Genomic DNA, 41,707 nt, shown 5'->3' on the forward strand with positions numbered 1-41,707 from the left:
GTGGCCGTGCCCTCCGCGATGATCTTGCCGTTGTCGATGACGCTGATCTTGTCCGCGAGCTGGTCCGCCTCGTCGAGGTACTGCGTGGTGAGCATCACCGTGGTGCCGTAGGCCACCATGGCGCGGATGATGTCCCAGACCTCGTTGCGGCTGCGCGGGTCCAGTCCCGTGGTGGGCTCATCGAGGAACAGCAGGTCGGGGGTCACGACGATGGACGCCGCAATGTCGATGCGTCGGCGCATGCCGCCCGAGTACTTCTTGACTTGACGGTCGGCGGCCTCGGCCAGCCCGAAGGCCTCGAGCAGCTCGGCACTGCGGCGCGTCGCCGCCTTGGGGGTAAACCCGTAGAGCTTGGCGATGAGGCGCAGGTTCTCGGCGCCGGTGAGGTCCTCGTCCACCGACGCGAACTGGCCAGTGAGCGCCACCCGCGAGCGCACCTCGTCGGACTGCGTACGGATGTCGTAGCCGAGCACGCGAGCCTCGCCAGCATCGGGCCTGATGAGCGTCGCGAGCATCCTGATAGCGGTGGTCTTGCCCGCGCCGTTGGGCCCCAAGAACCCGTGTACCCCGCCGCGCTCGATCGCGAGATCGATCCCGTCGACCGCGCGCGTGTCGCCATACGTCTTCACGAGACCCGTGGTCTCGATCGCCAGCTCCGCCATGCGTTCCTCTCCCCTGGTGTACGCCTGGTGCCCATCCTCACATCAGCGCTAGCATGTAAACGCCGTTCACATCGCGAACCCGTCTAGGGTAAGTCAGCGTTCGAGGGGGTGCAAGGGGTGCCACAGGTTTCTCCTAGCTATCACCATGGCGACCTGCGCGCCGCGCTCGTCGAGGCGGGCCTGGACCTTGCGCGCACGGGCGGGCCGGCGGCCGTGGCCGTGCGCGAGGCGACCCGGATCGCGGGCGTCTCCCCCGCATCGGCCTATCGCCATTTTGCGGACCACCGCGCGCTGGTCGTCGCGGTGGCGCTGGCGGCGCAGGACCGGTTGGCGTCAACGATGGAGGCGCGGATCTCGGCCCTTGTGGCCGATGCCGGCGGAGATACGGCCGATGCCGCCGTCGCCCGCCTGCGCGGCGTCGGGTTGGGCTATATCGAGTTTGCGCTGGCGGAACCGGGGTGGTTTGCGCTCGCTCTGCTGACATTCGATCCCGGCGCGGCAGGTGCGACGCCGTCGGTTTCGACGGCCGATGCGGTGCCCCCGCCGTTCCAACTGCTCCTCGATGCGTTGGACGCGTGCATGGAGGCGGGCGTGCTGAGCCCCGAGGGCCGAGTCAATGCCGAGTGGCCGTGTTGGTCAGCCGTGCACGGCTTTGCGGACATCGCCACGCGCGGTCCCCTGCAGGGACAAGACAACGACGTGCTCTCCACATTGGGAGAGCACGTCGTCGACCGGATCGTGGCGGGCGTGCGCAGCAGGTGACTCCTCGGCCGGTCGCCTACAGCTGCTGAACGCGCTCCGTGTCAGCGGCGATCTCGCGCAGCTCCGCGGCGGTCATGGGCTTGCCGTAGCCGGGAGTGTCGCGCTCGAGCCTCCAGCTCTCGTCAAGCGTGCCGAGGTCGACAGCGTCGTAGCCGAGGTCGTCGAGGAAGGCCGTCGCGACCTCCTTGGCCTGGCCGTCTTGGCCGAAGATCGCGAGCGCGCGGCGGGTGGGCGTGCCGGCGGGCGTCGCGTCGCGCGGGATGTCTTTGGCGTTGATGTGGTTGAAGGCCTTGATCACGTGCGACTCGGGCAGGTGCTTCTGGAGGAGCCCGCTGGTGGTGGACATGTTGGTATCGAGCGCGGCGATCCGCCCGTCGCGGCCCGGGTAGTAGTTGTTGGCGTCGAGGACGACCTTGCCCACGAGCGGCTCCTGCGGGAGCGTCTCGATGGCGCTGAGCGGGATGGCGACGAGGACGATGTCGCCCGCCGCGGCGGCGTCCGCGATAGTGGCGCCGCGGGCGTGCGCCTCGCCGAGGCCGGCGATGACGTCGCCGAGCGTCTCAGGGCCCCGCGAGTTCGCGATGACCACGTCGTGGCCGGCGGCGATCGCCGCCTTCGCCACGTTGGTGCCGATGTTGCCTGCTCCGATGATGCCGAGGGTGCTCATGATTCGGAAAACGCGGGCGATGCCGGTGGGTATTCCACGCCGCGCGCAGCGCTGGGCACCGCGCATGCGGAGCGATGCTCGTCCCAGTGCTGCCGAAGCCACGCGATCTGTTCCTCACGCAGGTCAAGCTTCAGCTCGTTGCCGTGAAGCCTGCCGTATTGCGGATACCTTTTCAGATCGCCGGAGACATCCACCGTCAAACGCAAGGGATCGAGCGCGAGCATCCCGTCGTCGAATAGTCGGTGAATGTCGCGCCGCAATATGAGCCCGCCGTATTGGTGGTGTTGACCAAGTTTGGCGTAACTGTAGAGGTGGCCCGCTTCGAGAGCTCTTCGCGGCGCGGCCCCGGTGAACGCGCACACCTCTCCCTGAGTCTCGAGCAGGTGGTTGCGGAACTGCGACTGCCCACGGCGGACCCGCACGACAGATTGCCGATGCCCCTGGTCGAACTTGATGCGCAGCGGAGCGTCGCGCGGCAAAACACTCTCAGGCACGCGGCCCGTCAGTCTCGAGAGGGCGCGGTCCGCACCCTTTTCTTCGAGAAGTCCACTCAGGCCAGTCCAACTCACTGGACGCATGGCGTTGAAGTCGCCCGCATGAAGCGCAAGGGCCGTGACGAGACCCGCCTCAACGACACCCTCAAGCGCCGTCCATCCGGCGTCGTAGCGGGCGACGTACTTCTCGACGTCCGCCACCTCAGTGTCGGGCTCATCAAATTCCTCGTGACAAGTCGATTTCATGCAACGGAATCGAGGGGTCTTCGTCCGCCGCTCAGCGATTCGAGTCGTCGCACAGCGGGGGCAGCGTTGAAGAACCTTCACCCCAGGGGCACAGTCGATGTTTTCAATGACGGAGACACCAAGCACCTGCGACTTGTCCCACAACACCACTACGTCCCCGACCGCGACGCTCTTCGCATTCGGGACGTTGCTATCCCAGGAGTAGTACGCCTCGGCCTGGTCGTCATAACCACCATTGCCCGCATGCCCGCGATTGTCACCAGCGGCCATCAACAGCCAGGTGCGCGGACCGCTTGTCTCCATGGTGTGCAGCTTGCCATAGGGCCGGACGGAGGAATGGGTTTCTTGACGCCAACGCCCCAACACATGCGCAAGTGCCGAGCGGTAAGTCGTTCATCATTTGCGTCACCCGCTGAGTCCCGAGCGCTACGGGGCCACCTGAGCCGCGTGGGTTCTCACCCGCGGTTGTCCGGCCGCGAGGCACGAGCGGTTGCGCCGGGCTTCATCGATAATTCGTGGAGGCGAACGCCCTCACCGACGCGCGGTCTGCGCGAGCACGGGCAACCCATACCGCTCGCGTCCCACTCGCCCGTCGATGAGAAAGAGCAGAGCGACCCCGATGACCGGAAGAACCAACCCGAATACCAGGGTGAGGATCACGGGCGCCACATCCATCTCGAACGCCGCGTCGGCCTGGGCTGCCACGAAAAATCCTGCGAGGTCGATTCCGGCATGAAGCACCATCGACCAGACAACGAACCTCGTGGCGACCATCGCGACATACAGCACCACCCCAGCTCCGAACGCGAAGATCACCTGGCCGATGAAGCCAAGCCCGTCGATGGGTGAAAGGCCCTCGACGCCCACAACGTTGCCCACGTGAACCAAGGCAAAGATGGCGGCACTTCCCCACGCGACGTCGCGTTCACGATCCCCTCCGCGGCGCAGGCAGGCCACGACGATTCCACGAAAGACGAGGCCCTCCACGAACCCGACGCACACCGCATACACCGCGAGAGCAGCGACGACTCGCGTGTTCATGAGGCTGTAGTCAACGACGGCAAAGCGCGCCACAAGCATCACAGCTACCAGCGCGAGCGCCACCCACTGACCGCGCCTGCCGCCCAGTGGTTGCACACCAAAGATCTCGCGTCCCCAACCGAGCGAGCGAACGAACCCGAGCACCACGAGCCCCGTCAGCGCCACGGGCAGCGCGAGGTCGAGCAACACGTACTGTGCGCCGCCCAAGGGATCAGCTCGAGACTCCTCCACGCCTAACGTAGACGTGAGGAATCCGATCCCCCAGAAGATCAGCCAATATCCAGCAGCGGCGAGAAGCGCCCGCCACAGTCCGCCTACGTGCCACCACCCGCGCCATACCGTCACAGCGCGTCACCGCTGCGAGACATCGCGCGCGTTCCACAACCGCCACGCCGCTCGCGCGCCAACGACCGACACCAACGCGAGCGACCACCACACCTGGAGAAAGCCCGAGACGACGGCCATCGTGACGGCAAGCACGAGAATAATCATCTGGGCTTCTCGCTGGTGCTCACTCATCACGTCCCCCTTGTCGTGTGGCGTCCCGCCCGCTCAGCCTGCCACGGCCGGCGCCCGCACGCCATCCGCCGCGCACGACGGCTGTACCCGACGTAGCCTGCCAAGCATGGGCCGACTCATCATCGAACAGCACGTCACCGCGGACGGGTTCGCCGCGGGTCCAAACGGCGAGCTCGACTGGATTGACGGTTCCGTCTCGGAGCCCGGCCCCATGGTCGACGAGGCCCTCGCCGAACTAGAACACGCGGACGCCATCCTGCTGGGCGCCACCACGTACCGCCTGTTCATCGCCTACTGGCCGACGGCGCTCGACGACCCCCTGGCCGCGCCCATCAACAGGCTCCCCAAGCACATCGTCTCGCAGACCCTGCCCGAGGCTCGGTGGGGAGACCACACCCCGGCCACGGTCGAGTCCGGCGATCCCGCCGCCACCGCCGATCGCCTCAAGCAGACCTACGACCGCGACATCATCGTGTGGGGAAGCTTGCAGCTCGCGAGCGCGCTCCTCGAGGCGGGCAAGGTCGACGAGGCACGCCTCCGCGTCGCACCGGTCGCGATCGGCCAAGGCATCCCGTTGTGGGACCTGGATTATGGGCCGATGCCACTCACGCTGAGGTCCGCGACTCCCCTTTCCACGGGGCAGGTCACGCTGATCTACGACGTCACGCGCTAGAGGCGCCAGCAAGAGAACAGGGCCGCCCGCGCCACGCGCGGACGGCCCTGTGCGACTCGCCACTTATGCATGTCCCATGGCGGCGAGCCGGGCCTGGTACTCCTCAAGCTCGATGTCCCCGCGAGCCAGGCGCTCGTCGAGGATCTGCTTGGGCGTCGCGCTGTTGAGCGACGCCTCGGGTGAGACGGGCACCTCGGCTGCCACGGCATCGACCGTCGGAACCGGCTGCACTGCCTGCGACGGACGATTGTCCGCGAGCAGGCGGACGCTCAGGTAGATAAAGCCGCCGATGACGGCCGCGCCGAGCAGCCAAAACACGCCCGCCCAGATGGTCGGGGCCAACGAGCTCGTCACTTCGATTCCACGCATCATGCTCCCTGTCCGGCACCCGCCCGGGCACCTCATGGGAACAAGATTCCTCGCAGAACCTAGGAGCTGCCTGGGACTACGCCACAGATTCGCGCAAAGTCGGGCGGGCGCCCCCGATGACCACCGGAACGGTCGCCCACCACCGCTCGAGCATGCGGGCGTGCTCGGCCGGCGCGTCGATCCACGGCATGTGCCCCTCGCCCTCGCGCACCCTCACCTCGCTCACGGGCGCCGCGGCCGCCCAGCGCCGGAACTGCGATTCACGCGCGAACGGGTCGGAACTGCCGAGCACCCACAGCGAGGGCGCCTGGAGACGGCCGACATCGGCCCGCCCCACGCCCCACCCCGCCCGGATGCCCAACCACCCGGCGACCGCGCGCAGCAGCTCCAGGTCATTCGCGTAGGTGTCGGTGTCACGGGCGAGCGCCACGCGCCACGCAAAGTCCTCCGCACTAAGTCCGCCACGCTTGACGGTGGGCCCGTGGCCGATGCTTCCCAAGGACTTCCGTATCTCCCGCTCCCCTACCGGGAATCGCGAGACCGCACTCGACACGGCACCCACGGTCGCCGCACGCATGTGCCAGGGCAGACGCATGCCTCGAACGGCGGGCGCACCTTCGAACACCACGGAGCGCACCAGGTCGGGGCGGTCGCCTGCGAGCAACAGCGCCGGCATGGCGCCGGCGGAGCTTGCGACCAGGTCCACGGGCGCCGTGGCAAGGTCCTCGATGACTGCGGCGAGGAAACTGCTCGCTGCCGCACGGAGTGTCTCGGGCCGGCTGAGGTCGCCCGGCATGACATCGCTCGAGCCACAGCCCGGGCGGTCGACGACGATGGAGCGCACGCCCCGGAGCGCGCCGACGAGCGGCGCGAACATGCCTCCCGCGGAGGGTGTGCCGTGCACGAACACCACGTCGTGGCCCGCGCCGGTGGAGAGCGCGCGGACCTTGCCGCCGCCTGGCACCGTCACGCGATGCTCGGTGGCATCGACTCCGTGGCTGGCCCACATCGCCGCCTCGGCGGCCTCGTAGCGGGACCTGTCCTTCACCCGAGCCATGAGCTTTCCCTACGCCGAGTAGGTGGCGACCAGGCGCGCCTGTTCAATGACGGCATCGGCGCTGTGGTGGAGGAAGCCCGAGCGAGACGGGGTGCCGTCGACGGGCTCGGACAGGGCGTAGACCCAGAAGTAATAGTGATGGTCGCCATGGCCGGCGGGCGGGAAGGGGCCCACGTAGCCGCTGCCGCCGGTGTCGTTGGGACCCGAGCGACCGGCGGTGACGTCGATCTCGCCCTCGACCGCCGGGATGCCATACAGCGTCCAGTGCGTGAAGCCGGGAGGCATGGGGGCGTCCGGGTCGTGGCAGATCAGTGCGAGCTCGACGGCACCCTCGGGGATGCCGCTTACCACGAACCGCGGCGGAGTGGTGGCGTCCTCGCCTGCGAAGGCGTCGGGTACGCGCTCGCCGTCGGTGACGTCGGGGCTGGTCAGGGTCAGATCCTTCACCTGCATCGTCTCTCCTTCGTTGGCCTTACGGCGTGAACGATTGACTCGCCGCCGGGATTCCTGGCCCGGGCGACGGTGACTGTCCCATGGGACGCAAAAAAGTGCTCAGAGCGACGGTGAGCGTCCCATGGGGCGTTGCGGTTAGAGCGGGTGCGTGAGGCGGCGCACAAACTGGCGCGTGCGCTCCTCGCGAGGCTCCCCTAGCACCTGCGCGGGTGGACCGATCTCGAGCACGCTGCCCGCGTCGAGGAAGGCCACCTGGGTGGCGACTTCGCGCGCGAACTGCAGTTCGTGCGTGACGACGACCATGGTCCAGCCCTCGGCGGCGAGGTCGCGCATGAGGAGCAGGACCTCGCCCACCAGCTCGGGGTCGAGGGCGGAGGTGGGCTCGTCGAACAGCAGCAGCTCGGGCTTGAGAGCGAGCGCGCGCACGATTCCCACGCGCTGCTGCTGCCCGCCCGAAAGCTCATGGGGGTACGCGTCGGCGCGGTCGGCGAGGCCCACACGCTTCAGGAGGTCACGCGCCTCACGCTCGGCCTCCTCGCGCGGTCGCTTCTGGACCACCATGGGGCCCTCGGTGATGTTCTGCAGCACCGTGCGGTGAGGGAACAGGTGGTAGTGCTGGAAGACCATCGCGGAGCGGTCGCGCAGGGCGGCGCGCTGACGCTCGGCGGCGACCGGCTTTGCGGAGCCCAGCACTCCGAAGTCCACGGCGACCTCACCGATAGAGACGACCCCGGCATCGGGCGTCTCGAGGCCGTTGAGGCTGCGCAGCAGCGTGGTCTTGCCGGAGCCGGAGGCGCCGATGATGGCGACCACCTCACCCCTCGCGACCGACAGGTCGACGGCTCGCAGCACCTGGTGGTCCCCAAACGACTTGGAGACGGCGGACACGGTCAGCAAGGGTTCAGCGGACAGCTCAGCGGGCGACGGCGACATGACGGTCGAGCCTCCTTTCGAGGGCGTTCTGTCCGGCGGACAGCGCGAGGCACACGATCCAGTAGACCAGGCCGGCCTCGACGTATAGCAGCATGAACTCCTGGGTGAAGGCCGCGATCTCCTGCGCCTTGCGGAACATCTCGCTGACCAGGATCAGCGACGTGAGCGATGTGTCCTTCACCAGGGAGATGAAGGTGTTGGACAGCGGCGGCACCGCGACTCGGGCGGCCTGGGGCAGGATCACCCGCGTGAGGGCCGTGCGGCGCGACATGCCCACCATGTAGGCGGCCTCCCACTGGCCCTTGTCCACGGACAGGATCGCGGCGCGCACCACCTCCGCCGCATAGCCGCCCACGTTGAGCGACAACGCGATGATGGCCGAGGGCCACGGATCAATCGTGAGCCCCAGCGACGGCAGCCCGTAGAACACGACGAACAGCTGCACCAACAAAGGCGTGCCGCGGATCACCGAGATGTACAGCCGCGCAAGGCCGGCGAGGAGCCGGTTGCGCGAGAGGCGCGCGAGCGCCGCGGCGACCGCGAGCACCATCCCCAGCGCGAACGATGCCAGCGCGAGGGGAATGGTGCCGGCGACCGCCGCGAGCGCGAGCGGGCCCAGCGAATCCCAGAACAGGGGCCAGTCGATGCCCATTACGCGGCGGGTTCCACCGAGACGTCGTCACCGAAGAACTCGTTGGAGATCTGGGCGAGCGTGCCGTCCTCGGCGAGCGTGCCGAGTGCCTCCGAGATCGCGTCGGCGAGGGCCTGGTCGCCGCCCGCGAGCGCCACCGCGCTCTGCGAATAGTCGTCGGTCTCCGCGGCGACCTTGAGGCCGTTCTCGCCGTTGGATTTCGCGTAGTCGAGCCACGTGAGCTTGTCGTTGATGGTGGCCTCGACGCGGCCCTGCTGGAGCAGCTCGACCGACTGGGCCCAGCCCTCGACGGCCTCGATGTTGGCGCCCGCGTCCTTGGCCTGCTGGCCGAAGGCGGAGGTCAGCGACTGCGCGAGCGTGCGGCCCTCGAGGTCGTCGAAGGACGCGATGTCCGTGTTGTCCTCGGTGGTCACGAGCACGCCGTTCGAGTAGGTGTACGGCGTGGAGAACGTGTAGACCTCCTCGCGCTCGGGCGTGATGCCCACCTGGTTGAAGACGGCGTCGAAGCGGCCGGCCTCAAGTCCCGTGAGCAGTGCGTCCCACTGGGTCTCCTCGAACTCGACCTCAACGCCCAGCTGCTCGGCGACCGCGCGGGCCACCTCGACGTCGTACCCGGTGAGGTCGCCGGTGCCGTCGGCGTGGAACGTGAAGGGGCGGTAGGTGCCCTCGGTGCCGACGATCAGTACGCCCGCGTCCTGGACATCCGTGAGCGAGGTGTCGGTGGCGATCGATCCTTCGGCGGATGCGGCGGTGTCGCTGGCCGAACCCGTCGAGCAGGCCGCGAGCGCCAGGGTCGATCCGAGCACAACGGCGGGAAGGGCGAGACGGAGGTTCATGGGTGGTGCCTTTCGTGGAAACTGGCGCGGCGGAGCGTCCGCGACGCCGGTGCGAGGGGGTGCGCCCAGGGCGCGGTGACATGACGTCAAGGGGTGGCGAGTGCCGGGCGGCGATTGCCGAGAGGCGGTCGCCTATGCCGTTCATTGACGGCGGGCCGATGCGACTATCGCCGCACGGGCCGGGCTCGGCTGACGGGGTGGTTCAGGTGGTCAGAACCGGTCAGCAGGAGCGCATGGAGACGCCGCGACAACACGGCATGCACATCGCGCGGAGCGCGGGCATGGACATCGTGCTGCTGAGGGGGGCATTCATGGTGTGATTCAACCACGGATCGCCGGCACTTTATTCCACCCGGTAGAAATGCCAGGTAGTTAGGCGTTGATCCCCAAGAGTGCGGCCGAGCGCTCCCACAACTCCAGCGCCGTGACCGCGTCACCCACGAGCGGATTGACCTTCGTCGCGACCTTCCGGTCGATGTGGAACGCACCAGGCTCGAAGCCTGCGCCGGGGGTTGCCGTGGCGAGCCAGATGAGCTGATCGGCGCCCTTGTCGGGAGTGCGGGTCAGCAGGCGCTTGAGGGGGCCGTGATAGAGGAACCGGATCGCCCCGCGCGCATCGGCCGCGAAGTTGGTGCCGACCACGCCGGGGTGGAACGAGACCGCGCTGAGCGCGTCGCCGTGGCGGCGCTGCAACTCCTCCGTGAACAGGATGTTGGCCAGCTTGGCGTTGCCGTACGCCGCCATCGGGTCGAAGGAGAACTCGCCCTGGAGGTCGGCAATGTCGAATTTTGCGTACAGCCGCGCGGCCAGCGACGAGGTCTGGATCACGGTGGCGCGGCTGTCGCGCAGCACGGGCAGCAGCTCGTGGGTGAGCAGGAACGGGGCGAGGTGGTTGACCTGGAACGTCCGCTCATAGCCGTCCACGGTCAGCGCCCGCTCCCCCATGACGCCGCCGGCGTTGTTGGCCAGCACGTCAATACGGTCGTGGCGCTCGCGCAGCGCGGAGGCAAGAGCGCGCACCTGATCCAGGTCGGCGAAGTCGGCGACGTGGTGCTCCGCGCCGATCCGGGCCGCGACGGCTGCCGTCTTGTCGGGGTCGCGACCCACGATGACGACGCGGTGCTTGCGGCGCGTCAGTTCCTTGGCTGCGGCGGCGCCGATGCCGTCGCTGGCTCCTGTGATGACGATCGTCTTCATGTGTGTGCCAACGCGCGAAGGGTCAGGCCTGTTTCTTCTTCGCGTAGATCGACTCGATGACGTCGGAGAAGTGCTCCATCACGACCGCGCGGCGGATCTTCAGCGACGCGGTGACCTCCTCACGGGCCTCGGTGAACTCGCGCGGGAGGATGCGGAACTCCTTGATCGCCTCGGCCTTCGACACCTGCTCGTTCGCGGCGGCGATGGCGCGGCCGATGAGCTCGCGCACCTTCTCGTTGACCGATGCGGTCTCGAGATCCATGTCGGGCAGATCGTGAGCGGCGAGCCACGCCGGCAGCAGCACCGGGTCGAGCGTCACCATCGCGGAGACGAAGTGACGGCCGTCGCCGAGCACCACCGAGTCCTGGATGGCGGGGTGCGAGCGCAGCGAGTCCTCGAGCACCGCGGGCTGAATGTTCTTGCCCGACGACAGCACCAGGAGTTCCTTCTTGCGCCCCGTGATGACGACGTTGCCGTCGACGATCTCACCCAGGTCTCCGGTCGAGAACCAGCCGTCGTGCATGACCTGTGCCGTCGCATCGGCCGCATTCCAATAACCCGAGAACAGGCCGACACCCTTGGCGAGTATCTCGCCGTCGGCGTCCACCCGGATGGCACAGCCGGCGATGGGGCGGCCCACGGAGCCCATGACCTGGTCGTCCAGCGGCGTGCCGATGACGGCGGCGGTGGTCTCGGTCAGGCCATATCCCTGCATGACCGTGAGGCCCAGGCCGCGAAAGTAGTGGCCGATGTTCGGGGTGAGTTTCGCTCCACCGGCCAGCACGTACTCGAGGTTGCCGCCCAACAGGGCGCGGATCTTGCCGAGCACCAGCTTGTCCGCGACGGCGTGGCGGGCCTTGAGAGAGGCTGAGGGGCCGCCCGTCTCCTGGGAGCGCGACATCTCACGGGCGACCTTGGCCGACCAGCGGAACAGCACCTTTTTGATGCCATGCATGGAAGTGTCGGCGCGGTTGTAGATGGTCTCGAACACACGCGGGACCAGTGGCATCCAGGTGGGCTTGAAGTTCGCGAGGTCGTCCACGAGCGTCTTGTGGTTGGGCGTGAAGCCGATGACGGAGCCGCTGTAGAGCGCGAGCACCATCGCGAGGCGCGCGAACACGTGGGCCAGCGGCAGGAACAGCAGCACGCGGGTCTCGCCCTGCACGAAGCCGCCAAAGGAGGGATCGAGCTCGATGTTGGCCGAGTGCTCCACGAGGTTGCGGTGGGTCAGCATCGCGCCCTTGGGGCGGCCGGTGGTGCCGGAGGTGTAAATGATCGAGGCGAGGTCGTCCAGGCGCACGTCTTCGGTGCGCGCGTCGAGATCGACGTCGGCGACGCCGGCGCCCGAGGCGGCCAGGTCGTCAAGCCCGGCGGCCGTGAGCGGCAGAATCTGCGGGGCGTCCTCGAGGTCGGCGAGCATGTCCTGGTTGGCCTGCGACTCCACCACAACCACGGAAATACCGGCGTCGCAGATGGCCCACTCGCACTGCGAGGCCGACGAGGACGGGTAGAACGGGACGGTCACCGCCCCTGCCGCGAGGATCGCGAAGTCCACGACCGACCACTCCAGGCTCGTGTCGCCCATCAGGCCCACGCGGTCGCCGGGCTTCACGCCGGCGGCTACCAGGCCCTTCGCGGTGGCGCGGACACGAGCGTGGAACTGAGACAGGGTGACGGGCTGCCAAACACCCGCCTCATCCTTCACCTCGGCGAAGGCGCCGTCAGGGTTGGTGGTCGCGCGTGCGGCGAGCATCGCGGACAGGTGAAAGCGGTCGTCGACGGTTGCAAGACCGGGGGCGATCATCTCGTTCGGAGCCATGCTTCAGCCTAACCTACGCATGCGTAACTTACGCCGACGTAGGTCCTACCTGAGGATGATTTTCGCGTGGCCTCGAGGACGCCTTCGGCTCCCATGAGCAGACAACGGAGAGCGCTGACACAAGGTTCCGGCCTCGACGAAAGCCGCCAGTGTCGGTGGCGACCGAGAGGATGTCACCAGTATTGGCAGCACACTGGGAGGAATCGATGAGCGGAATGCCACCGGCCTCGCCGGCGCTTGCCGACTTCTACCGCCGTCACGCAGCGTCGCCGGTGGCCTTCATCGATGAGTCGTACTCCGTGGATCCGCGGTTCGACACGCGTTTCTACGTCATGAGTGCCGTGATCGTGCAACCGACTGAGCGCGACGCACTAAGAACCTCGCTGCGCGCACTCACCGCTACCTCGTTTTGGCACACGACGGACCAACTCCGCACAGCAGAAGGCCGCGCGCGTGTGCGAGAGGTACTCGCCTGCCTCGCGGACCCTCAGGGGAGCGAGATTTGCGTGCTGAGCCATGTTGCCGCAGTGGAAACCGGCGACACCAACGGAGAGGACGCACGAGCGCGGGCCTTTCGAGCGCTGCTTACCTGGTGTTCCGACGACGCCTGTCCGGCGGGTGCGACGACAGCATTTGTGATGGAGCGCCGCAGGCTACGCGAAGAAGCGAACACCGATGCGGCAACGAAGGCTCGGGCGCTTCGCGAGGGCCTCATTCCCTCACGCACAGGACTCATCCAGGTGTCGCCCAGCGACGAGAACCTCTTGTGGTTCGCCGATGCGGTTTGCAGCGCATACCGTCAAGACCTCACGGGGCGCGATCCAACCCTCTATGGAATCATCGCTGGAATTTCCACGATCGTGTCTCCATAACGAAGAGCAGCCCCTGGCTGCCGTAGCTACACCAGGGGCCAACCACGCTCACCTTCCGAGGAAGCGATGGTCTTGCTCAGGCATCAATCCTAACAAGTGGCAACGCCCCTCGCCAAGAGCGCTAGCGAACCTTGCGCATCCAGCCGTAGACGTCCTCGGCGCGACCGTACTGGATGTCCGTGAGGCGCTTGCGGATGTCCATCGTGACCTCGCCCGGTTCTCCCCCGTTGACCTTCAGGTCGAAGTCGGGAGAGGCGAGGCGGCCCACGGGCGTGACGACGGCAGCCGTGCCGCACGCGAAAATCTCCGCGATGTCACCAGACTCGATGCCGGAGCGCACCTCGTCGAGCGTGATGTCCTTTTCGATGACCTTGCGGTTGTCGTCCTCGAGCAGCTGGTTCACCGAGAAGCGCGTGATGCCCTCGAGGATCGTGCCCGTGAGGCGGGGCGTCTCGACGGTGCCGTCGCGCCGCACGATGTAGACGTTCATACCGCCCAGCTCTTCGAGGTAGCGGTCGTCCTTGGCGTCGAGGAACAGCACCTGCTGGCAGCCGTGCTCGTAGGCCTGCTGCTGAGGCAGCAGCGACGCGGCATAGTTGCCGCCGCACTTCGCATCGCCGGTGCCGCCGGGGCCCGCGCGGTGGAAGCCCTGCGCGACCCAGATCGACACGGGCTTCACGCCGCCCGGGAAGTAGGCGCCCACGGGCGAGGCGATGACGAGGAAGTCGACGGTCTTGGCCGGACGCACTCCCAGGAATGCCTCGGAGGCGAACATGAAGGGGCGCAGGTACAGGCTCGACTCCTCCACGCCTGGCACCCACTCGTGGTCGACCTCGATGAGCGCCTCGATCGCGCCGATGAAGTCCTCGACCTCAATATCGGGCAGGGCGAGGCGGTACGCGGACTTGCGGAAGCGCTCCGCGTTGGCCTCGGGGCGGAACAGGTGAATGGAGCCATCGGCCCAGCGGTACGCCTTGAGGCCCTCGAAGATCTCCTGCGCGTAGTGGAGCACCGCAGCCGCGGGGTCCATCTGCAGCGGGCCGTAGGCCTCGACGCGGCGGTCGTGCCACGCGTCGTCGCGGAACTGCATGCGCGCCATGTGGTCCGTGAATTGGACGCCGAACGCCAGGTCCTTCAGCGCCCCCGCGCGGGCCTCCGGGGTCAGCGCGTGCGCGTTGGGGCGAACTTCGAAGGCTCCCGCGGAGGACGGTGCGGCGGTCTCGGTCACGTCAGGGCCTTTCGAGTCGGTTCTGGCGGGACATGAGTGTCGATCTCGGGCTGAGATCGACACTCATGTCCCGCCAGCAAGCTTGGGTTGAGGGCGGCCGATGCTGTGGCTGGCTACGCGAGCCAGCCACAGCATCGGCCGGACAAACTATCCGCGGATACGGGCGGCGAGCGCGTCGCCGATCTCGGCGGTCGTGCGCTTGGCGTCACCCTTGGCGGCGGCGTCGGCCGCGACGGCCTCCTCCACCTTCTGCGCCAGGTCGGCGTAGCCAAGGAAGTCGAGCATCAGCCCCACCGACAGGACGGTCGCGGACGGGTCCGCGATGCCCTGACCGGCAATATCCGGCGCTGAGCCGTGCACGGGCTCGAACATCGACGGCGCGGTCTTGTCGGGGTTCACGTTGCCCGAGGCCGCGAGGCCGATGCCGCCGGAGATGGCCGCCGCCTGGTCGGTGAGGATGTCGCCGAACAGGTTGTCGGTCACGATGACGTCGAAGCGACCGGGGTTGGTCGTCATGACGATCGTCGCGGCGTCGATGTGCAGGTAGTCCCAGGTGACGTCGGGGAACTCCGGCGCCACCTCCTCGACGGTGCGGCGCCAGAGGTGACCGGCGTGGACAAGCACGTTGTGCTTGTGCACCAGGGTCAGCTGCTTGCGCTCGCGCTTGGAGGCAACCTCGAAGGCGTAGCGGACCACGCGCTCCACACCGTGACGGGTGTTCACAGAAACCTCGGTCGCGATCTCGTGGGGCGTGCCCACGCGCAGCGCGCCGCCGTTACCGACGTACGGGCCCTCGGTGCCCTCACGGACCACCACGAAGTCCACGGACTCGACGTCGCGCAGCGGCGACACCTCACCCGGGTACAGGCGCGACGGACGCAGGTTCACGTACTGGTCGAGCGCGAAGCGCAGCGGCAGCAGCACGCCGCGCTCGAGCACGCCGGACGGCACCGACGGGTCGCCGATGGCACCCAGCAGGATGACGTCGTGACCCTTGATGGCGTTCAGGTCCTCGTCCGTCAGCGTGTCACCGGTGGCGTGCCAGCGCTGAGCGCCCAGGTCGAAGTCGGTCGTCTCGAAGGCGATGTCGGTGCCCTCGGTCGCGGCGGCGAGGCACTTAAGCCCCTCCGCGACAACCTCGGGGCCAATGCCGTCGCCGGCGACGACGGCCAGCTTGTAGGTCTGCGTCATCGGGCGGTCTGACCGTCGACGTAGTCGGCGTCCACGTCGTCCTTCCAGGCGAACAGCTTGCGCAGCTCGCGGCCGGTCTCCTCGATGGGGTGACCCTCGCCCTTGGCGCGCAGCTCCTTGAACTCCACAGCGCCGTTGTCCTGGTCGTCGATGAAGCGCTTGGCAAACGCGCCGGACTGGATGTCGGCGAGCACGGCCTTCATGTTCTCCTTCACCTCCGGGGTGATGACGCGCGGGCCGGAGACATAGTCGCCGTACTCGGCGGTGTCGGACACGGACCAGCGCTGCTTGGTGATGCCGCCCTCCCACATGAGGTCGACGATGAGCTTGAGCTCGTGGAGCACCTCGAAGTAGGCGATCTCGGGCTGGTAGCCGGCCTCGGTCAGGGTCTCGAAGCCGTACTGGACCAGCTGCGACGTGCCGCCGCAGAGGACGGCCTGCTCACCGAACAGGTCGGTCTCGGTCTCCTCCGTGAAGGTGGTCTTGATGACGCCGGCGCGGGTGCCGCCGATGCCCTTCGCGTAGGACTTCGCGAGGTCCCAGGCCTGGCCCGAGGCGTCGCGCTCCACGGCGATGATGTCCGGGATGCCGCGGCCCGCGACGTACTCGCGGCGCACGGTGTGGCCGGGAGCCTTGGGGGCGATGAGGATGACGTCCACGCCCTCGGGAGCGTCGATGTAGCCAAAGCGGATGTTGAAACCGTGCGCGAACGCGAGGGTCTTGCCCTCGGCGAGGTTCGGCTTGATCTCGTCGTTGTAGATGGTGCGCTGGTGCTGGTCCGGCGCGAGGATCATGATGACGTCGGCCCACGCGGCGGCGTCGGCGACCGAGTTCACGGTGAAGCCGTCGTTCTGCGCCTTCTCGACCGACTTCGAGCCCTCGCGCAGCGCCACGCGGACCTCGACACCCGAGTCGCGCAGGTTCTGGGCGTGGGCGTGGCCCTGCGAGCCGTAGCCGACGATCGCGACCTTCTTGCTCTGGATGAGCTCGAGGTTGGCGTCGTCGTCGTAGAACATCTCAGCCATGCTGGCGTGTCTCCTTACAGATAGGGAATGCGGGGTACGAGGGGTGGCCGATGCATCGGCCGGCTGAACGGTCTTACGCGGACACGCGCTCGAAGGCGCGTTCCGTAATGGAGCGGGGGCCGCGGCCGATGGCGACGGTGCCCGACTGGACGATCTCGCGGATGTCGTGGGGCTTGAGGGCCGCAAGCAGCGCCTCGAGCTTCTCGCGGCTGCCAACGGCCTCGATCACGAGCGAATCGGTCGCGACATCCACCACGTGCGCGCGGAAGAGGTCGACGATCTGGAGCACGTCGGCGCGCTGGCGCGCATCGGCACGAACCTTGATCAGCAGCAGGTCACGCTGGACCGACTTGTCCGGCTCGAGCTCCACGATCTTGAGCACGTGCACCAGCTTGTTGAGCTGCTTGGTGACCTGCTCGAGCGGCAGTTCGTCGACGTCGACGACCACCGTGATGCGGGAGATTTCGGGATACTCCGTCTCTCCCACCGCAAGAGACTTGATGTTGAAGGCGCGACGGCTGAACAGACCCGAGACGCGCGCGAGCACGCCCGGCTTGTTCTCGACGAGCACCGAGAGGGTGTGGGTGGTCATCTTTACTCCTCCTCGCCGCGGTCCCACTCGGGGGCAATGCCGCGGGCGTACTGGATCTCGTCGTTGCTGGTGCCGGCCGCGACCATGGGCCACACCATCGCGTCGCGCGACACCGTGAAGTCCACGACCACGGGCTGGTCGTTGATCTCCATGGCGCGCTTGATGGTCGCGTCCACGTCGGCGTCCGACTCGCAGCGCAGGCCCGCGCAGCCCATCGCCTCCGCGAGCTTCACGAAGTCGGGGATGCGCTTAGTGCCGTGACCGGTGTGCAGGTCGGTGTTCGAGTAGCGCTTGTCGTAGAACAGGGTCTGCCACTGGCGCACCATGCCCAGTGAAGAGTTGTTCACGATCGCCACCTTGATGGGGATCTCGTTGATCGCGCAGGTGACCAGCTCCTGGTTGGTCATCTGGAAGCAGCCGTCGCCATCGATCGCCCACACGGTGCGGTCGGGGTCGCCCACCTTCGCGCCCATGGCGGCGGGCACCGAGAATCCCATGGTGCCGAGGCCGCCGGAATTGATCCACGAGTTGGGGCGCTCGTACTTGATGAACTGGCTCGCCCACATCTGGTGCTGACCCACGCCCGCGGTGAAGATGGTCTCGGGACCCGAGATCTCGCCCAGGCGCTGGATGACGTGCTGGGGGCTCGACAGGCCGTCGTCGGTGGGTGTGTAACCCAGACCGTACGTGCTGCGCCAGTCGTCCAGTTGCGCCCACCAGGCCTCGAGGTCGGGCCGGCCGTGCTGCTGGTGCTCCGCGGCCAGGGCCGGCACGAGCGCCTCGAAGACGTCCTTCAGGTCGCCCACGATCGGCACGTCGACGGCGCGGTTCTTACCGATCTCCGCGGGGTCGATGTCGGCGTGCACGATGGTCGCGTGGGGAGCGAAGCTCTCCAGCTTGCCGGTCACGCGGTCGTCGAAGCGCGCACCCAGCGCGACCACCAGGTCCGCCTTCTGCAGCGCGGCCACGGCGGCCACCGTGCCATGCATGCCGGGCATGCCCAGGTGCTGCGGGTGCGAGTCGGGCAGGGCGCCGCGGGCCATCAGCGTGGTCACGACGGCAGCGCCGGACAGGTCGGTCAGCTTGCGCAGACCGGCGCTCGCGCCGGAGCGGATCACGCCACCGCCCACGTACAGCACGGGACGGCGGGCGGTCGCGAGCAGGCGGGCGGCTTCCTGCACCGTCTTCGCGTGCGGGCGCGCGCCCGAGTTGAAGCCGGGCAGGTCGATGCGCTCGGGCCAGACGAAGTTCATCGTCTCCTGCTGCGCCGACTTCGCGATGTCGACCAGCACGGGGCCCGGGCGGCCGTGGGTGGCGATGTAGAACGCCTCCGCGATGGCCTTGGGGATCTCGTTGGGGTCGGTCACCAGCACGTTGTGCTTGGTGATGGGCTGCGTGATGCCCACGATGTCTGCCTCCTGGAAGGCGTCCGTGCCGATCATGCTCGCGCCCACCTGGCCGGTGATCGCGACCAGCGGGATCGAGTCCATGTTCGCGTCGGCGATGGGGGTCACCAAGTTGGTGGCGCCGGGGCCGGAGGTCGCGATGCACACTCCGGGGCGGCCGGTCGCATGGGCGTAGCCCTCGGCCGCGTGACCCGCGCCCTGCTCGTGGCGCACCAGGATGTGGCGCAGCTGCGTCGAGTCCATCAGCGGGTCGTAAGTGGGCAGGATGGTGCCGCCGGGAAGACCGAAGACGTCCGTCGCGCCGGCCATCTCGAGGCTCTTGACGACCGCCTGCGCGCCCGTCATCTCCTGCCCGGCGGGTGCGGTCACAGCAGCCGGCGCGGTGCGCGCGGGGTGCGGCGTCGCCAGTGCCGAAGGCTTGGGGGCCTTGACCTGTGCCATCTTCTCTCCCGTTTCTTCGTTGATCGTGAGGCGGCTCTCGCATCCGCCTCGCATGAAAAAACCCCTTGGCCTGGTGGCTGTCGGGGTATGCGCGCGGACGTTGCCTGGGCTTGGACTAGATGTCCGCGCGCCCGGTAACTACGAGAATCGTCTGCATGCCTTGAACTTTACGCCCGGTTTCGGGGACGTGTCACCATCTGAGACTGCAATCTCACATAGTGGTTCACGATCTTGAATAGTGAGACACTTCCCACCTCTGCATGCCCCGGCGCCCCATGGGACAACCACCGTCGTTCCCGCGAGATGTGTGCTCCCCATGGGGCGCTCACCGTTGCCGAGCCCCGGCAACCTCGCGCATGGCGGTCGACACCCGTCGAGGTGAGCCTACGTTCTGGGAACACCGCGACCCCGCCACGCGAGTGACGGGGTCGAACGGTGGTGGTCCCATAGGACGCACCGATTGCCTCAGAGCGACGGTCACGGTCCCATGGGGCCTGGTGTGCGCTCCAGGCCGACAGCCAGTCGGCTACCGCAGCACGGCGCCCGTCGACGCGGACTGCACGAGCTTCGCGTACTTGGCGAGCACGCCGCGCGTGTAGACGGGGGGCAGCGGCTCCCAGCCGTCCTTGCGCGCTGCCAACTCCTCGTCCGACACGAGCAGGTCCAGCGTCTTGTTCTTCACGTCCAGGCGGATCTTGTCGCCGTCCTTCACGAACGCGACCGGTCCGCCGTCCACGGCCTCGGGAGCCATGTGGCCCACGCACAGACCAGTGGTGCCGCCGGAGAAGCGGCCGTCGGTGACGAGCAGCACGTCCTTGCCCAGGCCCGCGCCCTTGATCGCGCCGGTGATGGCGAGCATCTCGCGCATGCCGGGGCCACCCTTGGGGCCCTCGTAGCGGATGACCACCACGTCGCCGGCGGTGATCGTGCCGTCGGCCAGCGCATCGAGAGCGGCGCGCTCACGGTCAAACACGCGAGCGGTGCCCTCGAACACGTCGTTGTCGAAGCCCGCGGACTTCACCACGGCGCCCTCGGGGGCGAGCGAGCCCTTGAGGATCGTGATGCCGCCGGTCTTGTGGATCGGGTTGTTGAGGTTGCGGATGACGCGACCGTCGATCTTCTTGGGGTTGAGCTCCTCGAGGTTCTCCCCCAGCGTCTTGCCGGTGACGGTCATCGTGTCCCCGTGCATGAGGCCCTCGTCGAGCAGCGACTTCATGACGGCGGGCACGCCACCCACGCGGTCCACGTCGTTCATCACGAAGCGGCCGAAGGGCTTGAGGTCACCCAGGTGCGGCGTGCGGTCGGCGACGCGCGAGAAGTCGTCGAGCGTGAGGTCCACCTCGGCCTCGTTGGCGATCGCGAGCAGGTGCAGCACGGCGTTCGTGGAGCCGCCGAAGGCCATCACCACGGCGGTGGCGTTCTCGAACGCCTCCTTGGTCATGATCTGGCGCGCGGTGATGCCCTTGCGCAGCATGTTCACCACGGCCTCGCCAGACTTCAGCGCGTAGTAGTCGCGGCGGCGGTCGGCGCTCGGCGGAGCCGCGGAGCCCGGCAGCGACATGCCGAGGGCCTCGCCCACCGACGCCATGGTGTTGGCGGTGTACATGCCGCCACAGGCACCCTCGCCGGGGCAGATCGCCTTCTCGATCGCGAGGCGATCCTCCTCCGACATGAGCCCGCGCTGGCACGCGCCGACGGCCTCGAACGCGTCGATGACGGTGACGTCCTTCTCGGTGCCGTCGGACAGGGTCACGTGGCCGGGCATGATCGAGCCCGCGTAGAGGAACACCGACGCGAGGTCCAGGCGGGCGGCCGCCATCAGCATGCCGGGCAGCGACTTGTCGCAACCCGCAAGCAGCACCGAGCCGTCCAGGCGCTCGGCCATCATCACGGTCTCAACCGAGTCCGCGATGACGTCGCGAGACACGAGGGAGAAGTGCATGCCCTCGTGGCCCATGGAGATGCCGTCAGACACCGAGATGGTGCCGAATTCGAGCGGGTAGCCGCCGCCGGCGTGCACGCCGTTCTTGGACGCCTGCGCGAGGCGCTGCAGCGACAGGTTGCAGGGGGTGATCTCGTTCCACGAGCTCGCGATACCGATCTGCGGCTTGGCGAAGTCGTCGTCGCCGAGTCCGACCGCGCGCAGCATGCCGCGCGAGGCCGTGGCCTCGATGCCATCGGTGACCTGTCGTGAACGGGGCTTGATGTCCGGCGTCGTCGTCATGAGCGCGAGTCTATGACCGTCCGGAGGGCCGATGCGGTGGTCGCCCGAAATTCCGGGTTGCGCTTGACGCTGCGTCAACTTCTACGCTGGGTGCCATGCGTACGAACCCCGCCACCGCATCGGCCGCCGAGACGGTGGACATTTCCAAGCTGTCCCGCATGAGCGGCGTCACGAGCCGCACCCTGCGTCACTACGACGCGATCGGGCTGCTGCCCCCCTCCGATACGACCCCCGACGGGCGGCGCCGGTACGGCCGGGACGAGGTGCTGCGGCTGCAGCACATCCTCGTGCTGCGTGAGCTCGGCACACCGCTCGGCGATATCGCGACCATCGTGGAAGCCGACGATCCCGCCGTCACCATCGCTACCCTGCGCGACCACCTGGGCGCCCTGACCGCCGAGCGTGATCGCTTCGCGCGCCTCGCGGCCACCGTCGCGACCACCATCGACTCCCTCGAAAGGGGCACCACCATGACCAACGAACAGCTCCTCGACGGGTTTGAGCACCGTAAGTACGAGCCGGAGGCCCGCGAGCGCTGGGGCGACGACGCCGTCGACCGCTCCAACGCCCGGTGGAAGGCGCTCGGTACCGAGGGCCAGCAGCGCCACCTGGACGCGCACCGCGAGGTGGTCGAGGCACTCGGGGCGGCAATCCGCGTGGGGTTCGCGCCAGACTCCGATGAGGTGCAGGAGATCGTCACCAAGCATCACGCCTGGCTGTCGCTGTTTTGGACGCCCACCGCGGAGACCTACCGCGGGATCACGCAGATGTACGTGGACGACGAGAGGTTCCGGCGCAACTACGACGAGGTTGCGCCGGGAGCGGCGGCGCTGCTGCGCGACGCCGCGGACATTTGGGCGAGCCGGCACTTGTCGTAGCGACGGGAATACGCCGACGGCGAACCGACGTTAGAGACGTCAATCGCCGCCCAACCGGGGCGGCCGGCCCCGAGAAGGGACCCCTCGTGACGACGCTCGGCCTCCTGATTGGCTCACTGCCTTTGGCCCGCACTCAGCGCCACCTCACCCGCCTCCTCATGGACGCCGCGCCGGACGGCGTGAGCGTTGTCGAGCTGGACCCGCACTCCCTGCCGCAGCACTCCCCCTACGCGGATGTGCCGGCACCGGCCGATGCCCTCGCTTGGAAGCGCTCGCTCGCCGAGATCGACGGCCTCGTCGTCATCACTCCGACCATCGAGCGCTCCATCCCTGGCGCCCTCAAGAACGCGATCGACTGGGCGGGCGGCACCAGCGCCCCCAACGCCCTCGCGGGCATGCCGACCGCTATTGCGGGCGTGAGCCTCGGCAGCCTCCCGCGCTTCGCCTCGATTCAGCACCTGCGCACGGTCCTCACCGACGACGGAGCGGTGCTGCGCGCCCAGCCCGAAGTGGTGCTCTTCGCCGCGCCCGAGTCCTTCGCCGACGACGGCACACCGCTCGACGAGGACCTGGTCATCGAGGCGCGCCGCCTCATGTCGGCCGCCGCCGGCGTTGCCGCTCACCAGCGCCGCGCCCGAGAGACCGCCACGGGCGAGACGCCCGTTTCGCCGCTCGCGTCCGGGGCCACGCCCATTGCCACGCCGGTCCCCGCACACGCGAGCCCGGCGACGACCGATCCCGCGGTTCTGAACGCCGAAACCATGCCGATCGACACCGTCGACCCCATCACCGAGGTGCTGCGCGCGGCCCCCGGTCCGGCGAGTCCCACGGTCGGCGTCCCGACTCGCTGATCTCCGTCGAGCAAGCGGCACGGCCCCGACGGGCCGTGCCGCTTGCTAGTGCCCACCTGGCGTGGACCGCTCGGCATGGACCGCCCGCTCAACCCCAACCGCCGGTCGAATTTGCATGCGTGCGGAATAGTTGACACATCACGTATCGTTGTCCATGGCGTCGCCAGTGAAGCCGACGGCAATCCATCCTCCTCTCCACATCGAAAGGACATGCCATGACTCGCATCGGCATCATCGTCGGCTCCATCGCCGAAGGCTCCATCAACCGCCAGGTCGCTTCCGTCCTGCCCCACCTCGTCGCGGACGAGGACGTCGAGTTCACGTTCCTCGAGTACAAGGACCTCCCCTTCTACGACTACGGCCTGGACGCGAACTACCCGCAGGTCGCGCTCGACTGGAAGCAGTCGATCGCGGACGTCGACGGCGTCATCATCGTGACCCCCGAGTACTCGCGCTCCATCCCCGGCGTCCTGAAGAACGCCCTGGACTGGGCCGCTCGCCCCTGGGGCGAGGGTGCCTTCGCCGGCAAGCCCGTCGCGATCATGGGCGCCTCGATCGGCCCGTCGGGCACCGCCGCGGCGCAGCAGCACCTGCGCGCGATCCTCGGCCACTACGACGCCCCCACCATGGGCCAGCCCGAGACCTTCTTCCACTACCGTGCGGACGCCTTCGGCGCCGACGGCTCGCTGCAGGACGACGCCGCTCGCGCCGTGCTGAGCAACTTCGTCAACGCTGCGGTCGCGCACGTCAAGCAGTTCGCGCGCGTCTCCGCTTAAGTCCTTTCGCCTCACGGTGATACCCCTGTGAGCGCGGCCTCGCTTACCCCCTCCCCGAGGCCGTCCGCTCCAGCGAGCGCGGCATACCCACCGCAACTCGCGACCAGCAACGGCCGTCCGGGAACACCCGGGCGGCCATTGCCGTTTCACCAGCCATGACGCTGCCAGCCACGACGATTCCGATGATCCGATGACGGCCCTGTGGTGGGCGAGGCGCGACCTGCGCCTCGCCGACAATCCCGCGGCCACGCAGGCACAATCGGAGTCCAGCGCCGCCGCCGTCTTCGTATGGACGCCCGAAATTTCGCGGTGGTCGGGAAGGCGTAGCGCTCACCTCGCACGCGTGCTGTGGTCGCTGCGCGACGCTACCGACGGCGCCCTCGCCGTCCGTCGCGGAACGGCCGATGCCGTGGTCACCCATGCGGCTCGCGACGCCGATGCTTCGGTCGTCTTCGCGGCTCGTGAGTACTCCCCCGCGGGTATCGCCGAGCAAGACGCGGTCGCTGCCGCGCTCGAAGCCGACGGCCGCGAGCTGACATTCGTGGGCTCGCCCTACGCCGTGGCGCCCGGCCGCGTGACCAAGGCGGACGGCGATCCCTACAAGGTCTTCACTCCCTTTAGAGATGCGTGGCGCGAACACGGCTGGCGGGCCCCGGCATCGGCGCTCGACCCCGCCCGCCTTAGCGGGCTGCCGCGCCACGAGGACGACGTCGACCTTGACCAGCGAGCCGCCCACGGCGACACCGAGGACCCGCTCCTCGAGCCCCACGAATTCCGCGAGGACCGCGTGCTCGCCGCCCTTGAAGACTTCGTCGCGGGCGACCTCGAGCGCTACGCGTCCGAGCGGGACCGCCCCGACCTGGACTCGACCAGCCACCTGTCGACCGCGCTGGCGTTCGGCCAGGTCCACCCGCGGACGGTGCTCGCGCTCACGGCGAAGCGGCGCATGGACGCCGCGCGCGTCTTCGAGTCCGAGATCGCATGGCGCGAGTTCCACGCGGACGTCCTCTTCCACCACCCCACCGCGCGCCGCGAGTCCCTCACCCCGGTGCTGCGCGAGCGCGACTGGCTCACGGGCCGCGACGCCGACGAGGCGTTCATGGCCTGGCGCGACGGCCGCACGGGCTTCCCGCTCGTCGACGCCGGCATGCGCCAGTTGGCTCAGACGGGCTGGATGCACAACCGCGTGCGCATGGTGGTCGCGAGCTTCCTCGTGAAGGACCTGAGGGTCGAGTGGCAGCGCGGCGCGGACCACTTCCGCCGCACCCTCGTCGACTACGACCACGCTCAGAACCAGCTCAACTGGCAGTGGGTGGCGGGCACAGGGCGCGACGCGAGCCCGTTCTTCCGCATCTTCAACCCGGACACGCAGGCCTCGAAGTTCGACCCCCAGCGCCGCTACGTCGAGCGGTGGATTCCTGAGCTCGACACCCCGGAGTACCCCGCGCCCCTCGTGGACCACAAGGAGGAACGCCGCGTTACCCTCGACCTCTATCAGGCGGCAAAGTCGGCCCGGTCCTAGCCATCGGCCCTGGCCAGGAGTACGTTCGACCTATGCGCGACGCCGAGGTCGACCTCTGGATGGGGCGCTACGACAACCCCATGAAGGATGTCGTACAGCACCTCAGGTGGATCCTGCTTGCCTCGGACGACCGCGTCTCCGAAACGATCAAGTGGTCCACCCCGACCTTCTCGTACCGCGGCGACATCGCATCGTTCTACCCCAAGGGCTCGATGGAGGCCGTGCTCGTCTTCCATAAGGCCGGGCTGCTGCCCAAGGCGTTCGAGGGCCTCGAGCCAGCGCCGCGCGGCGGTCGCGTCATGCGCCTGATCTCCATCGCGGAGGCCGAGGACCGGCGCGACATCATCGAGGACATCGTGCATACCTGGATCGAGTGGCGCGACGGGCCCGGCAGGTATGTGGTCCTCGATACGGCCGATGCCGCCGTCACCTCGCGCTTCTAAGCCGGCGCCCGTAGCGGCGCCGGCCTGTGGGCACGGGCGCCCGCGCTGGGCTTACGCGACGCGGTTGACGGGCGCGCTGCCCTCGCGAAGCGACTGAACCTGACGGCGGACCAGGTCGACGTAGCGCCGGTCCGTCAGCTGGGCGAAGCCGGCGATATGCGGCACCACGATGCAGCCGGGGGCGGCAAAGAGCGGGTGGTCGTCGGGCAGCGGCTCGGGGTCCGTCACGTCGAGCGCGGCACGCAGGCGGCCAGCGGACAGCTCGGCGAGCAACGCGTCCGTGTCGACCACGGGGCCACGCCCCACGTTGACCAGCAGGGCGTCGTCGCGCATGGCCGCGAGGAAGCCGGCGTCGACGAGCTTGTCCGTCGAGTCGTCATGCGGGGTGACGAGCACGACGATGTCGACCCCGGGCAGCAGTCCGTGAATGTCCGCGATGGCGTGCACCACCGTGCCGTCGGGCGCGGTGCGGGCGGAACGTGCGACGCCCTCGACGCGCGCCTCGCACGCACGCATGCGAGCGCCGATGGCGGCACCGATCGAGCCGTATCCCACGATGAGGACGCGCTTGTCGGCGAGGGACGGCGCGGTCTCCCACGGCTCCCATCGCCCGCGCCGCTGCGCGTCGAGGAACTGCGGCAGGCCGCGCTGGCTCGCGAGGGTGAGGGTGAGCGCCATCTCGGCCGTGCGGGTGTCGTGGACGCCGCGCGCGTTGGCGAGCGCGACCCCCTGGGGCACGAACGGCAGCGCGTGCTCGAAGCCGGCAGAGGCGATCTGGATCACCTCGAGCCGCGGCAGCAGCGCGAGCCGCCCGTAGACCTTGCGGCCTCCGCTGCGGTGGGCCAGGCACGCCAGGCGGACGTCATCGGCGCCGGCCGGCGGCTCCGCGTCGGCGGGGTTCCACACGATCAGGCGAACATCGTCCCCCAGGTCACCCACGGCATCGGCCACGTCCTGAGAAGGCACGGAAAGCGTGATCATCGGGCCAGTCTTCCACCCTCCGCTGATCGGTGTGGCCCACGCCTGTGACACATGTGAAGGGTGTGGCAGCGGGGGATGTCACCCGAGCCCTAGGGGACACCATGCGTCACACGCGTGGGCCAAACCGACAGCGACGTCAGCGAGGCGGAGCGGCGGAGGCGCGGACCACCAGCTCCGTATCGAGGCGCACATGCTCCGCGTGCTCGCGGCCCTCGATGCGGTCCAGGAGCATCCGCATCGCTGCCTCCCCCATCGCCTGGAGGGGCTGGCGCACGGTGGTGAGTGCGGGCGACGCGAGACCCGCCTCGGGGATGTCGTCGAAGCCCACGATTGACAGGTCCTCCGGCACCGACAGCCCCAACTCTTGCGCGACCTCCATCGCCGCAATGGCCGTGAGGTCGTTGGCGCCCATGATCGCGGTGGGGGGATCCGCGAGAGCGAGAAGCTCGCGCGTGACCTCGGCGGCCCGCTCGGGCGCGTAGCGGCACTCGCGAATGAGGCCCGTGTCGACGGCCACCCCGGCCTCCGCATGCGCGTGACGAAAACCGGCCTCGCGCAAGTGCGACGAATCGAGCTCGTTGCGCCCGCCCAGGAACGCGATCCGCCGGTGGCCCAGCTCGAGCAGATAGGCGGCGGCGCGCTCGGCGCCCTCGAAGTTGTCCACGTCGATCGTCGGGAGGCGATTGGGCCCATAGTGCGGATCGATGGCGACGATCGGCACCACGGTTTCGGCATCAAGCACCGTGGGCGTCACGATGACGGCGCCGTCGATAAGTGTGCCGCCCAGGCGCGCGAGCGAACGCCGCTCCCACCCGTGGGTGTCACCGCCAGAGTGGGACAGCACCTCGTAGCCCGAGCCGTGCGCGGCACGCGCGGCCCCCTTCAGTAGCTCCGCGGAGAACGGCTCGAAATCCGCGACCAGCACACCCAGCACGTGGGTCTGCTGCGCGCGCAGGGATGAGGCGGAGAGGTTACCCGCGTAACCGAGCTCGTCGATCACCTGCTGGACCGTCGCGATGGTGTCCTTCGAGACGCCGTAACGTCCGTTGACGACCTTGGACACGGTCGCGACCGACACCCCCGCACGCTCCGCCACATCGGCGAGCTTCACTCTCGGCACCATGGTTCGCATCGTAGCGCCCCTCCGCTCCGTTGCGAAAACGTTATCGATAACGTTTGACACTCCAACAAACCCCTGCCAGACTCGCCGGTGTTCGGCTAGTCAACGAGGACTTGAGAGGACACGAACGATGACGCACTTCCGTCGCGCGGGCGCCATGGTGGCGCTCGGTACATCCGCCGCATTGCTCCTGGCAGCATGCAGCTCCGACCCCGAGCCCGAGACTTCGGGCTCGTCTGATACCACCTCCTCCGCCGCGAGCGGAGACGACCCTGTCACCCTCACCTGGTGGCACAACGGCGTGGCCGGCGACACCGGCGAGAACACGCTGGGCGACTACTGGGACAAGGTCGCTGCCGACTACACGGCAGAGCACCCCAACGTCACCATCGAGATCGAGCAGATCCAGAACGAGGACCTCCAGCGCACCCGCATCCCCACCGCCCTGCAGTCGGGCGACGCCCCGGACATCTTCCAGCAGTGGGGCGGCGGAGAGCTCGCCGCCCAGGCCGAGGCGGGCTATCTGATGGACCTCTCGGAGCCGCTCGCCGCGGACGTTGAAAGGCTCGGCGGCGCCATCGCCCCGTGGCAGGCGGACGGCGTCACCTATGGCGTTCCGTTCCAGTTCGCCGTCGAGGGCATCTGGTACCGCCCCAGCCTCTTCGAGGCCGCCGGCATCGCCGACGAACCCACCACCATGGACGAGCTCAACGATGCGGTCCAGAAACTCAAGGACGCGGACATCATCCCGATCGCCGTGGGCGCCGCGGACAAGTGGCCCGCCGCCCACTGGTGGTACAACTTCGCCTTGCGGTCCTGTTCTCAGGACACGATGAACGCGGACACTGCCGCGCTCGACTTTTCGGACCCGTGCTGGCTCGACGCCGGTGCGCAGCTCGAGGAGTTCCTTGGCACCGAGCCGTTCCAGGACCAGTTCATGTCGACGGTCGCGCAGACCGGCGCCACGTCGTCGGCCGGGCTTGTCGCCAACGCGAACGCGGCGATGGAGCTCATGGGTCAGTGGAACTACTTCGTCTACGAGGGCTTCACCGACGGCAGCGAGGAGGGCATCCAAGCCCTTCACGACGACCTCGACTGGTTCCCCATGCCCGCCACCGCGTCCGGCGAGGGCGCCCCAACCGCCTCGATGGGCGGCGGGGACGGTTTCTCCTGCTACAAGGATGCACCCACCGAATGCGCCGACTTCCTGTCATACCTGGTGAGCGACGACGTCCAGCGCGGCTATGTCGAGGCCGTGGGCGGCATGCCCGTGGCTCCGTCTGCCACGGACGCAATCACGGACCCGGTGCTGCAGGAGATTGCGGCGGCGTCCTCGGAGGCCGAGTACGTCCAACTGTGGCTCGACACGCTGCTCGGCCCGAACGTGGGCGGAGCCCTCAACGACGGCATCACCGCACAGTTCGCGGCCACGGGCGACGCGCAGAACACCGTCGACCTGATGACCGCCGCGGCCGCAACCCAGTAATCACCCCCGAACCCAGAAAGTGAGTTCTCCGTGACCACACTGGAGACCTCGGGCAAGGGGACAGTCCCCGCCGCCGGCGCCACCGCGCCGGCGGCGGGCGACGCCCTCGGTCAGCCCGTCAGCAAGCACCCGCGCCGCGCCCGGCTGCGCCTCATCGGAGAGCTCGCTCTCTTCTTGGGCCCCGCGCTCGCACTCTTCCTCACCTTCGTCGTCTACCCCGTCATCTCCGCCGCCCGGTACTCGCTGTACCAGTGGAACGGCGTCGAGCAGTTCTCCGACGCCACCTTCATCGGCTTCGAGAACTATGCGCGGGCCCTCTTCGGCGGCACCGATCCCGCCACCAAGGACGCCTTCACGACCGCGTACACCGAGCCCTTCCAGGCCGCCTTCACGCACACCATCGCGATCCTGGTGCTGTCGATCCTCATCCAACTACCGCTGGGCCTTCTCATCGCCCTGGTCCTCAACCGCCGCTTCCCCGGCCGCGCCTCGGTGCGCGTCATCATGTTCGCGCCCTACGTGCTGAGCGAGGTCATCGCGGGCACCATGTGGCTCATCATCTTCGACCCCAACGGCGTGGCCACCGAACTGATGCACGCCATCGGGCTCAACCCGCCCGCCGGCGGCTGGCTCGAGGACCAGACGTGGGGCTTCTGGACCGTGTTCTTCATCATTACCTGGAAGTACATCGGCCTGGCCGTCATCCTGTTCCTCGCCGGACTCTCGGGCGTTCCACAGGAGTTGCAGGACGCGGCCGCGATCGACGGCGCCAGCTGGTGGCAGACGCAATGGCGCGTCAACATCCCCCTGATTGGCCCCACCATCCGCATCTGGGTCTTCCTGTCGCTCATCGGCTCGATCCAGTTGTTCGACATGGTGTGGGTCCTCAACCAAGGCGGCACCACCGGGCAGTACTCAACGATTGCGACCTACATGATGCAGATCGGCTTCTTCCGCTCCGACTGGGGCTTCGGCTCCGCGATCGCCGTGATCATGTTCATGCTGTCGTTCGCCGTCGCCCTCTTCTACATGCTCGTGGTCCTGCGCCGCGACAACACCGACCGCGTCAAGAAGGTGAAGCGCGCATGACCGCCACCGACACCGCCAAGCCCACCACGGCATCGGCCCCTCGGAGGCCCGTGGCCCCGCCGCACCGACGTTTCGCCCAGGCAGACAAGGCCCGCGACGGATCGACGTGGCTGTCGATCGGTGTCGCGCTCGTGGGCGTCGCGCTCACGCTGGGCCCCATCATCTACCTGATCCTCGGCGGCTTCCGCACGCAACAGGACCTGTCCACGAACCCCACGGGCCTGCCCGATCCGTTCATGTGGTCCAACTACGGCGACATCCTTGCCAACGACGTGTTCTGGCGTCAGGCCCTCAACTCACTCATCGTCGCGACCGTCACGACCGCGGGGATCGTGCTGCTCGGCACCATGGCCGCCTACCCGCTCGCCCGCTACCGCTTCCGAGGCCGCGAGGGCATCTTTGTGGTCTTCACCACGGGACTCATGTTCCCGCTGACCGTCGCGGTGCTACCGCTCTACCTGCTGCTACGTGACATGGGCCTATCGGGGCTCACGGGCCTCATCATCCCGCAGATCGCGTTCGGGCTGCCGATGACGATCATCATCCTGCGGCCCTTCCTGCGGGCGCTGCCGATGGAGCTTGAGGAGGCCGCCTTCATGGACGGCGTGTCCCGCATCGGTTTCTTCTGGCGCATGCTGCTGCCGCTGGCCCGGCCCGGCATGGTGACCGTCGGCGTGCTCGCGTTCATCCAGTCGTGGAACGCCTACCTGCTGCCGCTGCTGCTGCTCACGGGCGACCCGCGCGGTATGACGCTCCCGCTAGGCATCACCACGTTCCAGGGCCAGTACGCCTCCGCGACGACGCTGATCATGGCCTACACGTCCCTCGCGATGATCCCCGCCCTCGTGTTCTTCCTGCTCATGGAGCGAAGGATCGTGGACGGCCTCACCGGTGCGGTGAAGGGATAGTGAGATGACCGAGTTGATGGCCGATGCCGCGGCTAGGGTGGCAGCGCTCCTTGCCGACATGTCGCTCGACGAGAAGCTCGCGCAGATTGTGGGCTTCTGGGAGGGAGAGGAGGGCGACGCCGTCGCTCCCCTCCAGGGCGAGCTCGCCCACACCGGTCCGGTGGCCGATGCCATGGCCCACGGTCTGGGACACATCACCCGGGCGTATGGCACCAATCCCGTGGACGCCGACGAGCGGGCCGCCTGGCTGTGGGACCGTCAGCGCTTCCTCGTGAACGAGACTCGTCTGGGGATCCCCGCGATCGTGCATGAGGAGTGCCTGACCGGCCTCAACGCCTGGAAGGCCGCGACCCTGCCTACTCCGCTCGCATGGGGCGCCGCGTGGGACCCCGCGCTCGTCCGCCATGCCGCCGCGTTGGTGGGCGAAACCATGCGTGACCTGGGCATTCACCAGGGCCTCGCGCCCGTCCTCGACGTGGTGCGTGACCCGCGCTGGGGGCGCACCGAGGAGTGCATCGGCGAGGACCCCTACCTGGTGGGCGAGGTCGGCACCGCGTACGTCGAGGGCCTGCAGTCCGCGGGCGTGCACGCCACCCTCAAGCACTTCGTGGGCTACTCGGCCTCGCAGTCGGGCAGGAACTTCGGGCCGGTGGCGATGGGCGAGCGCACGCTGCGCGACGTCATGCTGCCTCCCTTCGAGATGGCCGTGCTCGACGGCGGCGCACGCTCCGTCATGCACGCCTACACCGAGATCGATGGGGTCCCCGTCGCCGCGAACCCCGCACTGCTGATCGACCTGCTGCGCTGCGAATGGGGCTTCGACGGCACCGTCGTCGCCGACTACTTCGGGGTCGCCTTCCTGCACCTCTTGCACGGCGTGGCGGCCGACCTCGGTGATGCCGCGGCCCAGGCCCTCGCGGCCGGAGTCGACGTCGAGCTGCCCACGGGCGACGCTTACCTCGCGCCGCTCAAGGCAGCCGTCGAGGACGGTCGCGTGGATATGACTCTGGTCGACCGCGCCGTCGCGCGGGTCCTCACACAGAAGGCCGAGCTGGGGCTGCTGGACGAGGACTTTTCCGGACCGCCCCCCGCGGGCGTGGACCTGGACTCCTCCGCCCACCGCGACGCCGCACGGCGCCTGGCGGAGGAGTCCGTGGTCCTGCTCACCAACGACGGCATCCTGCCGCTCGCCACCGATGCCGCGCGCTCGATCGCACTCATCGGCCCCAACGCGGATCGCGCCCAGGCACTGTTCGGCTGCTACTCGTTCACCAACCACGTGCTCGCGCAGCGCCCGGGTGTCGAGATGGGCTTCGCGGCCCCCACGGTCCTCGAGGCGTTGCGGGCCGAGGGTCTGGGCGACGTCGCGTACGTCGCGGGGTCCGCGGTCGACGACTCCGACCGTTCGGGGTTCGCCGATGCCGTGGCCGCCGCCGCGAGCTCCGATGTCGCCGTGATGGCGATGGGGGACCACGCCGGGTTGTTCGGTCGGGGCACCTCGGGCGAGGGCTGCGACCGCGACGACCTCGAACTACCGGGCGTGCAGCGAGAGCTGGTCGAGGCCGTCCTCGCGACGGGCACGCGCGTGGTCTTGGTGCTCCTCACCGGCCGCCCGTACGTCCTCGACTGGGCACTGGAGCGCTGCACCGCCGTGGTGCAGGCGTTCTTCCCGGGCGAGGAGGGGGCGGGGGCAATCGCCGGCGTGCTGTCGGGACGCGTCAACCCGTCGGGCCGCCTGCCCGTCACGCTCCCCCGCTCGACAGGCGCCCAGCCCTACACGTACCTCCATCCCGCGCTCGGAGGCGACGGAGAGGTCAGCAACCTGTCGACCACGCCAGCCGCCCCGTTCGGTCACGGATTGTCGTACTCGCGGTTCACGTACGGGTACCTCACGCCGGCCGGCGCCCCAGCCACGGATTCCGGGCTCACGGTCACCATCGCGGTCACCAACGAGAGCGAGCGCGACGGCGCCGAGGTGGTGCAGTTGTACGGCCACGACCTGGTGGGCCAGGTCACGCGGCCGGTCGCACAGCTGCTCGCCTTCGCGCGCGTCGAGGTGCCCGCGGGCGAGACACGGAGGGTGACGTTCACCGTGCCACCCGCGCGTCTGGCCTTCACGGGACGGGCGATGACGCGCATTGTCGAACCGGGCGAGTGGGACCTGTGGGTCGGCACGAGCGCGGACCGCGAGGCGTCCGCGCGCGTCACGCTCGTGGGCGAGGTCCATACCGTGACGGCCGCGGGGCAACGGCGCTCAACCGCCACGATCGCGTAGCGCCGCTCGCCCAGCTGGGTGGCGCGCCCGCAAGGGCGCGCCACCTGCGCGCCACTGAGCGCGGCCCAGCCACGGCATCGGCCACCTGCAAGCACGCGTAACCTCGTCAGCATGAGCCATGACGACATCGCCGCCACCGTTCGCGACCTCATGCCCGGCGTCCTCGCCGACCTTGAGGAGCTGATCTCCTACCCCTCCATCGCGTTCCCCGGCTACCCTGCCGAGCCCGTCGAAAAGATGGCCGAGCGCACCCTCGAGTTGGTGCGCGAGGCCGGCTTCTCCGACGCCCACCTCGCGGACGTGCCGTGGGGCTACCCGCCCATCTACGGCGAGATCCCCGGGCCCGAGGGCTCCCCCACCGTGGTGCTGTACGCGCACTACGACGTGCAGCCGGCATCGGCCGCTCAGGGCTGGACCACCGACCCGTTCGTCGCGACCCGCAAGGACGACGGCCGCATCTACGGGCGTGGCGCCGCCGACGACAAGTCTGGCATCGTCACCCACCTGGGCACCCTGCGCGCGCTGGCCGCGCTCGGCGAGGAGCCGCCGTGCACGCTGCGGATCATCCTCGAGGGCATGGAGGAGACCGAGTCGAACCTCGAGGAATTCGTCGAGGCGCACCCCGAGCTGTTCCAGTGCGACGTCTTCGTCATCGCGGACATGGGCAACCTGCGCGTGGGCGAGCCGGTGCTGACGACGGCGCTGCGCGGCGACGTGTCCTGCACCGTGAAGGTCTCGACGCTCGAGCACCCGCTGCACTCGGGCGTGTTTGGCGGCGCGGCGCCCGATGCCATGATGGCGCTCGCTCGCCTCCTCACCTCGCTGCAGGACGATGCGGGCAACGTCACCGTCGAGGGCGTCACCGGCGGCGTGTGGGATGGCGGCGACCTGGGCGAGGAAGGCTTCCGCGCGGGCGCCGACCTGCTGCCCGGGGTCTCCCTCATCGGCACCGACCGCGTGGGCGACCGCCTGTGGGCCAAGCCCTCGATCAATGCCATCGGCGTCGACATGACCTCGATCGCCGACTCCTCCAACGTCATCCACCCGACCGCGAGCGCGAAGATCTCCATGCGCATCGTGCCTGGATCCGACCCGCGCGCGGAGCTCGACGCCCTGGTGCGCCACCTCGAGTCTCACGCGCCGTGGGGAGCCCAGGTCGAGGTCACGCCCATGAAGGCCGCTCCCCCGTTCCGCGTGCCGACGTCGGGCCCGGGCTATGCGGCCGCGCGTGCGGCGCTCGAGGCGGCGTACGGCAAGGCGGTCGACGAGGTCGGCTCGGGCGGCTCCATCCCGCTGCTGCAGACCCTGGCGGACGCGTCCCCCGGCGCCGAGTTCGTCCTCTGGGGCCCTGAGGACACGGAACTGGCCCGCATCCACGCCTCGGACGAGTCCGTGGACCCCGCCGAGATCGAGAAGATGATCGTCGCGCAGGTGCTGCTGCTGAAGGAGCTCGCGGCGCGCTAGTTCGTCTGGTCGGCGTACTGCCGCGCCTCACCCGTACCGCTCAACACACACCTGGGGCGCGTGGGCCCAATGTGGCCCGTGTGGATCCTCACACGCCACCTGAGCCACACCCGTCACAGCCGTGTGTTGAGCGGTACGCCACGTACCCAACTCAGCGCCCCACGCCCTCCGGGTCCAGGTCCACGCGACGCAGGAGCTGGGCGTTTGCCGCCACGATGATGGTCGACAGGCTCATCACGACCGCCGCAATCGCCGGCGGCATCACGAACCCCGCCCACGCGAGCGCGCCCGCGGCCAGCGGGATCGCGATGACGTTGTAGCCGGTCGCCCACACGAGGTTCTGGCGCATCTTGCGCGTGGACGCATGCGACAGGGTGATGACGCTCACCACCGCGCGCGGGTCGGAGCTCGCGAGCACCGCGGCCGCGGCCTCCATCGCTACGTCGGTGCCCGCGCCGATGGCGAGTCCCACGTCGGCCCGGGCGAGCGCCGGCGCGTCGTTCACGCCGTCACCCACCATCGCCACGCGCTTGCCCCGCGACTGGAGGTCGGCGACCGCCTGGTCCTTATCGTCCGGCAGCACCTCGGCGTACACCTCGTCAATGCCGAGCTCGCCAGCCACGGCATCGGCCACCGCCTGCGAGTCACCCGTGATCATGGCGACGGCGATGCCGCGCTCGTGCAGCGCGTCCACGGCCGCGCGCGACTCCTCGCGTACGGGATCGGAGGTCGTGATGAGCCCCACGACCTCGCCGTCGACCATCACGTGAACCACGGCTTGACCGGCATCGGCCCATCGCCGCGCCGCGTCCTCGAGGTCTTGCGCGAGACTCGCCTCGAGCGCCGTCAGCAGCGCCGGACCGCCGACCGCGACGTCGCGTCCGTCGACGCGGGCCCGCACCCCCTTACCGGGGAGGGTCTTGGTATCGGCGGCCGATGCCGTGGTCACCCCACGCTCCTGGGCGGCAGTCACGATGGCGCGCCCGATCGGGTGCTCGGACTCGGCCTCGACCGCAGCAGCGAGCGCGATGACCTCGTCCTCGTCGTGACCGTCACGCACGGCGACCTCGGTCACGGCGTGGGTGCCGGCCGTGAGCGTGCCCGTCTTGTCGAAGAGGACGGTGTCGACGCTGCGCATGTCCTCGAGCGCCTGGGTGTTCTTGACGAGGATGCCGTGGCGTGCGGACGTGGAGGTGCTGATCGCAATGACCAGCGGGATCGCGAGGCCCAGGGCGTGCGGGCACGCGATCACCAGCACCGAGACGGCGCGGGTGAGGCCCGTGGCCGGGTCGTCCAGGGCGGACGTGATCGCAAAGGTCAGAGCAGCGGCAACGAGCGCGATCCAGAAGAGCCATGCGGCGGCGCGGTCCGCGAGCTTGCGGGCGCCCGAGCGGCTGTCCTGCGCGGCCTGCACCATGCGCTGAATCCCTGCGAGCGCCGTGCCCTCCCCCGTCGCCGTGACCTCGATGCGTAGCGAGCCGTCGGTCGCGACGGTACCGGCGACCACGGCATCGTCCTTGCCCTTGCTAACCGGCGCGGACTCGCCGGTGATCATCGACTCGTCGACGGCCGCCTCGCCGCGCACGATGGTGCCGTCCGCCGGGACGCGGCCGCCGGGCCGGACGATGACCAGGTCACCCTCGGCGAGGTCGCCCACGCTCACGTGTTCGGTGGAGTCCCCTTCGGTGACGCGCTCGGCGTCGTCGGGGAGGAGTTCGGCCAAGGCTGCAAGGGCGCCGCGCGCCTGGCCGACGGCCTTCATCTCCTGCCAGTGACCCAACAGCATCACCACGATCAGCGCGGCAAGCTCCCACCAAAAGTCGAGGTCGCCCACGCCGAACGTGGCCGCAGCGGACGCAAGGAACGCCACCGAAATGGCCAGCGAGATCAGGGTCATCATGCCGGGATTGCGGACGGTGATCTCGTCGCGCCAGGCCATCGACAGGAACGGCCAGCCGCCCCACGCGAAGATGACGGCGCCCAGAATCGGCGGGATCCAGGCGGTGCCCGGGAGGTCGTAGCCGAACCACTCCTCGACCATGTGGCTCGTCGCGATCACCGGGATGGCGAGCAGCAGGTTCCACCAGAACAGGCGGCGGAACATCTCGGCGTGGCCGGAGTGATCGGTGCCGTGGTGTCCCTCGTGGCCGCCGTGACTCGCGTCTGCCTCGTGACTCTCGTGGCCTTCATGGCCGGCGCCGGCATCACCGCCGTGGCCGGCATGCTCCATGGCGCCCGGGCGCTCGGTGTGTGAGGACTGTTCGGCGTGTTCCGTGTGGGACATGGCTACCTCCTTCAGATTCGCCAACGTTCTTCCACCGTAAACATTCCACCCGGCTGGAAGGTCAACCCCCTTTTTGTGGCGACAGTGTGAACCGACTGGGACGCGAAACGCCGGGCGCCGCACCTCCTGAGAGGGCGACGCCCGGCGAGTCGGGGTCAGATCCGGTTCGAACTGTCGGGAGGTTAGCCCTCCACGCCGGCGCGGGCGAGGATGATCTCCCGCACGCGGCCGGCATCGGCCTGACCACGGGTGGCCTTCATGACTGCACCGACGATGGCGCCGGCGGCCTGCACCTTGCCGTCCTGGATCTTCGCGAGGACGTCGGGCTGGGCCGCGAGGGCCTCATCGACGGCCGCCTCGAGCGCCGAGTCGTCGGAGACAACCTCGAGCCCACGCGACGCCACGACCTCGGCGGGCGAGCCCTCGCCCGCGAGGACTCCCTCGAGCGCCTGACGCGCGAGCTTGTCGTTGATCTTGCCCTCGTCGACCAGGCCCTGGAGCTCCGCCACCTGCGCGGGCGTCACCGCGAGATCGCGCAGCGTCACCTCGCGGTCGTTGGCCGTACGAGCGAGTTCACCCATCCACCACTTGCGCGCCGCCTGCGGCTTGGCGCCGGCCTCGATGGTCGCGGCAATCAGGTCAAGCGCGTCGGCGTTGACCGCATCGCGCATGTCGGTGTCGGAGAAGCCCCACTCCTCCTTCAGGCGGGCGCGCATCTTGGCGGGGTGCTCGGGCAGCGTGCCACGCAGTTCCTCGACCCACTCACGGCTGGGCTCGACCGGCAACAGGTCGGGCTCCGGGAAATACCGGTAGTCCTCGGCCTGCTCCTTCGAGCGTCCCGGGGTCGTGGAGTTGGTGTCCTCGTGCCAGTGGCGCGTCTCCTGCACCACGGGCTGACCAGCGAGCAGAAGCTCGGCCTGGCGCACCACCTCGTGGTGGATCGCACGCTCGATGGCGCGCAGCGAGTTCACGTTCTTGGTCTCGGAACGCTTGCCGAACGGCACTGCTGCCTGGTCCTCGCCGGCCGCCGCCTTGGGGCGCAGCGACAGGTTCACGTCGGCACGCACCGAGCCCTGCTCCATGCGTCCATCGGAGATCCCGAGCGCCTTGACGATGTCACGGATGGTCGCGACGTAGGCACGGGCCACCTCGGCCACACGCTCGGCGGTGCCCTCGATGGGGTGCGTGACGATCTCGACCAGCGGCACGCCGCCGCGGTTGTAGTCGACCAGCGAGTGCGAGGCGCCCTGGATGCCACCGGAGCCACCCACGTGGGTGTTCTTGCCTGCGTCCTCTTCCATGTGCGCGCGCTCGATGCCGACCGTCACCACGGAGCCGTCGTCGAGCACCACGTCGAGGGAACCCTCGAAGCAGGTGGGCTCGTCGTACTGCGAGATCTGGTAGTTCTTCGACACGTCGGGGTAGAAGTAGTTCTTGCGCGCAAAGCGGCTCGACTCACGGATCGAGCAGCCCAGCGACAGGCCCAGTCGGATGGCCGATTCGACCGCCTTCTGGTTCGTCACCGGCATCGACCCGGGCAGGCCCAGGCACACGGGGCACACCTGAGTGTTGGGCTCGGCGCCAAACTGGTTGGCGCAGCCACAGAACATCTTCGTGGCTGTGTTGAGCTCGACGTGGACCTCGATGCCGAACACCGGGTCGAACTGCTCGAGCGCCTTGTCATACGTCAGGGCGGCCATCACTTCACCTCCAGCTCAGGAGCCTGCGCGGTGAGCGCACCACCCCACTCGTCGGTGAGCGCTCGCTCCAGGGCGGCGCCCACGCGGTACAGCCGCGCGTCCTCGCGTGCGGGGGCGAGAATCTGGAAGCCGACCGGCAACCCGTCCTCCTCCGCAAGGCCTGCAGGCAGCGACATGCCGGGGATGCCCGCGAGGTTCGCGGGGATGGTCGCGATGTCGTTGAGATACATCGCCATCGGGTCGTCGATGCGCTCCCCCAGCTTGAAGGGGGTCGTGGGTGTGGTCGGCGACACCAGCACGGCGACGTCGGCGAACGCCGCGTCGAAATCGCGCTGGACGAGCGTGCGCACCTTCTGCGCGGAGCCGTAGTAGGCGTCGTAATAGCCGGCGCTCAGTGCATAGGTGCCGAGGATGATGCGACGCTTGACCTCGTCGCCGAAGCCCTCGGCGCGCGTGGCTGCCATGGTGCGCTCCACATTGCCCTTCTCGACGCGCATACCAAAGCGCACCGAGTCGAACTTCGCGAGGTTGCTCGACGCCTCCGAGGGCAGGATCACGTAGTAGGCCGCGAGGGCATACTCGAAGGAGGGGCACGAGACCTCGACGATCTCCGCACCCATGGTGCGCAGGTGCTCGAGGGACTCCTCGAAGCGCTGCTTCACGCCATCCTGGAAGCCGCCGTCGGCGCCGGAGATCTCCTTCACGACGCCGATGCGCACGCCGGAGAGGTCCCCTCGCGCGCCATCGCGGGCCGCGTCGACGACCGGGGGCACCGGCTCGTTAAGGCTCGTGGCGTCCATCTCGTCGTGTCCGCCCATGACCTCGTGGAGCAGCGCCGTGTCGAGCACGGTGCGTCCGCAAGGGCCAAGCTGGTCGAGCGACGAGGCAAGCGCGATGGCGCCGAAGCGCGACACGCCGCCATACGTGGGCTTCACACCCACCGTCGCGGTGACGGACGCGGGCTGGCGGATCGAACCACCGGTGTCCGAGCCGACCGCGAGAGGCGCCTCGAAAGAGGCCAGCGCCGCCGCCGAGCCACCACCGGAACCACCGGGGATGCGCTCCAGGTCCCACGGGTTGTGCGTGGGGCCGTAGCCCGAGTGCTCGGTCGACGAGCCCATGGCGAACTCGTCCATGTTGGTCTTTCCGAGGATGGGCATGCGCGCCGCGCGAATACGCCGGGTCACGGTTCCGTCGTAGGGCGGAATCCAGCCCTCGAGGATGCGCGAGCCGGCCGTCGTGGGCAGGCCCTCGGTCACAAGGACGTCCTTGATCGCGATCGGCACACCGGCGAGCGGGGGCAGGTCGTCGCCTGCGGCCCGGGCGGCGTCAACCTCGCGGGCCGTCGCAAGGGCACCTTCGGCGTCCACGTGCAAGAAGGCATGCACGTCACCGTCCACGGCCGTGATGCGGTCAAGGTGAGCACGGGTGAGCTCCACAGAGGTCACGTCGCCGCGGCGCATGGCAGCGGCCATCTCGGCGGCCGATGCGCGGGTCCAGTCCGTCATGCGTCCTCCCCCAGGATCTGGGGCACCCGGAAGCGCCCGTCCTCGGCCTCGGGAGCACCGGCGAGCGCCGCGTCCTGAGCCAGCGAGGGCCGCACCACGTCGTCGCGGTGAATGTTAGACAGGGGGATCGGGTGACTCGTCGCGGGGACGTCCTCGCCTGCGACCTCGGCCACCTTGGCGACCGCGTCCACGATCACGGCCAGCTGGCCGGACAGGCGGTCCAGATCCCCATCGGACATATCGATGCGTGCGAGCGCCGCAAGGCGCGCCACGTCAGAGCGTTCGAGGGAAGACATGGCCACGAGTCTAATGGCGCGCGACCTTCCCGCGGCGCGACAAAAGGCTCAGCCTCGGGTGGGAGTCCAGTCGTAGCCGAGCAGCCGTACGGCGCTCTCAGGAGCATCGGCCACCGACACCCTTGAGATGGTGCCATCGGCGTTGTCCACGACCACCCAGTCAAGGTCCTCCCTGCGCGCGAAACCCATGCGTTCGTACAGCCGGTGCGCGGCGTGCATGGTGTCCATCGTGGACAGCACAATGCGAGCCGCCCCCTGCTCTACCGCCATGTCTAGCGCAGCCTGGGTGAGGTGCGCGCCGATGCCTCGGCCGCGCTCCAAGGGCGACACCGCGAGCATGCGGAGCTCGAACTCATCGCCTTGGGCGACCTCGACGAGGGATGAGCCCGGAGGAACCAGGGTGATAGTGCCGACGATGGTGCCGTCGCCGCTCTCTCCGTCAGCCATGGCCAGAAGCGAGGCCTCCGTGGCGCGGGTGCGAGCGTCCCTCAGTTGCGGAATGTAGGGGTGTGCCTGGTCGACCAGACCATCGGCGAGGTACGCCAAGGCGGTGAGTTGGCCGATCTCCGCGAGACGACTGGTGTCGTCTGGCTCAACGATGCGGATGCGTTCGGCCATGAGGATCCTCCCGTCAATGCCGGCGGCTCGACACCGCCGTCACACCAATGTAGACGCCCTAGCGGGGCAACGCTCGGTCAAAGCTCTCCCAACAACCCGGAAAGCACGAAAGCCCCCACCGTGATGGTGGGGGCTTTCGCCTAAATGAT

At 68.7% G+C, this 41,707-nt stretch carries 40 protein-coding genes (1 of these 40 only partly in view); 14 read left to right on the forward strand and 26 right to left on the reverse strand.

The genetic code is table 11. The features are described from left to right. On the reverse strand, nucleotides 1–662 hold the 5' portion of the coding sequence (locus B7K20_RS10720) for an ATP-binding cassette domain-containing protein (RefSeq protein ID WP_084102514.1). The gene continues 301 nt to the left of window position 1, outside the view; 662 of the gene's 963 nt are visible here — the first part of the coding sequence; it begins with the start codon at nucleotides 660–662; its stop codon lies beyond the left edge, outside the window. A 117-nt stretch (nucleotides 663–779) separates the two neighbouring features. On the opposite strand from B7K20_RS10720, the gene B7K20_RS10725 reads away from it, so the two are divergent. After that, nucleotides 780–1,424, forward strand: coding sequence for a TetR/AcrR family transcriptional regulator (locus B7K20_RS10725; RefSeq protein WP_084102515.1), 645 nt, complete (start codon nucleotides 780–782; stop codon nucleotides 1,422–1,424). Between the two features lie 16 nt (nucleotides 1,425–1,440). Here B7K20_RS10725 and B7K20_RS10730 read toward each other — a convergent pair whose 3' ends face one another. From B7K20_RS10730 to B7K20_RS13095, 4 genes are all read right to left on the reverse strand, one after another. Beyond that, nucleotides 1,441–2,091: an NADPH-dependent F420 reductase gene (locus B7K20_RS10730; RefSeq protein ID WP_084102516.1), complete on the reverse strand. Its 651-nt coding sequence runs from the start codon at nucleotides 2,089–2,091 to the stop codon at nucleotides 1,441–1,443. After that, nucleotides 2,088–3,134 (reverse strand): HNH endonuclease signature motif containing protein, encoded by a 1,047-nt coding sequence (locus tag B7K20_RS10735; RefSeq protein ID WP_144018648.1) that lies wholly within the window; start codon nucleotides 3,132–3,134, stop codon nucleotides 2,088–2,090. Before B7K20_RS10735 ends, B7K20_RS10730 begins: the two co-directional genes overlap by 4 nt. Before the next feature lie 228 nt (nucleotides 3,135–3,362). Then, nucleotides 3,363–4,103 (reverse strand): CPBP family intramembrane glutamic endopeptidase, encoded by a 741-nt coding sequence (locus B7K20_RS10740; protein WP_144018649.1) that lies wholly within the window; start codon nucleotides 4,101–4,103, stop codon nucleotides 3,363–3,365. A gap of 120 nt (nucleotides 4,104–4,223) precedes the next feature. Then, on the reverse strand, nucleotides 4,224–4,391 hold the full coding sequence (locus tag B7K20_RS13095) for a hypothetical protein (RefSeq protein ID WP_159449394.1): 168 nt from the start codon (nucleotides 4,389–4,391) through the stop codon (nucleotides 4,224–4,226). 106 nt (nucleotides 4,392–4,497) lie between these two features. Here B7K20_RS13095 and B7K20_RS10745 point away from each other — a divergent pair, with 106 nt between their 5' ends. Beyond that, on the forward strand, nucleotides 4,498–5,064 hold the full coding sequence (locus tag B7K20_RS10745) for a dihydrofolate reductase family protein (RefSeq protein WP_084102519.1): 567 nt from the start codon (nucleotides 4,498–4,500) through the stop codon (nucleotides 5,062–5,064). 63 nt (nucleotides 5,065–5,127) lie between these two features. Here B7K20_RS10745 and B7K20_RS10750 read toward each other — a convergent pair whose 3' ends face one another. The 6 genes from B7K20_RS10750 to B7K20_RS10775 form a co-directional block, all read right to left on the reverse strand. Then, entirely contained in the window at nucleotides 5,128–5,433 is a 306-nt protein-coding gene (locus tag B7K20_RS10750) for an SHOCT domain-containing protein (protein ID WP_144018650.1), read from the reverse strand. Between the two features lie 76 nt (nucleotides 5,434–5,509). Further along, complete coding sequence (locus tag B7K20_RS10755) at nucleotides 5,510–6,490, reverse strand: alpha/beta fold hydrolase (protein ID WP_084102521.1); 981 nt, start codon at nucleotides 6,488–6,490, stop codon at nucleotides 5,510–5,512. A gap of 9 nt (nucleotides 6,491–6,499) precedes the next feature. After that, nucleotides 6,500–6,943 carry a YbhB/YbcL family Raf kinase inhibitor-like protein gene (locus tag B7K20_RS10760; protein ID WP_084102522.1) on the reverse strand — a complete coding sequence of 148 codons (444 nt, stop codon included), beginning with the start codon at nucleotides 6,941–6,943 and terminating at the stop codon, nucleotides 6,500–6,502. A gap of 135 nt (nucleotides 6,944–7,078) precedes the next feature. After that, the gene (locus B7K20_RS10765; protein WP_084102523.1) at nucleotides 7,079–7,876 is read right to left on the reverse strand and encodes an amino acid ABC transporter ATP-binding protein; all 798 of its coding nucleotides are present in this window, start codon (nucleotides 7,874–7,876) and stop codon (nucleotides 7,079–7,081) included. Beyond that, nucleotides 7,857–8,528, reverse strand: coding sequence for an amino acid ABC transporter permease (locus tag B7K20_RS10770; protein WP_200809074.1), 672 nt, complete (start codon nucleotides 8,526–8,528; stop codon nucleotides 7,857–7,859). Before B7K20_RS10770 ends, B7K20_RS10765 begins: the two co-directional genes overlap by 20 nt. Continuing rightward, nucleotides 8,528–9,364, reverse strand: a complete 837-nt coding sequence (locus tag B7K20_RS10775; RefSeq protein WP_084102524.1) for an amino acid ABC transporter substrate-binding protein — start codon at nucleotides 9,362–9,364, stop codon at nucleotides 8,528–8,530. The genes B7K20_RS10770 and B7K20_RS10775 overlap by 1 nt, the downstream gene beginning before the upstream one ends. Before the next feature lie 134 nt (nucleotides 9,365–9,498). Between B7K20_RS10775 and B7K20_RS10780 the strand changes: the two genes are divergently transcribed. Further along, nucleotides 9,499–9,684 (forward strand): hypothetical protein, encoded by a 186-nt coding sequence (locus tag B7K20_RS10780; protein ID WP_084102525.1) that lies wholly within the window; start codon nucleotides 9,499–9,501, stop codon nucleotides 9,682–9,684. Nucleotides 9,685–9,736: 52 nt separating this feature from the next. Here B7K20_RS10780 and B7K20_RS10785 read toward each other — a convergent pair whose 3' ends face one another. Together B7K20_RS10785 and B7K20_RS10790 are read right to left on the reverse strand one after the other, a co-directional pair. Further along, nucleotides 9,737–10,561, reverse strand: a complete 825-nt coding sequence (locus B7K20_RS10785) for an SDR family NAD(P)-dependent oxidoreductase (RefSeq protein ID WP_084102526.1) — start codon at nucleotides 10,559–10,561, stop codon at nucleotides 9,737–9,739. 22 nt (nucleotides 10,562–10,583) lie between these two features. Beyond that, nucleotides 10,584–12,380 carry a long-chain fatty acid--CoA ligase gene (locus tag B7K20_RS10790; protein WP_084102527.1) on the reverse strand — a complete coding sequence of 599 codons (1,797 nt, stop codon included), beginning with the start codon at nucleotides 12,378–12,380 and terminating at the stop codon, nucleotides 10,584–10,586. 206 nt (nucleotides 12,381–12,586) lie between these two features. Between B7K20_RS10790 and B7K20_RS10795 the strand changes: the two genes are divergently transcribed. Continuing rightward, complete coding sequence (locus B7K20_RS10795) at nucleotides 12,587–13,252, forward strand: DUF3800 domain-containing protein (protein ID WP_144018651.1); 666 nt, start codon at nucleotides 12,587–12,589, stop codon at nucleotides 13,250–13,252. Between the two features lie 121 nt (nucleotides 13,253–13,373). On the opposite strand, the gene B7K20_RS10800 is transcribed toward B7K20_RS10795, so the two are convergent. The 6 genes from B7K20_RS10800 to ilvD form a co-directional block, all read right to left on the reverse strand. After that, complete coding sequence (locus tag B7K20_RS10800) at nucleotides 13,374–14,480, reverse strand: branched-chain amino acid aminotransferase (protein WP_084102529.1); 1,107 nt, start codon at nucleotides 14,478–14,480, stop codon at nucleotides 13,374–13,376. A gap of 147 nt (nucleotides 14,481–14,627) precedes the next feature. Continuing rightward, complete coding sequence (locus B7K20_RS10805; protein WP_084102530.1) at nucleotides 14,628–15,671, reverse strand: 3-isopropylmalate dehydrogenase; 1,044 nt, start codon at nucleotides 15,669–15,671, stop codon at nucleotides 14,628–14,630. After that, nucleotides 15,668–16,696, reverse strand: coding sequence for a ketol-acid reductoisomerase (gene ilvC / locus B7K20_RS10810; RefSeq protein ID WP_084102531.1), 1,029 nt, complete (start codon nucleotides 16,694–16,696; stop codon nucleotides 15,668–15,670). The genes B7K20_RS10805 and ilvC overlap by 4 nt, the downstream gene beginning before the upstream one ends. A gap of 73 nt (nucleotides 16,697–16,769) precedes the next feature. Then, nucleotides 16,770–17,288: an acetolactate synthase small subunit gene (ilvN, locus tag B7K20_RS10815; protein WP_084102532.1), complete on the reverse strand. Its 519-nt coding sequence runs from the start codon at nucleotides 17,286–17,288 to the stop codon at nucleotides 16,770–16,772. A gap of 2 nt (nucleotides 17,289–17,290) precedes the next feature. Then, complete coding sequence (locus B7K20_RS10820; protein ID WP_200809079.1) at nucleotides 17,291–19,135, reverse strand: acetolactate synthase large subunit; 1,845 nt, start codon at nucleotides 19,133–19,135, stop codon at nucleotides 17,291–17,293. Nucleotides 19,136–19,661: 526 nt separating this feature from the next. Then, nucleotides 19,662–21,359, reverse strand: a complete 1,698-nt coding sequence (ilvD, locus tag B7K20_RS10825; protein ID WP_084102534.1) for a dihydroxy-acid dehydratase — start codon at nucleotides 21,357–21,359, stop codon at nucleotides 19,662–19,664. Nucleotides 21,360–21,454: 95 nt separating this feature from the next. Between ilvD and B7K20_RS10830 the strand changes: the two genes are divergently transcribed. The 5 genes from B7K20_RS10830 (at nucleotide 21,455) to B7K20_RS10850 (ending at nucleotide 25,829) form a co-directional block, all read left to right on the forward strand. Beyond that, entirely contained in the window at nucleotides 21,455–22,237 is a 783-nt protein-coding gene (locus B7K20_RS10830) for a MerR family transcriptional regulator (protein ID WP_084102535.1), read from the forward strand. 86 nt (nucleotides 22,238–22,323) lie between these two features. Continuing rightward, nucleotides 22,324–23,088, forward strand: coding sequence for an NADPH-dependent FMN reductase (locus B7K20_RS10835; protein ID WP_159449395.1), 765 nt, complete (start codon nucleotides 22,324–22,326; stop codon nucleotides 23,086–23,088). A 215-nt stretch (nucleotides 23,089–23,303) separates the two neighbouring features. Then, on the forward strand, nucleotides 23,304–23,864 hold the full coding sequence (locus tag B7K20_RS10840) for an NADPH-dependent FMN reductase (protein WP_084102537.1): 561 nt from the start codon (nucleotides 23,304–23,306) through the stop codon (nucleotides 23,862–23,864). A gap of 190 nt (nucleotides 23,865–24,054) precedes the next feature. Next, complete coding sequence (locus tag B7K20_RS10845) at nucleotides 24,055–25,386, forward strand: deoxyribodipyrimidine photo-lyase (RefSeq protein WP_084102538.1); 1,332 nt, start codon at nucleotides 24,055–24,057, stop codon at nucleotides 25,384–25,386. A 32-nt stretch (nucleotides 25,387–25,418) separates the two neighbouring features. After that, on the forward strand, nucleotides 25,419–25,829 hold the full coding sequence (locus B7K20_RS10850; protein WP_084102539.1) for a DUF1801 domain-containing protein: 411 nt from the start codon (nucleotides 25,419–25,421) through the stop codon (nucleotides 25,827–25,829). A 51-nt stretch (nucleotides 25,830–25,880) separates the two neighbouring features. On the opposite strand, the gene B7K20_RS10855 is transcribed toward B7K20_RS10850, so the two are convergent. Then, a complete protein-coding gene (locus tag B7K20_RS10855) occupies nucleotides 25,881–26,810 on the reverse strand; it encodes a 2-hydroxyacid dehydrogenase (protein ID WP_084102540.1) in 930 nt (309 codons plus the stop codon). A 136-nt stretch (nucleotides 26,811–26,946) separates the two neighbouring features. Then, nucleotides 26,947–27,933 (reverse strand): LacI family DNA-binding transcriptional regulator, encoded by a 987-nt coding sequence (locus B7K20_RS10860; RefSeq protein WP_371327886.1) that lies wholly within the window; start codon nucleotides 27,931–27,933, stop codon nucleotides 26,947–26,949. Between the two features lie 127 nt (nucleotides 27,934–28,060). On the opposite strand from B7K20_RS10860, the gene B7K20_RS10865 reads away from it, so the two are divergent. The 5 genes from B7K20_RS10865 to B7K20_RS10880 all read left to right on the forward strand — a co-directional run bounded on the left by B7K20_RS10865 (nucleotide 28,061) and on the right by B7K20_RS10880 (nucleotide 35,152). Next, complete coding sequence (locus tag B7K20_RS10865) at nucleotides 28,061–29,416, forward strand: ABC transporter substrate-binding protein (protein ID WP_084102542.1); 1,356 nt, start codon at nucleotides 28,061–28,063, stop codon at nucleotides 29,414–29,416. 30 nt (nucleotides 29,417–29,446) lie between these two features. Next, nucleotides 29,447–30,505, forward strand: coding sequence for a carbohydrate ABC transporter permease (locus B7K20_RS10870; protein ID WP_084102543.1), 1,059 nt, complete (start codon nucleotides 29,447–29,449; stop codon nucleotides 30,503–30,505). Beyond that, nucleotides 30,502–31,413, forward strand: a complete 912-nt coding sequence (locus tag B7K20_RS12970) for a carbohydrate ABC transporter permease (protein WP_144018652.1) — start codon at nucleotides 30,502–30,504, stop codon at nucleotides 31,411–31,413. The genes B7K20_RS10870 and B7K20_RS12970 overlap by 4 nt, the downstream gene beginning before the upstream one ends. A gap of 4 nt (nucleotides 31,414–31,417) precedes the next feature. Beyond that, entirely contained in the window at nucleotides 31,418–33,688 is a 2,271-nt protein-coding gene (locus tag B7K20_RS10875; RefSeq protein WP_144018653.1) for a glycoside hydrolase family 3 N-terminal domain-containing protein, read from the forward strand. A 111-nt stretch (nucleotides 33,689–33,799) separates the two neighbouring features. Beyond that, a complete protein-coding gene (locus tag B7K20_RS10880; RefSeq protein WP_084102544.1) occupies nucleotides 33,800–35,152 on the forward strand; it encodes a M20/M25/M40 family metallo-hydrolase in 1,353 nt (450 codons plus the stop codon). Between the two features lie 151 nt (nucleotides 35,153–35,303). On the opposite strand, the gene B7K20_RS10885 is transcribed toward B7K20_RS10880, so the two are convergent. The 5 genes from B7K20_RS10885 to B7K20_RS10905 all read right to left on the reverse strand — a co-directional run bounded on the left by B7K20_RS10885 (nucleotide 35,304) and on the right by B7K20_RS10905 (nucleotide 41,558). Continuing rightward, nucleotides 35,304–37,436: a heavy metal translocating P-type ATPase gene (locus B7K20_RS10885; protein WP_084102545.1), complete on the reverse strand. Its 2,133-nt coding sequence runs from the start codon at nucleotides 37,434–37,436 to the stop codon at nucleotides 35,304–35,306. A 182-nt stretch (nucleotides 37,437–37,618) separates the two neighbouring features. After that, nucleotides 37,619–39,136: an Asp-tRNA(Asn)/Glu-tRNA(Gln) amidotransferase subunit GatB gene (gene gatB, locus B7K20_RS10890; RefSeq protein ID WP_084102546.1), complete on the reverse strand. Its 1,518-nt coding sequence runs from the start codon at nucleotides 39,134–39,136 to the stop codon at nucleotides 37,619–37,621. Continuing rightward, nucleotides 39,136–40,644: an Asp-tRNA(Asn)/Glu-tRNA(Gln) amidotransferase subunit GatA gene (gatA, locus tag B7K20_RS10895; protein ID WP_084102547.1), complete on the reverse strand. Its 1,509-nt coding sequence runs from the start codon at nucleotides 40,642–40,644 to the stop codon at nucleotides 39,136–39,138. The genes gatB and gatA overlap by 1 nt, the downstream gene beginning before the upstream one ends. Continuing rightward, entirely contained in the window at nucleotides 40,641–40,940 is a 300-nt protein-coding gene (gene gatC, locus B7K20_RS10900) for an Asp-tRNA(Asn)/Glu-tRNA(Gln) amidotransferase subunit GatC (RefSeq protein WP_084102548.1), read from the reverse strand. Before gatC ends, gatA begins: the two co-directional genes overlap by 4 nt. Nucleotides 40,941–40,988: 48 nt before the next feature. Next, complete coding sequence (locus B7K20_RS10905; protein WP_084102549.1) at nucleotides 40,989–41,558, reverse strand: GNAT family N-acetyltransferase; 570 nt, start codon at nucleotides 41,556–41,558, stop codon at nucleotides 40,989–40,991. Nucleotides 41,559–41,707: the final 149 nt, after the last annotated feature.

It is taken from the genome of Demequina sp. NBRC 110051 (genome assembly GCF_002090055.1).
Taxonomy (GTDB): Bacteria; Actinomycetota; Actinomycetes; order Actinomycetales; family Demequinaceae; genus Demequina.

What these genes read in the sequence shown, in the direction of transcription:
- B7K20_RS10755 (WP_084102521.1), bottom strand. Translation starts at nt 6,490, where the DNA reads ATGGCTCGGGTGAAGGACAGGTCCCGCTACGAGGCCGCCGAGGCGGCG.
- B7K20_RS10765 (WP_084102523.1), bottom strand. Translation starts at nt 7,876, where the DNA reads ATGTCGCCGTCGCCCGCTGAGCTGTCCGCTGAACCCTTGCTGACCGTG.
- B7K20_RS10745 (WP_084102519.1), top strand. Translation starts at nt 4,498, where the DNA reads ATGGGCCGACTCATCATCGAACAGCACGTCACCGCGGACGGGTTCGCC.
- B7K20_RS10875 (WP_144018653.1), top strand. Translation starts at nt 31,418, where the DNA reads ATGACCGAGTTGATGGCCGATGCCGCGGCTAGGGTGGCAGCGCTCCTT.
- B7K20_RS10845 (WP_084102538.1), top strand. Translation starts at nt 24,055, where the DNA reads ATGACGGCCCTGTGGTGGGCGAGGCGCGACCTGCGCCTCGCCGACAAT.
- B7K20_RS10865 (WP_084102542.1), top strand. Translation starts at nt 28,061, where the DNA reads ATGACGCACTTCCGTCGCGCGGGCGCCATGGTGGCGCTCGGTACATCC.
- B7K20_RS10775 (WP_084102524.1), bottom strand. Translation starts at nt 9,364, where the DNA reads ATGAACCTCCGTCTCGCCCTTCCCGCCGTTGTGCTCGGATCGACCCTG.
- gatB (WP_084102546.1), bottom strand. Translation starts at nt 39,136, where the DNA reads ATGGCCGCCCTGACGTATGACAAGGCGCTCGAGCAGTTCGACCCGGTG.
- gatC (WP_084102548.1), bottom strand. Translation starts at nt 40,940, where the DNA reads ATGTCTTCCCTCGAACGCTCTGACGTGGCGCGCCTTGCGGCGCTCGCA.
- B7K20_RS13095 (WP_159449394.1), bottom strand. Translation starts at nt 4,391, where the DNA reads ATGAGTGAGCACCAGCGAGAAGCCCAGATGATTATTCTCGTGCTTGCC.
- B7K20_RS10840 (WP_084102537.1), top strand. Translation starts at nt 23,304, where the DNA reads ATGACTCGCATCGGCATCATCGTCGGCTCCATCGCCGAAGGCTCCATC.
- B7K20_RS10780 (WP_084102525.1), top strand. Translation starts at nt 9,499, where the DNA reads ATGCCGTTCATTGACGGCGGGCCGATGCGACTATCGCCGCACGGGCCG.
- B7K20_RS10730 (WP_084102516.1), bottom strand. Translation starts at nt 2,091, where the DNA reads ATGAGCACCCTCGGCATCATCGGAGCAGGCAACATCGGCACCAACGTG.
- B7K20_RS10795 (WP_144018651.1), top strand. Translation starts at nt 12,587, where the DNA reads ATGAGCGGAATGCCACCGGCCTCGCCGGCGCTTGCCGACTTCTACCGC.
- ilvN (WP_084102532.1), bottom strand. Translation starts at nt 17,288, where the DNA reads ATGACCACCCACACCCTCTCGGTGCTCGTCGAGAACAAGCCGGGCGTG.
- B7K20_RS10750 (WP_144018650.1), bottom strand. Translation starts at nt 5,433, where the DNA reads ATGCGTGGAATCGAAGTGACGAGCTCGTTGGCCCCGACCATCTGGGCG.
- B7K20_RS10850 (WP_084102539.1), top strand. Translation starts at nt 25,419, where the DNA reads ATGCGCGACGCCGAGGTCGACCTCTGGATGGGGCGCTACGACAACCCC.
- B7K20_RS10820 (WP_200809079.1), bottom strand. Translation starts at nt 19,135, where the DNA reads ATGGCACAGGTCAAGGCCCCCAAGCCTTCGGCACTGGCGACGCCGCAC.
- B7K20_RS10905 (WP_084102549.1), bottom strand. Translation starts at nt 41,558, where the DNA reads ATGGCCGAACGCATCCGCATCGTTGAGCCAGACGACACCAGTCGTCTC.
- ilvD (WP_084102534.1), bottom strand. Translation starts at nt 21,359, where the DNA reads ATGACGACGACGCCGGACATCAAGCCCCGTTCACGACAGGTCACCGAT.
- B7K20_RS10860 (WP_371327886.1), bottom strand. Translation starts at nt 27,933, where the DNA reads ATGGTGCCGAGAGTGAAGCTCGCCGATGTGGCGGAGCGTGCGGGGGTG.
- gatA (WP_084102547.1), bottom strand. Translation starts at nt 40,644, where the DNA reads ATGACGGACTGGACCCGCGCATCGGCCGCCGAGATGGCCGCTGCCATG.
- B7K20_RS10885 (WP_084102545.1), bottom strand. Translation starts at nt 37,436, where the DNA reads ATGTCCCACACGGAACACGCCGAACAGTCCTCACACACCGAGCGCCCG.
- B7K20_RS10760 (WP_084102522.1), bottom strand. Translation starts at nt 6,943, where the DNA reads ATGCAGGTGAAGGATCTGACCCTGACCAGCCCCGACGTCACCGACGGC.
- B7K20_RS10880 (WP_084102544.1), top strand. Translation starts at nt 33,800, where the DNA reads ATGAGCCATGACGACATCGCCGCCACCGTTCGCGACCTCATGCCCGGC.
- ilvC (WP_084102531.1), bottom strand. Translation starts at nt 16,696, where the DNA reads ATGGCTGAGATGTTCTACGACGACGACGCCAACCTCGAGCTCATCCAG.
- B7K20_RS10785 (WP_084102526.1), bottom strand. Translation starts at nt 10,561, where the DNA reads ATGAAGACGATCGTCATCACAGGAGCCAGCGACGGCATCGGCGCCGCC.
- B7K20_RS10790 (WP_084102527.1), bottom strand. Translation starts at nt 12,380, where the DNA reads ATGGCTCCGAACGAGATGATCGCCCCCGGTCTTGCAACCGTCGACGAC.
- B7K20_RS10770 (WP_200809074.1), bottom strand. Translation starts at nt 8,528, where the DNA reads ATGGGCATCGACTGGCCCCTGTTCTGGGATTCGCTGGGCCCGCTCGCG.
- B7K20_RS10855 (WP_084102540.1), bottom strand. Translation starts at nt 26,810, where the DNA reads ATGATCACGCTTTCCGTGCCTTCTCAGGACGTGGCCGATGCCGTGGGT.
- B7K20_RS12970 (WP_144018652.1), top strand. Translation starts at nt 30,502, where the DNA reads ATGACCGCCACCGACACCGCCAAGCCCACCACGGCATCGGCCCCTCGG.
- B7K20_RS10830 (WP_084102535.1), top strand. Translation starts at nt 21,455, where the DNA reads ATGCGTACGAACCCCGCCACCGCATCGGCCGCCGAGACGGTGGACATT.
- B7K20_RS10735 (WP_144018648.1), bottom strand. Translation starts at nt 3,134, where the DNA reads ATGGAGACAAGCGGTCCGCGCACCTGGCTGTTGATGGCCGCTGGTGAC.
- B7K20_RS10805 (WP_084102530.1), bottom strand. Translation starts at nt 15,671, where the DNA reads ATGACGCAGACCTACAAGCTGGCCGTCGTCGCCGGCGACGGCATTGGC.